The sequence below is a fragment of the Agrobacterium sp. LMR679 genome (assembly GCF_027157905.1).
GTDB classification, from domain to species: domain Bacteria; phylum Pseudomonadota; class Alphaproteobacteria; order Rhizobiales; family Rhizobiaceae; genus Agrobacterium; species Agrobacterium leguminum.
In genome coordinates, this window is record NZ_JAPVOJ010000001.1 from 575,630 (window position 1) to 631,633 (window position 56,004).

Annotated in this window: 54 protein-coding genes and 7 pseudogenes (1 of these 61 running past the window's edge); 27 read left to right on the top strand and 34 right to left on the bottom strand. The window is 59.1% G+C overall.

Translation table 11 applies throughout. From position 1 onward, the window contains the following. The first annotated feature begins 172 nt into the window (after positions 1 to 172). The 4 genes and pseudogenes from O3W47_RS02645 (at position 173) to O3W47_RS02660 (ending at position 2,040) form a co-directional block, all read left to right on the top strand. Positions 173 to 531: pseudogene (locus O3W47_RS02645) on the top strand (hypothetical protein). A gap of 15 nt (positions 532 to 546) precedes the next feature. Next, the gene (locus tag O3W47_RS02650; protein ID WP_080820190.1) at positions 547 to 1,329 is read left to right on the top strand and encodes a Crp/Fnr family transcriptional regulator; all 783 of its coding nucleotides are present in this window, start codon (positions 547 to 549) and stop codon (positions 1,327 to 1,329) included. A gap of 124 nt (positions 1,330 to 1,453) precedes the next feature. Then, the gene (locus O3W47_RS02655) at positions 1,454 to 1,681 is read left to right on the top strand and encodes a hypothetical protein (protein ID WP_080820189.1); all 228 of its coding nucleotides are present in this window, start codon (positions 1,454 to 1,456) and stop codon (positions 1,679 to 1,681) included. A 176-nt stretch (positions 1,682 to 1,857) separates the two neighbouring features. Then, positions 1,858 to 2,040 carry a hypothetical protein gene (locus O3W47_RS02660; RefSeq protein ID WP_065656245.1) on the top strand — a complete coding sequence of 61 codons (183 nt, stop codon included), beginning with the start codon at positions 1,858 to 1,860 and terminating at the stop codon, positions 2,038 to 2,040. A gap of 41 nt (positions 2,041 to 2,081) precedes the next feature. Here the strand turns inward: O3W47_RS02660 and O3W47_RS02665 are convergent, their stop codons facing one another. Next, on the bottom strand, positions 2,082 to 2,606 hold the full coding sequence (locus O3W47_RS02665) for a sigma-70 family RNA polymerase sigma factor (protein WP_269312891.1): 525 nt from the start codon (positions 2,604 to 2,606) through the stop codon (positions 2,082 to 2,084). Between the two features lie 146 nt (positions 2,607 to 2,752). Continuing rightward, on the bottom strand, positions 2,753 to 2,920 hold the full coding sequence (locus O3W47_RS02670; protein ID WP_162936913.1) for a hypothetical protein: 168 nt from the start codon (positions 2,918 to 2,920) through the stop codon (positions 2,753 to 2,755). Between the two features lie 152 nt (positions 2,921 to 3,072). On the opposite strand from O3W47_RS02670, the gene O3W47_RS02675 reads away from it, so the two are divergent. Continuing rightward, a complete protein-coding gene (locus O3W47_RS02675; RefSeq protein WP_003520650.1) occupies positions 3,073 to 3,303 on the top strand; it encodes a hypothetical protein in 231 nt (76 codons plus the stop codon). 21 nt (positions 3,304 to 3,324) lie between these two features. On the opposite strand, the gene O3W47_RS02680 is transcribed toward O3W47_RS02675, so the two are convergent. The 11 genes from O3W47_RS02680 to O3W47_RS02730 form a co-directional block, all read right to left on the bottom strand. Beyond that, positions 3,325 to 3,522, bottom strand: coding sequence for a hypothetical protein (locus O3W47_RS02680; protein ID WP_080820184.1), 198 nt, complete (start codon positions 3,520 to 3,522; stop codon positions 3,325 to 3,327). Between the two features lie 158 nt (positions 3,523 to 3,680). Beyond that, positions 3,681 to 4,304: a cysteine hydrolase family protein gene (locus tag O3W47_RS02685; RefSeq protein WP_269312892.1), complete on the bottom strand. Its 624-nt coding sequence runs from the start codon at positions 4,302 to 4,304 to the stop codon at positions 3,681 to 3,683. 12 nt (positions 4,305 to 4,316) lie between these two features. Then, entirely contained in the window at positions 4,317 to 4,976 is a 660-nt protein-coding gene (locus O3W47_RS02690; protein WP_170985989.1) for a DUF6766 family protein, read from the bottom strand. Between the two features lie 76 nt (positions 4,977 to 5,052). After that, positions 5,053 to 5,553: a YciE/YciF ferroxidase family protein gene (locus O3W47_RS02695; RefSeq protein ID WP_080820182.1), complete on the bottom strand. Its 501-nt coding sequence runs from the start codon at positions 5,551 to 5,553 to the stop codon at positions 5,053 to 5,055. A gap of 42 nt (positions 5,554 to 5,595) precedes the next feature. Further along, a complete protein-coding gene (gene catE, locus O3W47_RS02700) occupies positions 5,596 to 7,740 on the bottom strand; it encodes a catalase C (protein ID WP_269312893.1) in 2,145 nt (714 codons plus the stop codon). A gap of 67 nt (positions 7,741 to 7,807) precedes the next feature. Continuing rightward, a complete protein-coding gene (locus O3W47_RS02705; RefSeq protein ID WP_080820180.1) occupies positions 7,808 to 8,416 on the bottom strand; it encodes a general stress protein in 609 nt (202 codons plus the stop codon). Between the two features lie 27 nt (positions 8,417 to 8,443). Next, complete coding sequence (locus O3W47_RS02710) at positions 8,444 to 8,761, bottom strand: PepSY domain-containing protein (RefSeq protein WP_080820179.1); 318 nt, start codon at positions 8,759 to 8,761, stop codon at positions 8,444 to 8,446. A 285-nt stretch (positions 8,762 to 9,046) separates the two neighbouring features. Then, positions 9,047 to 9,664, bottom strand: coding sequence for a flavodoxin family protein (locus O3W47_RS02715; protein WP_269312894.1), 618 nt, complete (start codon positions 9,662 to 9,664; stop codon positions 9,047 to 9,049). A gap of 87 nt (positions 9,665 to 9,751) precedes the next feature. Further along, a complete protein-coding gene (locus O3W47_RS02720) occupies positions 9,752 to 10,159 on the bottom strand; it encodes a low affinity iron permease family protein (RefSeq protein WP_135398157.1) in 408 nt (135 codons plus the stop codon). Between the two features lie 1,022 nt (positions 10,160 to 11,181). Beyond that, positions 11,182 to 12,042 (bottom strand): class I SAM-dependent methyltransferase, encoded by an 861-nt coding sequence (locus O3W47_RS02725; protein WP_269312895.1) that lies wholly within the window; start codon positions 12,040 to 12,042, stop codon positions 11,182 to 11,184. 38 nt (positions 12,043 to 12,080) lie between these two features. Next, positions 12,081 to 12,728, bottom strand: coding sequence for a TetR/AcrR family transcriptional regulator (locus O3W47_RS02730; RefSeq protein ID WP_170985990.1), 648 nt, complete (start codon positions 12,726 to 12,728; stop codon positions 12,081 to 12,083). 219 nt (positions 12,729 to 12,947) lie between these two features. Between O3W47_RS02730 and O3W47_RS02735 the strand changes: the two genes are divergently transcribed. Next, positions 12,948 to 13,841 carry an NAD(P)/FAD-dependent oxidoreductase gene (locus O3W47_RS02735; protein WP_137454443.1) on the top strand — a complete coding sequence of 298 codons (894 nt, stop codon included), beginning with the start codon at positions 12,948 to 12,950 and terminating at the stop codon, positions 13,839 to 13,841. Between the two features lie 19 nt (positions 13,842 to 13,860). Continuing rightward, a pseudogene (locus tag O3W47_RS02740) lies at positions 13,861 to 14,012 on the top strand (isoprenylcysteine carboxylmethyltransferase family protein); the annotation flags it as partial. 178 nt (positions 14,013 to 14,190) lie between these two features. On the opposite strand, the gene O3W47_RS02745 reads toward O3W47_RS02740, so the two are convergent. The 3 genes and pseudogenes from O3W47_RS02745 to O3W47_RS02755 form a co-directional block, all read right to left on the bottom strand. Continuing rightward, positions 14,191 to 15,003 (bottom strand): oxidoreductase, encoded by an 813-nt coding sequence (locus O3W47_RS02745; RefSeq protein WP_269312896.1) that lies wholly within the window; start codon positions 15,001 to 15,003, stop codon positions 14,191 to 14,193. Positions 15,004 to 15,309: 306 nt separating this feature from the next. Beyond that, on the bottom strand, positions 15,310 to 18,423 hold the full coding sequence (locus O3W47_RS02750; RefSeq protein WP_269312897.1) for an efflux RND transporter permease subunit: 3,114 nt from the start codon (positions 18,421 to 18,423) through the stop codon (positions 15,310 to 15,312). Then, positions 18,423 to 19,530, bottom strand: a pseudogene (locus tag O3W47_RS02755) (efflux RND transporter periplasmic adaptor subunit). The gene O3W47_RS02750 and the pseudogene O3W47_RS02755 overlap by 1 nt, the downstream one beginning before the upstream one ends. Before the next feature lie 98 nt (positions 19,531 to 19,628). Here O3W47_RS02755 and O3W47_RS02760 point away from each other — a divergent pair. The 4 genes from O3W47_RS02760 (at position 19,629) to O3W47_RS02775 (ending at position 22,992) form a co-directional block, all read left to right on the top strand. Further along, positions 19,629 to 20,216, top strand: coding sequence for a TetR/AcrR family transcriptional regulator (locus O3W47_RS02760; protein ID WP_174032031.1), 588 nt, complete (start codon positions 19,629 to 19,631; stop codon positions 20,214 to 20,216). A gap of 167 nt (positions 20,217 to 20,383) precedes the next feature. Next, complete coding sequence (gene fabF / locus O3W47_RS02765; protein WP_269312898.1) at positions 20,384 to 21,679, top strand: beta-ketoacyl-ACP synthase II; 1,296 nt, start codon at positions 20,384 to 20,386, stop codon at positions 21,677 to 21,679. A 51-nt stretch (positions 21,680 to 21,730) separates the two neighbouring features. Further along, positions 21,731 to 22,738, top strand: a complete 1,008-nt coding sequence (gene ftsZ, locus O3W47_RS02770) for a cell division protein FtsZ (protein ID WP_269312899.1) — start codon at positions 21,731 to 21,733, stop codon at positions 22,736 to 22,738. A 65-nt stretch (positions 22,739 to 22,803) separates the two neighbouring features. Further along, positions 22,804 to 22,992, top strand: a complete 189-nt coding sequence (locus tag O3W47_RS02775; RefSeq protein WP_135398143.1) for a hypothetical protein — start codon at positions 22,804 to 22,806, stop codon at positions 22,990 to 22,992. Between the two features lie 9 nt (positions 22,993 to 23,001). Here the strand turns inward: O3W47_RS02775 and O3W47_RS02780 are convergent. The 4 genes and pseudogenes from O3W47_RS02780 to O3W47_RS02795 all read right to left on the bottom strand — a co-directional run. Next, positions 23,002 to 23,181, bottom strand: a pseudogene (locus O3W47_RS02780) (IS66 family transposase); the annotation flags it as partial. Positions 23,182 to 23,409: 228 nt separating this feature from the next. Then, positions 23,410 to 24,060 (bottom strand): Vgb family protein, encoded by a 651-nt coding sequence (locus O3W47_RS02785; RefSeq protein ID WP_080820159.1) that lies wholly within the window; start codon positions 24,058 to 24,060, stop codon positions 23,410 to 23,412. Between the two features lie 9 nt (positions 24,061 to 24,069). Continuing rightward, positions 24,070 to 25,290, bottom strand: coding sequence for an HTH domain-containing protein (locus O3W47_RS02790; RefSeq protein ID WP_135398141.1), 1,221 nt, complete (start codon positions 25,288 to 25,290; stop codon positions 24,070 to 24,072). 57 nt (positions 25,291 to 25,347) lie between these two features. Further along, positions 25,348 to 25,578: a hypothetical protein gene (locus tag O3W47_RS02795; protein ID WP_170985991.1), complete on the bottom strand. Its 231-nt coding sequence runs from the start codon at positions 25,576 to 25,578 to the stop codon at positions 25,348 to 25,350. A gap of 108 nt (positions 25,579 to 25,686) precedes the next feature. Between O3W47_RS02795 and O3W47_RS02800 the strand changes: the two genes are divergently transcribed. The 9 genes and pseudogenes from O3W47_RS02800 (at position 25,687) to gst (ending at position 35,475) form a co-directional block, all read left to right on the top strand. After that, positions 25,687 to 26,379, top strand: a complete 693-nt coding sequence (locus O3W47_RS02800) for a DUF899 domain-containing protein (protein WP_135398137.1) — start codon at positions 25,687 to 25,689, stop codon at positions 26,377 to 26,379. A gap of 125 nt (positions 26,380 to 26,504) precedes the next feature. Then, positions 26,505 to 26,789 (top strand): glycerate kinase, encoded by a 285-nt coding sequence (locus O3W47_RS02805; protein ID WP_269312900.1) that lies wholly within the window; start codon positions 26,505 to 26,507, stop codon positions 26,787 to 26,789. 236 nt (positions 26,790 to 27,025) lie between these two features. Further along, positions 27,026 to 27,331 carry a hypothetical protein gene (locus tag O3W47_RS02810; RefSeq protein WP_135398485.1) on the top strand — a complete coding sequence of 102 codons (306 nt, stop codon included), beginning with the start codon at positions 27,026 to 27,028 and terminating at the stop codon, positions 27,329 to 27,331. A 168-nt stretch (positions 27,332 to 27,499) separates the two neighbouring features. After that, positions 27,500 to 29,122: an EAL domain-containing protein gene (locus O3W47_RS02815; RefSeq protein WP_137454478.1), complete on the top strand. Its 1,623-nt coding sequence runs from the start codon at positions 27,500 to 27,502 to the stop codon at positions 29,120 to 29,122. An 88-nt stretch (positions 29,123 to 29,210) separates the two neighbouring features. Continuing rightward, complete coding sequence (locus O3W47_RS02820) at positions 29,211 to 30,479, top strand: sugar ABC transporter substrate-binding protein (RefSeq protein ID WP_137454451.1); 1,269 nt, start codon at positions 29,211 to 29,213, stop codon at positions 30,477 to 30,479. A 13-nt stretch (positions 30,480 to 30,492) separates the two neighbouring features. Continuing rightward, positions 30,493 to 31,581 (top strand): carbohydrate ABC transporter permease, encoded by a 1,089-nt coding sequence (locus O3W47_RS02825; protein ID WP_331283546.1) that lies wholly within the window; start codon positions 30,493 to 30,495, stop codon positions 31,579 to 31,581. Then, positions 31,578 to 32,459 carry a carbohydrate ABC transporter permease gene (locus tag O3W47_RS02830; RefSeq protein ID WP_269312902.1) on the top strand — a complete coding sequence of 294 codons (882 nt, stop codon included), beginning with the start codon at positions 31,578 to 31,580 and terminating at the stop codon, positions 32,457 to 32,459. The genes O3W47_RS02825 and O3W47_RS02830 overlap by 4 nt, the downstream gene beginning before the upstream one ends. Positions 32,460 to 32,762: 303 nt before the next feature. Next, a pseudogene (gene ggt / locus O3W47_RS02835) lies at positions 32,763 to 34,519 on the top strand (gamma-glutamyltransferase). 257 nt (positions 34,520 to 34,776) lie between these two features. Then, positions 34,777 to 35,475, top strand: coding sequence for a glutathione S-transferase (gene gst, locus O3W47_RS02840; RefSeq protein WP_080820143.1), 699 nt, complete (start codon positions 34,777 to 34,779; stop codon positions 35,473 to 35,475). A gap of 692 nt (positions 35,476 to 36,167) precedes the next feature. Here the strand turns inward: gst and O3W47_RS02845 are convergent. Beyond that, entirely contained in the window at positions 36,168 to 36,581 is a 414-nt protein-coding gene (locus O3W47_RS02845; protein WP_080820142.1) for a winged helix-turn-helix transcriptional regulator, read from the bottom strand. Between the two features lie 89 nt (positions 36,582 to 36,670). Here O3W47_RS02845 and O3W47_RS02850 point away from each other — a divergent pair, with 89 nt between their 5' ends. Then, the gene (locus O3W47_RS02850; protein ID WP_269312903.1) at positions 36,671 to 37,555 is read left to right on the top strand and encodes an NmrA/HSCARG family protein; all 885 of its coding nucleotides are present in this window, start codon (positions 36,671 to 36,673) and stop codon (positions 37,553 to 37,555) included. A gap of 67 nt (positions 37,556 to 37,622) precedes the next feature. On the opposite strand, the gene O3W47_RS02855 is transcribed toward O3W47_RS02850, so the two are convergent. From O3W47_RS02855 to O3W47_RS02895, 9 genes and pseudogenes are all read right to left on the bottom strand, one after another. Next, positions 37,623 to 39,572 (bottom strand): MacB family efflux pump subunit, encoded by a 1,950-nt coding sequence (locus O3W47_RS02855; RefSeq protein ID WP_080820138.1) that lies wholly within the window; start codon positions 39,570 to 39,572, stop codon positions 37,623 to 37,625. 8 nt (positions 39,573 to 39,580) lie between these two features. Continuing rightward, on the bottom strand, positions 39,581 to 40,774 hold the full coding sequence (locus tag O3W47_RS02860; protein ID WP_269312904.1) for an efflux RND transporter periplasmic adaptor subunit: 1,194 nt from the start codon (positions 40,772 to 40,774) through the stop codon (positions 39,581 to 39,583). 246 nt (positions 40,775 to 41,020) lie between these two features. After that, complete coding sequence (locus O3W47_RS02865) at positions 41,021 to 42,370, bottom strand: sensor histidine kinase (protein WP_137454456.1); 1,350 nt, start codon at positions 42,368 to 42,370, stop codon at positions 41,021 to 41,023. Position 42,371: 1 nt separating this feature from the next. Continuing rightward, on the bottom strand, positions 42,372 to 43,046 hold the full coding sequence (locus tag O3W47_RS02870; RefSeq protein WP_080820132.1) for a response regulator transcription factor: 675 nt from the start codon (positions 43,044 to 43,046) through the stop codon (positions 42,372 to 42,374). 211 nt (positions 43,047 to 43,257) lie between these two features. Beyond that, positions 43,258 to 43,542: a YMGG-like glycine zipper-containing protein gene (locus O3W47_RS02875; protein ID WP_003524016.1), complete on the bottom strand. Its 285-nt coding sequence runs from the start codon at positions 43,540 to 43,542 to the stop codon at positions 43,258 to 43,260. 226 nt (positions 43,543 to 43,768) lie between these two features. Continuing rightward, positions 43,769 to 43,990 carry a hypothetical protein gene (locus O3W47_RS02880; RefSeq protein WP_269312905.1) on the bottom strand — a complete coding sequence of 74 codons (222 nt, stop codon included), beginning with the start codon at positions 43,988 to 43,990 and terminating at the stop codon, positions 43,769 to 43,771. After that, complete coding sequence (locus tag O3W47_RS02885) at positions 43,971 to 44,456, bottom strand: type VI immunity family protein (RefSeq protein ID WP_236775046.1); 486 nt, start codon at positions 44,454 to 44,456, stop codon at positions 43,971 to 43,973. The genes O3W47_RS02880 and O3W47_RS02885 overlap by 20 nt, the downstream gene beginning before the upstream one ends. A gap of 88 nt (positions 44,457 to 44,544) precedes the next feature. Next, positions 44,545 to 44,649, bottom strand: a pseudogene (locus tag O3W47_RS02890) (DUF2274 domain-containing protein); the annotation flags it as partial. Between the two features lie 81 nt (positions 44,650 to 44,730). Continuing rightward, positions 44,731 to 45,645 (bottom strand): LysR family transcriptional regulator, encoded by a 915-nt coding sequence (locus O3W47_RS02895; protein ID WP_269312906.1) that lies wholly within the window; start codon positions 45,643 to 45,645, stop codon positions 44,731 to 44,733. 150 nt (positions 45,646 to 45,795) lie between these two features. On the opposite strand from O3W47_RS02895, the gene O3W47_RS02900 reads away from it, so the two are divergent. Both O3W47_RS02900 and O3W47_RS02905 read left to right on the top strand, forming a co-directional pair. Further along, positions 45,796 to 46,491, top strand: coding sequence for an MFS transporter (locus O3W47_RS02900; RefSeq protein WP_269312907.1), 696 nt, complete (start codon positions 45,796 to 45,798; stop codon positions 46,489 to 46,491). Beyond that, entirely contained in the window at positions 46,428 to 47,066 is a 639-nt protein-coding gene (locus O3W47_RS02905; RefSeq protein WP_269312908.1) for an MFS transporter, read from the top strand. The genes O3W47_RS02900 and O3W47_RS02905 overlap by 64 nt, the downstream gene beginning before the upstream one ends. Here the strand turns inward: O3W47_RS02905 and O3W47_RS02910 are convergent. Further along, positions 47,059 to 48,000, bottom strand: coding sequence for a LysR family transcriptional regulator (locus O3W47_RS02910; RefSeq protein WP_269312909.1), 942 nt, complete (start codon positions 47,998 to 48,000; stop codon positions 47,059 to 47,061). The genes O3W47_RS02905 and O3W47_RS02910 overlap by 8 nt on opposite strands. Before the next feature lie 102 nt (positions 48,001 to 48,102). Between O3W47_RS02910 and O3W47_RS02915 the strand changes: the two genes are divergently transcribed. Then, positions 48,103 to 49,134 carry a zinc-dependent alcohol dehydrogenase family protein gene (locus O3W47_RS02915; RefSeq protein ID WP_269312910.1) on the top strand — a complete coding sequence of 344 codons (1,032 nt, stop codon included), beginning with the start codon at positions 48,103 to 48,105 and terminating at the stop codon, positions 49,132 to 49,134. Here O3W47_RS02915 and O3W47_RS02920 read toward each other — a convergent pair. Then, entirely contained in the window at positions 49,118 to 49,261 is a 144-nt protein-coding gene (locus O3W47_RS02920) for a hypothetical protein (RefSeq protein WP_269312911.1), read from the bottom strand. The genes O3W47_RS02915 and O3W47_RS02920 overlap by 17 nt on opposite strands. Positions 49,262 to 49,376: 115 nt before the next feature. Beyond that, positions 49,377 to 50,273 (bottom strand): LysR family transcriptional regulator, encoded by an 897-nt coding sequence (locus O3W47_RS02925; protein ID WP_269312912.1) that lies wholly within the window; start codon positions 50,271 to 50,273, stop codon positions 49,377 to 49,379. Positions 50,274 to 50,411: 138 nt separating this feature from the next. Between O3W47_RS02925 and O3W47_RS02930 the strand changes: the two genes are divergently transcribed. The 3 genes from O3W47_RS02930 (at position 50,412) to O3W47_RS02940 (ending at position 52,106) form a co-directional block, all read left to right on the top strand. After that, positions 50,412 to 51,185, top strand: coding sequence for an SDR family oxidoreductase (locus O3W47_RS02930; protein ID WP_269312913.1), 774 nt, complete (start codon positions 50,412 to 50,414; stop codon positions 51,183 to 51,185). 66 nt (positions 51,186 to 51,251) lie between these two features. Beyond that, on the top strand, positions 51,252 to 51,521 hold the full coding sequence (locus O3W47_RS02935; RefSeq protein ID WP_269312914.1) for a hypothetical protein: 270 nt from the start codon (positions 51,252 to 51,254) through the stop codon (positions 51,519 to 51,521). A 3-nt stretch (positions 51,522 to 51,524) separates the two neighbouring features. Further along, on the top strand, positions 51,525 to 52,106 hold the full coding sequence (locus O3W47_RS02940) for a DUF924 family protein (protein ID WP_269312915.1): 582 nt from the start codon (positions 51,525 to 51,527) through the stop codon (positions 52,104 to 52,106). Positions 52,107 to 52,388: 282 nt separating this feature from the next. On the opposite strand, the pseudogene O3W47_RS02945 reads toward O3W47_RS02940, so the two are convergent. Beyond that, a pseudogene (locus O3W47_RS02945) lies at positions 52,389 to 56,004 on the bottom strand (autotransporter domain-containing protein); it runs 799 nt beyond the window's last position.

The following is a 56,004-nucleotide window of genomic DNA, read 5'->3' on the forward strand; positions in this document are numbered from 1 at the left end:
GCTTCTGGAACTCGAGCATTGGCCGCCGTTTTTCGGGATCGATTTCTGACACCGCAATATTCCCCTCGCGCTTATTTGATAAATTCACTCACCGGGCGGCTGAAATCATCTTGCTCCGGCGTTATGGTGGGGAACAGACACACGCATGCCGATGGCAGGCGAGGAGTAAAGCATGCAGACTGTTAAACGCCTCACCATAGCGATCATCGGCATGACAGATACTGTTACATCGGAAATCAGAATGGCCTGGTTTCATGCCCAGATCGGCCTGGAAGGGCCCTACTCCGCCAGCTTCATAGAAAGTGAAGACGCTCTCAAATTTGCCGCAGCGATTATTGACGTTCGTTACGAGGCGGACGTCATGCTGCGTCTCACCGAGCAACTGGACGAAGAGGCAATTCCTTATCTTTTTTCGTGCCGGAGACGGTTATTGACAGCGAGCCGGGACCTTTTGTCCTCTCCGGACGTTCGGAAGACATCGAAAACATTGTTTCCGCTTTGATGGCGCAAGGAGGGGGCATCAGACATTGAAGCGAGGCACGTGTCATGCTGGAACAACCCGATGGCCATGGCGAAGCGAATTTTCTGCTTTCTCTCCTGCCTGATGACGTCCGGCGTGAAGTCACGGGCGTCTGCAAACCCATCAAGCTCGCATTGGGCGATGTGCTGATATCCGCCGGCGCGCCCATCGAGCATGTTTTCTTCCTGTCATCCGGCATTGCCTCCGTCGTGGTAGTCACCAAATCGGAACGCAAAACCGAAGCGGGACTTGTCGGGAGAGAGGGATTTGTGCCGACAGGGGCGGTCGCTGGCGCGGAAACGAACCTGACCGAAATCGTGGTACAGGCTCCCGGCGAAGCGCTTTTCATGGACATGCGGTCGTTTGAAGCGCTTCTTGCAAAATATCGCGTCTTTTCCGATATCCTTGTCTGTGCCCTGCACATCTCAAGAACCCAGGTGGAATACACGGCGTCTTCCAATGCCACCCAGTCCGTAACGGAGCGGCTCGCCCGGTGGCTGCTGATGTGCCACGACCGGGTAGAAGGCAATCACCTGCCACTGACCCACGACTTTTTGTCAACCATGCTGGCCGTCAGGCGCGCGAGTGTAACGGACGCCCTCCATGTTCTCGAAAGCCATGGGTTCATTCGTTCCGAAAGGGGTAGAATTACGATCAGGAACCGCGAGATGCTCGAGACCTATGCGCGCGATCTCTACGGTATGCCCGAGGAGGAAAGCAATCGTATGTTCGCCCGCTTTCTGCCCGACTTCCGGCCTGAAATCCCGCTTGGCGACCTGACCATTGTCGAAAGCAGCGGGGTTCGGTAGCCCGGACGGCCTTCTCAATCGTCGTTCGGTACGCTTCCGAACATTTACGTTTGGCCGTTTCCCTATAGTATGGATACATCTTCCCTCACGCTGTGAAATGCAGGACGCGTTTCAAGGAGGTGAAATGCACGCCAGTCACGAGTACCAGAGTTCCGGAATTTTTCTGAACGAAGACATCAACATCGTTAAGGCAGCCTACGAGAATGTTCTGTCCGCAGAACGCGACCCGGCTTTGTGCCGGGCAGATGTCGCCCGCTATGTCCTGAAAATGTATGATCGCGGCGTTGTCGATCCCCTGAAACTTCAGCGGCTCGCAACTCTCTATTTTCGAACCAAATTGCTTGTCGGCTGATTTTCCGGCCTTACCTCGCTGTCGTTCGCCTTGGTCTCAGGTTCGATGACGTCTGAAAGGACGTTCCTTTACGGTTTCGGATAATCGCGTGCCTCGTCATGCCAAGGGACAGGGGAACAAACCTGCGCAAGCATGGTTCGGGTGGCTCCACGAACTCATGCCGGACGAGGTATAACATGACCAGGAAAACACTTCCCATTCCCGAAGAGAACAGAAGCCAGCAAGGGCCCGGCGACAACGACCGTCTGAACACAGAAGAAACCTCCGCCGTCAAGGAACAGAAGGTTTCAACCCAGACCGGCAGGCAGGCAAACATAAAGATAAACACGACACATCAAGGTCACCAGCAGGACAGGTAGCGCCCGCCTGTCTGCGGCAGGTGGCTGGCTGTCGCCAGCACTCAGTCCAGATTTCGACGTAGCGACTCCCTCGCCCTGTTGACGCGGCTTTTGATGGTACCCACCCGGCAGCCGCAGATGGCGGCGGCATCGGAATAACTCGTCCCTGCCGCCACGAGCAGCAGAGCTTTTTTCTGGTCCTTGTCGAGACGGCGGATAGCCCGCATGACCTCCTGATGCTGCACACGCCATTCCTGGCTGGCAGGGGTAGACATGGATTGCTCGATACCGACCGGCAGGCCGACGCATTCACGCCTCGACACCTTGTAGCGGGTGCAGAACGTGTTGCGCAAAATGGTGAAGAGCCATGATTTCAACGCCGTGCCGGGGGTAAAACCGTGCAGAGCCCGAAGCCCCCGCAACATCGTCTCCTGGACGAGATCGTCAACATCCTCCTCATTTCTGACGAAGCGGCGCGCAAAAGCCGTCAGGGCCGGCGCCAGATCCGCAATACCGATACGCAACACCTCCAGCTGCGCTTCACTCAATGTGTTTCCGGAAACTCCACTCACAGCGTGCTTGGCCATTTTCCCATCCTTTCACTATGGGGAAATGTCCCGGCAGACGCTTGGTTGCTGTACGCCAACGTACAATGGCGCAATCAATGAAGATTGCGGCTGAATTGATTGGAAAACCACAGGCGCGCGTATACTTGAGGCGGGACAGGGTGGTTTCAGGCCTCATCCTCGCGGCCGGCCGGTTGCCTCCGCCGCCTCTGTTCGATCATGCGTTCAGCGTTCTTTCTCGTCTGTTCCCTGTCCCGGCGGCTTTCTTCGCTATCACCGGAACGGGCGTCGTCCGTACCGGGCTCCGGCTGGGTATCCTTGTCGGGTCGGTTCATCGCTTCATCTCCGCTTATGGTTACAGGAATGACGGATCCGCTATCCGGCCGGTCTTTCTAACCGCAGCTCCATGAAGAGGTTCCGATCTTGCTGAGGCACTAAGGGAACAGTGGCGCGGGAAAACGGTTTGGGAGGGATCAAGGAGGATGTCATGAACAAGAACGACAAGCTGAAGCAGATTCACAAGGACAGTGAACCGCAATTTGCGCGCGGCAAGAAAACCTCGAAAAACAACGGCGTGGCGAGCGCGAAGCCAAGGGTTATCACCGGTTCGGACGACGCAACGGTCAACAAGCTGCCGCCCGGCGTCAAGAAACCCGAGAAGGACTGGGATTTGAACTACGACGAACGAGACACCAGCGACGGCAATTTCCAGGGTTAATCCGGTCGCACACGACAACCTTCACCGAGCCAGGTCTTCGATCACAAGTTCGATGGATTGTGGCTCGGCGCCTTCTTTTGTCTGCACCCTCAAGACGCTGCCGGTGTTCAGCACGCCCTCGAGTACCGTCCGCTCCCCCACTATGATCTTAATCACCTTGGGGGTCGCCGCCTCGATATTCAGGCTGTTGCTGGTTTCGTGATCGACGGTCTGGGCCACGGCGGAACCTCCGGTTCATGTGAAGATAGGCGGCCTAACTTCGCACGGGCAGGCTTGTTCCTTTTCTTCGGTGACGACCTACGATCACCAAAACGGCGCGGAACCTTTGTGGCACACCGCTGGCCGGTTCCGCTAATCGTCCGAGGACAATTCTGATGTCAGGTTCTCAGGAAGCGCGGAGCGGATTGCATGGGAAGCGCCGCAAGGAGGGTCGCCGTATCGCACACCTGCAACTGCGTCGAAAAACGGCCGGACAGCAGCTTCAACGCCGCATCGTGTGTCGCATCCCTTCCACTGCAAAGCGCGTCTTCGACCAAAATGACGTGAAATCCCTGGTCGATCGCGCCCAGAACTGTGGCGAGGACGCAGACATCGGTTTCTCCACCGGTAATCACCAGGGTTGAGACCTGTTCCTGCCGCAGAATTTCGCCGAGGCCTCCATGCTGCCACGGGGAATACACGCTTTTACGAAAGACACGGGCGGGCGGAATGTAGCGCGATAGTGAGGGGATGACGTCGATGAGTTCAGGCGCCAGCGCCTGTCGCGTCATCATCGGCCATTTTTCATAATAAGCCCGCCATGCACCTGGGGCTTCCCCAACGGTCTTCGGCGGTACAAAACAGGTGAAGATGCATCGGGCGGGATCGCCTTGAACCACAGCCTCCACCTCTTCGCTGATACGGTCCATCCATTCGACATGCCACGGCGTATCCTCGGCGAAGACACGCTGCATGTCGACGCACAGGTGCCGCCAGTCTCCCTCGGCAGAAAACGCGACCAATTTCCTCCTCCCCTATCCGCCGGTCTCACTGTGAGGAGCGGCAACGGGCTTCGATTCCGGCGACCCGCGGAAGCGCAGAAAGATGGAGAGAACAACGAGAACCGCGGTCGAAAGAAACTCCGATTGCCAGTTCTGAAAGGATTCGAACCAGAACTCCACACTTCCCAGATGCGCAAACAGCGATGTCTCTGGCTCACCATGCATGGCGGCTTCCAATGCCCCCGCATCAGCGCTGTATTTCAGATGGAGAACAAAACTGACGATGAAAAGGAAGAACAGCGCCAATCCCAGAGAATAGGAATAGAGGGTGCGGATGAATCCACCTGCCCTCACCGGCCAGGGTGCCTCGGGATCATATGCTCTTTGCGCGGGATCTTCGTCCTGCGATATCGCTTTATCGGGGTCCTTGGATTCCGCCGAGCCTCTTTGAAAAAGAAACGCGGTCAGCATGACATACGCCGACATCTGGAGAAATTCGCTCTCCCAGTTTTCGAACAGGGCGGAAAGAAAATGGCCGCTCTTTGCGTAGGAAAAAAGCGTAAGGGGCGTCGCCTGATGCTGCGCAAGCTCCTCGTTGTAAACAGCCCAGCCGGTCGCGAGCATGCCACCGATCGTCAACAGGGAAGTCAGGACAAGGACAATCGTCAATCCATTGTCGCGAAACAGCCTCATGGTTCAGCTCCGCAGGAAAGAGACAACAGCAAAATTGAACGTGCCGCCGGTATCAGCGGCACGTCCGCGTGACGGCTCACGCCGCCCTGGATTTGGCCTTCACGTTTGCGCGTGCCTGGGCAAGCGAAGAGAGAGCCGTATCCGTCGCGCTTTCTTCGCCCAGCGTCTGCTCGAACAGTTTGGCCGCTTCCTTCATGCCGAGTTCGACCGCCCATGTCTTCAAGGTGCCATAACGGGTGATCTCGTAGTGCTCCACGGCCTGCGCCGAAGAAATCAGCCCGGCATCGAGCGCGGGTGAGCCCTTGAACTCCTCCATGATTTCCTCGCCTTCCGAGATAATGCCCTGGATCGCCTCGCAGGTCTTGCCGCGTGCCGGCTTGCCGAGCAACTCGAAGACATTCTGCAATCGCTCCACATGGACCTCGGTCTCGTCCCTGTGCTTTTCGAATGCCGCCTTCAAATCCGCTGACTGCGCAGCCCGCGCCATTTTGGGAAGCGCCTTCAGAATCTGCCGTTCCGCGAAATAAATATCCTTCACCGTATCGAGGAAAAGGTCTTCCAATGTCTTCTCAGCCATTTTTAGTCTCCTGTTGCTTGTTGGTGAGTGGGAGTGGATGTTTCATTGCTTATCGACGGGGACGGAGGCCTTGCCGAGCTTGAGCGACGGTTCGCGCGCCCAGACTCGAAGTTTGCCGAGCTCTGACACGAAGGCAGCCAGTCCCCCTTCACCCGGTAATGGCAGCATGCCTTCATCCATGACATCGGCAATTCCCGCTTTTTCCAGCAACGGCAGCGCCGACTGGTCGTAGCCAATGAACTTGCAGTGCTGGAACGCGTCGGCGACGAAATCCCTGGCAGTTGCTTCCTTGATCAACTCATCGATGGCCGCCGCCGATGTCAGCAGCGCCACGGCATCGAAAAGCACCGAAGGCCCGCCATCAATCATGTGATGTGCCTCGACGAAGGTGCCGTCCGACGCCGTTACCCCGCCGACCTTGGGCGCGATAAACTCGAAGACAGCTTTTTCTGCCTCGACCGCTTTGGTCAGCCCCTTCAGCAGCTTGGCGTCCACGCCGTCGGTAATGAGAATGCCGAGCTTGCGACCCTCGAACCGTTTGGGACCCCGTTGAACGATGCTGAGCGCCGGCGACGGCTCCAGATCCTGACGGGTTGGCATGGCGGCGTCTGCCGGTTTCGGCATGGTCTGAAAGCCGAGCTTCTGCGCCACCGTTGCCGCAAGCGTTTCGTCGATATTGAGAAGATGCGAAACCATCCTCTCACGAATGACGGGAGTTTCCACCTTGCTGAGTTCGAAGGTGAGCGCCGATGCGATATGGCGCTGCTCGGGTGGCGTCTGGCTGACGTAGAACTGGCGTGCCTGGCTGTAGTGATCGGCGAAACTTTCCGGCCGCAACCTTGCCTTGGCACCCTGCTCCTCGGCCGGGAAATGCTGGAAACCACGCGTCGGTGATTCCCTTGGCCCCTCCCCGAAGGAATTGGGCTGATAATTCGCCCGTCCGGTCGGATTGCGCATCGCCATATGGCCGTCCTGCTGGAAATGCGCGAAAGGACACTTGGGCGCATTGATGGGCAGATGCGTGAAATTCGGCCCGCCGAGACGCTTCAGCTGCGTATCGAGATAGGAAAAATTCCTGCCCTGCAGCAGCGGATCATTGCTGAAATCGATGCCGGGCGGAACGTTCTGCGTCATGAACGCCACCTGTTCGGTCTCGGCAAAGAAATTGTCCGGCATACGGTCGAGGACAAGCCGGCCGACCGGTTTGGGCGCCAATATCTCCTCGGGGATGATCTTGGTGGGGTCGAGAACATCGAAATCGAAGCTGTCGGCGAAATCCTGATCGAAAAGCTGAACCTGCAGCTCCCATTCCGGAAAATTGCCAGACTGGATCGCAGTCCAGAGATCGCGCCGGTGAAAATCGGGATCGGCACCGTTGATCTTGACCGCTTCGTTCCACGCCACCGACTGCAATCCGAGCTTCGGCTTCCAGTGAAACTTCACGAAGGTCGATTGCCCCTTCGCGTTGATGAAGCGAAAGGTGTGCACCCCAAAACCTTCCATGAACCGGAAGGAGCGCGGAATGGTCCTGTCGGACATGATCCACATCACCATGTTCATGCTTTCAGGCGTAAGGCTAATGAAATCCCAGAAGGTGTCATGCGCGGTTTGCGCCTGCGGAAAGGCGCGATCAGGCTCCTGCTTGGCGGCATGGATGAGATCCGGAAACTTGATCGCGTCCTGAATGAAGAATACCGGGATATTGTTGCCGACGAGATCCCAGTTACCCTCCCTGGTATAGAGCTTCACGGCGAAACCGCGCACATCCCGCGCGAGGTCGGCCGACCCCTTGTTGCCGGCGACGGTCGAGAACCGCACGAAGGCCGGGGTCTTTTCACCCGCCCGCTGAAACAGATCGGCGCTGGTGTGGGCGGCAAGGGATTCATAGGTCTCGAAGTAGCCATGCGCACCATAACCGCGGGCGTGAACCACGCGCTCGGGGATTCTTTCGTGATCGAAATGGAAAATCTTCTCGCGAAAATGGAAATCATCCACGACAAGCGGCCCGCGAGGACCAACCCGAAGGGAATTCTGGTCGTCCGCCACCGGCCCACCCTGGGCGGTCGTCAGCACGGGCTCGTCCCCGGCGGCAGTCTGGTGCAGTTCGCCGCCCGGCCCCCGAACAAGCTTCTGGTCGTGAACGGTGGCGGTGGCGGATGAAGAGGTGGAATCTGGTTTTCTGGCCATGTTAGCTCCTGCAAGGCGTTGACCAGGGGCATGACAGAACCATGCCCCCGGATTGACGGTGACCTCGTCAAATCGCCGAGCGGCGGTACCGGTTCCGCTCCTGTTCAACGTCTTCCGGCGCATAGGGTCTCGACGCCTCGTCGAAGCCCGTCCAGCCCTGCTCGCGATAGGCTGCGCGGCGTTCCGCAGGGTCTACCCAGCCTTGCCGCTTGAGCACGGCCTCCGCCTCCGGCACCAGATTATCTTCCACGCGGGCGGTTACCAGCGTACCGCCCCTGCGCACCCCTTCAGCGTAAAGATTGGCATCCTCTTCGGAAACGCCCGAGCGGGTCATGGCTCCGATAAGCCCGCCGGCAGCGCCACCCGCGACAGCGCCGCCCGCTGCCCCGACTGCCGTTGCGGCAAGCCAGCCCGCTGCAACCACCGGCCCAACGCCCGGGATCGCCATCAATCCAAGCCCCGTCAGCAGACCGCCGGCGCCACCCACAAGCGCGCCGATGCCGGCGCCTGTGCCGGCGCCCTCCGCTGCGTTGGAATCTGAATCCTCTCCATGCCGCCTGTCGGCATTGCTGCCCACGATGCTGATATCGCTTGACGGCACGCCCGCTCTTTCCAGTTCCGAGACGGCGGCGCTTGCATCATCATAGTCGTCGAAAAGTCCGGTTACGGTTCTCATGTCACTTCTCCCAAAATCCTGCGCGCCTCACTTGGCGACGACGTTGCCCTGATAATCGAGCGCTATGGCCACGGTCTTGCCGCCCTTCATGCCCGATGCCATCCACACACCCTTGTCGTCTTTCGTCAGGTTCTTGACCTGCGTGTAACCGGCATCTTCCATCCTCTGTTTGGCTTGCGCTTCGGTGAAGCTGTTGGCTCCCTCCACCGGAGCCGTGGGATTATTGGCGCCCGGTGTCGCGACAGCCGGCGTATCGCCACCGGGATTGGCGGTTGGCGTCTGCTGGGCGAAAGCCGACAGCGCACCGCCGCCCAAGAGCAACGCAACGAAAACAGTTTTCTTCATTTGGATTTTTCCTCCGCTAGGATCATGGATTGCGAGCCTCCCTTTCGGGAGTTTTCCTCCGAGAGACGGGAAACCCATCTCGGGCCGGCATGAACGCCTCTCGAACAAACCGACATGCAGAGAGTTCCGAAAATAATTATCGGCAGGGGAGAATGCCGCCTCACCCGATGAGCGCCTTGCCCGCGTCGCCGGACGGGCATGGCCCAAAACTGGCAGCAGTCGTTTTTATACGACGCCCTTCCCGGCCAGGAGTGAGGAAAATCCGGCAGGCCGGCACTGATGATCTCAGGCCCCGTCGCCCGGATATTGGCTGTTCTTCAGGAGCAGAGCCAGATGCACGGTGTTGCGCACAAGCATGCTCACCATGGTTTTAACGGCATCAGGCGTTTCATCGAGATCGACGAAATTCTTCGAACCCATTGCCTCCCCTACCCAGTAGGCAACGGCATTCGCAGGAATAGTGAAGCCGACATCATTCAGGGCCTGGAAAAGTTCCGCCGAAACATGGTGGGCGCCGTCCTCATTCCCCACGACCGCCGCCGCGGCGACCTTGCCATAGGACACCATACGGCCCTGTTCGTCGGTTTCGTCCAGAAATGCATCCATGCGCTCCAGCGCTCTTTTGCACACGCTCGAAGGCTGTCCGAGCCATATCGGCGTTCCAAACACAAGAATGTCGGCTGCGACGATCTTTTGACGGATGGCCGGCCAGGCGTCCCCCTCGCCTTCATCGGACGTTACGCCGGCCTTGATGTCATGATCGGCAAGCCTGACCGTCTCGATTTGCACATCATGATCGCCGAGCTCCCGAAGGATCAACGCCAGCAGTCTTTCAGTCGACGACGGCTCCGTCGAAGCGGAAGACTTGAGTGTCGCATTCAATGCGAGGACCTTGAGAGACATGATAGCTCCTTCTGTCAGCGGCCTTTGCCGCATGTTGGTTTTGGTGGCCATATCCCGCCGAGAGGGGCCGCCGCCAAACCGTCTGACCTAACGCCGGGAAAGCAACCGCGCCATGGCGTGATGCGGAGGCGGCTTTTCGCCTTCAGGTCCGTTTTCCTTTTCCAGCCGGGCACGAATCTCCTCGATTTCTTCTTCCGTGAGATGCTCGATCCCGATAAAATCCGCGCGTGCCTGCTCAACAGCCCTCAAAAGCTCGTCCAGCTTTGCTTCCATCGCTGCGGAATCCCGGTTTTGCGAGTTCTGCACGAGGAAAATCATGAGGAAGGTGACAATGGTCGTGCCCGTATTGATGACCAGTTGCCAGACCTCCGAAAAGCCAAACAGCGGCCCGCTTACTCCCCACACGATGATCGTGCCGAGCGCGACGACAAACGCAGTTGGTGAGCCGGAAAAAGACGCGGTACGGCTGGCAAAAAGTGTGAAGAACCTGTTCATAGCGTACTGCACCTGACGGCTGACACCGATGCTGAGGCAAACGCACCTGTCCTATCGCCCAAGAGCGGCGGTTCGGTAACGTGCGCTGCGTTTGGATGGCACTAACAAAGGAAAAAGCAGATGGTTCCGAGGTTAAAGGCCGACGGAAACGAGTAGCCTCCAACGTTGCCTGTGCATTCGGACAAAGCAGGACTAATTCGCTTGACGCTTGTCGTTCCCTCGCAACAGTCGGGTATGGAGAATTTGTTAGGATCACGATTTAGGTGAATTTACTTGTGGCCGCCTTGGGATGCGAACCATCGACCGGAGTTCCCGAACTGGATAGTAGTTTTGGATAGCACAGTGTGCTGTGGAGCGGTGGCGAACTGTGCGAGCCGTCAAAGACTTCGGCCTCCCGTTGGGAGGCCGAAGTCTTGACAGTCTTGTAGTAATCTGGCTGCGGGGGCTTGAGTGCGCGGAGACTTGTAAATTGGTAAACATCGATCCCTAGGCTGTAACAACAATCTTGGGATGACAAGCCGTCCATTCACCAATCCATGTTGGCTTCAACGAAACGTTCAGCGTGTTCCTATTTACCATGACAACCTCGCTGTGTTTTAGTCTTCGTGGTAGGGAAACCAAGATATTTTAAGTATCCGCCGTTCAGGCATTATGCCTCTTGCTTAGTGTTTCTGCCCTTTTTCTCCTGGGCTCCTGTGCGAGGCTAAGCCAAGCGACCTTGAAAGTCGTAAAGCCGGCGCACGGCGCTCTCCAACAGACAATTCTGGTCGTAACGACACGTGAACTCGACAAGCCTTCCGGCGCTGTACGCCGTGTGGTTCCGGCTCAAGCCTCCAAAGCAAGAGAGCTACCGCGAAACGATTGTCGATGAGTCGCGATTCACCAGGGCCTTGGCCGCCGAATAGGGCACCTGCTGTGCACGGAAACGGCATAATCATATCGGCCATGCCTACTGGAATACGTTGAGTCCGAACATGGCCGCCTTCTTGTCGGGCTCTCAGACCCGCCGACTGTTAATCCCGTCACCTTGTCGGGTTGTGCGCGGTGACGATCCACGCTGCGCCATCGATAATCACTGACCGCTCACCGGGGCACCCCGCGAAGACGGCACGAACCGCAGCCGAGGCGCGGGCGCGGATATCGTCGGGCTGATCAGCGAGCGCGCGCGCCAGCGGGCCGACCTCGAGTGTCATCTTCACCGCGTCATCGAGCGCTGCGTCTCGCGTCTCCCCCTTGCCGAACGGGATGGAGGCATTGAATGGCGCGATAGCAACATCCGTGAAACTGGCCGCCGTTAGAATACGCTCCACACGCTCCGGGTCGCCAAACGAGAACGGGCCAGGGGCTTCCGGACTGGGCGGCGTCATCGACGGGAGGATGCCCTTAATCGCGCCCATCGGCAAACGTACCCAATCGTTCTCGGCGATGTCGCGCCAACAGACAAAAGCAACTCGCGCTCCCGGCGCGAGCGCGTGGCGCATATGGGTAAACGCCGCTGTAGGATCGTCAAAGAACATCACTCCAAACCGCGAGAACAGGATGTCGAAGGCACCCTTGGGAAATTCGGTGCTGCTGGCGTCAGCCACTTGGAACAGGACCGGTGTATCCTGCGCCAGCAGGCGCGCTCTATCGATCAGCGGTTCGGATATGTCCACGCCCAGCACATGGCCCTCCGCGCCGACGCAAGCGGCCAGATCTCGGCTGGACGCCCCCGCGCCGCAGCCGACGTCCAGCACGCGTTCACCCTTAGCGGGCGCGGCGGCTTTGATCGCAGCCTGGCCAAATGGCGCCATCATGGTATCGAGCCGGGCCTGGTAGGCGCCCCAGCGCTCCCCGCTTTGTCCTTTCCAGTCGGCAATCTGATCGGCATTTTGTTCTGCCATGTCCACATCCTTCCTTTTCCGATCCGTTCTCAACCAGGCTATGCGCCCACGTGGTCGTTGCCACCGTGCGCGGCCATGAACATGGCGACGGCCGACCGGCAATAGGATTCGATTTCGTTGTCGTCCTCTGCTCTCGCCTCATCGAAGCGTGCGATAATCAGGAGATCAGAGCCTTTGAAAAGCGCGGCAAACAGGCGGGCAGACTGGACAGGATCAGGCACATTCAGAAGCGCCTTCGCATGCAATTGACGCAGCAGGGCCTCGATTTGGGCGATCATATGGGCGGGACCGGCTTCGTAATGGATCTTGCTCAACGACTTTTGACTTGTGACATCGGCCGTGACCATGGCTTCGACACTGCGAACGTCCGGGCGCAACAGCGTGCAAAGCAGGGATGATCCCACCGCCATGAGCTGATCTTCGGCCGAACCGTCGACGCCTTCAAAAAGGACCTGCGGCATTAACTGATGGCAGCGGGCCGCAAATGCTGCACCAAACAGCGCCTCCTTGTTCTCGAAGTGACGATAGATGCTGAGTTTGGATATCTTCGCCCGCTGAGCGACCTTGTCCAAGGTCGTCGCTTGAAAACCCAGTTCGGCAAAGAGTTCCCCTGCGGTGTCGACGATTGTTTGGCCAAGTGTTTCGTTGGCAGGCCGGCCGCGCCGGCTCTGACTATTTTTAGTCACGATAATTACAGTCCTTGACAGTATCGTTATTCGTGAATTAAGATACCATGCAGTTTCATAAATAAGCAAGCCAAAGAATCAGTCGAAAAACACGAGGTTGCCATGCAACGACGAACACTGCTGAAGCTGGCAGCGCTTTCCACCATCAGCGTTCCTCGTGCTCAGGCCACCGCCAGCCCCAGCCTGCCCCCCTCCATCCACAACAAGGAACCCATCACCATGAATGATGTCATCATCATCGGCGGCAGCTTTGCCGGCCTCTCCGCTGCCCTGCAGCTCGGCCGTGCCCGCCGCAAGGTCACCGTTCTTGATACCGGCCTGCCGCGCAATCGCTTCGCAGGCCGTTCCCACGGAGTGCTCGGCCACGATCACAAGCCACCATCGGACATCCTGACCGAGGCGCGGCAGCAACTGGCGCGTTATCCCGCGATCAATTTGGTCAACGCTCGGGCCGACAGCATCTCCGGTACCATCGACAATTTCTCCGTCCTCACTGGCGATGGCGAAAGCCTCAGCGCGCGCCGCCTGATCCTGAGTTATGGCGTTGTCGACCAGATGCCTGTTGTTCCAGGCTTTGCCGAAAGCTGGGGTACATCCGTCATCCCATGCCCCTATTGCGACGGCTTTGAAGTCGCCGGCCAGCATTGGGGCCTCGTGTGGTCGGGTCCGCAGTCGATGAATCAGGTGAGGCTTTTTCACGATTGGACCGATAGTTTGACGGTCTTTGCCGATGGTCACGACATCGCACCCGACATCCGGGCCGATCTGTCGGGCCGAAAGGTACCTCTCGTTGATGGCCGGATCACCGAGATCGTCCGTCATGGGGACCACAATGCCACTATCAAGCTCGATATCGGCCCCGATGTCGCAGTCGACATCCTGTTCGCGCATCCGCGCAACAAGCCGTCCGCAAGCCTTCATGAAGCACTGGACCTCGCCACGGTCAATACGCCAACCGGCATCGCCCTCAAGACCGACGAGCGTCGCGAAACCAGCATGCCCGGCATCTATGCCGCCGGCGACCTCGCTAACCCCGGAATCCCCTCTGTCACCACCGCAACATGGCAAGGCGCGATGGCGGGTATCTTTGCCCAGCAGTCGATGTTGGTTTAAGCACAGATTGGAAGATGAGATGACTATGGAACCGGCTAGCGCGGGTGCGCGCTTCCCTCCGCCACTTGTCTATCTGGCAGCACTGCTGTCGGCGCTGGCGGCAGAGCGTTTCGTCGTACGCTGCGCTCGTTCGACATCGACTGGCGGCTGCCAGTTGTGAACGCTGCTTTAGACCCATGTCGGTCCGAGCGCGCGCAAACATATTCTCGCCAGTGCGACCGACCGCTGCAGTGAATGTGGCGGTCGGCGCGACTATGGCACCCGGTCAGTCATGACGATAGATGACATGAAGTTTCCGAATGCCGCATGCCTAACTTTGCGGGTTTTAGGGCGCAAGCTCCGCGAATGCTTACGATCGGGAGAGCCCAAACGTCTTCCTGATGCCGCTATCCAATGCCTTGGCTGGAACAAACCGTTTCAGGCGGCTCAGAAGCGTAGCCTGTTTTCCAACCGGCCTGCGCATTTTGTGAGGACCTGTGATTGCTGCCATGATTTCGGCAGCGACAATCTGAGGGCTGCTTGCTGTCTTAATGGCTGAAAGAACGGCCTCATTGGATTTGGCAAATTGGGGAGCGTAGTCGTCAATACGCGCCTCCGTCTGCTTCGCATTGACATCGAGACTTGTCCTCGTGAACGTCGGCTCGACCAGGACAGAGCGAATGTTGAATTGCCGAACTTCGTGGTCAAGCGTTTCAGACAGTCCCTCCAGGGCATGCTTGCTACTGGCATAGAGGCCCATGTACGGTGCGGGGAGGAAGCCGAGGACCGAGCTGACATTGACGATCAGGCCGGAATTCTGCTGCCGCATCGCGGGCAATACCGCTCGCATCATGCGCAGTGGGCCAAAGAGATTGGTTTCAAAAAGGGCCTTCGCCTCATCGTCCGACGTGCTTTCGACCGGCCCGACAAGAGAGACGCCTGCATTGTTCACCACGACATCAATCCGGCCTGAACGGGACAGAACCCAATCGACGAATTGCCTCACCGACTCGTCATTGTCCACATCGAGACGTCCGTACTCGACACCGGGAACCGGTCCACTTTTGTCCGGATTGCGCGATCCTGCAAACACCTTGAACCCATTCTGTGACAGCAACCCCACGGTCGCCTGCCCTATGCCGGAGGATGCTCCGGTCACCACAACAATCTTGTCTGTCGACATCTACGCTCTCCAAAATTAGCGTTGGATTAGAAATCAATATAGATTTCATATGTAATCTATAATTCCGTTAGATTGCAAGTGTAATAAAACGCGTTTGCATAAATTGAGGAGACGGGTGGTCAACCCACACGACACTTGGGATGAGGCGCCTCGACGCGCGAAACATCGATCGAGTTAATGCGGCGGTTCTCGGCGGGACGAAGACATGGCTTCCGAAAGGGCCCTGGGCACGCAAAACACACGGCCACATCTCACCAAGCAGTATGATCCCTCCGCAGCAGATGATGCTGCGGAGGGACGGGTTGGCTATTCCGCAGCAAGCGAATGCTGAGCTGTTTCCGTATTCGCGTGCTCCGTCGAATCCATGTCTGCCTTGGGTGGCTTGATGCGGAACCATGCAGCATAGAGTGCCGGCAGGAAGAGCAGGATGATGAGCGTGCCCACCGCCGTTCCGCCGATAAGCGTGTAGGCCATCGAACCCCAGAAAACCGAATGGGTCAGGGGAATGAAGGCAAGGACCGCGGCAAGCGCCGTCAGGATGACGGGCCTTGTTCGCTGCACCGTGGCTTCGATAACGGCATGGTAGTCGTCCAGACCCGCAGCCTTGTTTTCCTTGATCTGCTCGGTGAGGATCAACGTGTTGCGCATGAGGATGCCTGCCAGGCCGATGAGACCCAGGATCGCGTTAAACCCGAAAGGCTGGTTGAACAGGATCAGGGTCGGCACGACGCCTGCAAGACCGAGCGGTGCCGTCAGCATCACCATCGTCATCGTCGACAGGCTGCGGACCTGAAGGATGATGACGATCAGGGTCGCTGCGATCATCAGTGGGAAGACCTTCACCAGGGCAGTATTCGCCTTGAGTGATTCCTCTATATTGCCGCCCATCTCGATCGTGTAGCCAGCAGGCAGAGATGCAATGAGTGGCTGGAGAGCGGTCATCACTTGCTGCGAAACCTCCGGCGGTTGTGTCGCCTCGTTAATGTCGGACCGGACCGTCACCACAGGCGTTCTGTCACGACGCTTGAGGATCGGCTCTTCGAAGCGCACCTCCGTGTGACCGATCTGATCGAGCGGGATCGCACGACCGTCTCTCGTCACGAGCGAGAAGTCGGCGAGCCTTGCAGGATCGAGGCGGATTTCACCGGCGCTTCTGGCCACGACGGGAACGTTTCGGATGTTCTCACGGACTTGCGTGACGGGAACACCACTTAGCAGGAGCTGTATCTGCTGGGCAGCCTCGGCGGACGACATGCCGATGAGGTTCAGGCGATCCTGATCGGGAACGAACCGGACAACAGGTGTGCGGTTACCCCAGTCACGGTTGGCATTTCTGACGTCAGGTACCGAGCTCATGAGAGCAAGTGCCTGTTCGGAGATTTTGTACAGCTCTTCGGCGTCCGGTCCTTTGATCCGAAACTCGACGGGGAATGGCGTGTAGGGGCCAAAGACGAGTTGCGTCACACGGACGAATGCCTCGGGCGCCAGCCCTTGCGCAACGGCTTCCCGCAGACGCAGTTTCAGCACCTCACGCTCATGGGCGTCGGATGTCAGCACAACGATCTTTGCAAAGGCAGGATCGGGCAGTTCGGGGGCCATGGCGAAGAAGAAGCGGGGCGCACCCTGGCCGATGTAACTGGTCGCGATCTTCGCTTCGGGCTGCTGCTTCAACCAGGCCTCAAGCTTCTTGACCGTGGCTGTCGTCGTTTCGATGCTCGTGCCTTCAGGCAAGCGGACTTCGACAAGAACCTCAGGGCGGTCCGATGTGGGGAAGAACTGCTGCTTCACCGCACCCATCCCGACGACCGAGAGCGCCATGACGACGCCGACAATGGCGCAGGTCAGGAATTTGTGCTTGACGGTGAATTCGATCGCACCGCGCAGGCGTCTGTAGTTCGGCGTATCGTAAATCGCATGATGGCCGCCTGCCACCGGCTTGATATCGGGCAAAAGCTTTACGCCGAGATAGGGCGTAAAGATCACCGCCACGAACCAGGAAACGATCAGCGCGAAACCGACGATCCAGAAGATATTGCCCGCATATTCACCGGCTGCAGAGGCGGCAAAACCGACCGGCATCAGGCCAATAATGGTCACAAGCGTGCCCGACAGCATCGGTGCGGCAGTGTGGCTCCAGGCATAGGCAGCCGCCTTGATGCGGTCCATGCCCTCTTCCATCTTCACGACCATCACCTCGATGGCGATGATGGCGTCATCGACAAGCAGGCCAAGTGCCAGGATCAATGCACCGAGCGTGATGCGGTCGAAGAAGCGCCCCGTCTCGAGCATGATGATGAAGACAACAGCGAGCGTCAGCGGAACGGCCAGAGCCACGACGATGCCCACCCGCCAGCCGAGCGCAATGAGGCTGACGAAGAGCACCACGCCGAGGGCCATGGCGAACTTCACCATGAATTCACCCACCGCCGCGTCAATGTTGACGGCCTGATCGCTGACCTTGGTCAGCGTTATGCCAAGGGGTAACGACTGTGCGATCCGGCTGGAGCGCTCCTCGAGAGCCTTGCCAAGCTCCAGACCATTCCAGCCCTGTTGCATGACAACACCGAGCATGATGGCCGGCTCGCCGTCATGACGGATGACATAGCTTGCCGGCTCCTGATAACCCCGGCGTACCTCAGCAATGTCGGAAAGCTTCAACGCGCGGCCGGAAGCGACGATGGGCGTATCAGCGATAGACTGAACACTGTCATAGGCACCATCGAGACGAATGAACACCTGCGGACCCTGCGTATCTATTGAGCCAGCGGGCGTAACGGTATTGCGCCGTTGAAGGGCTGCGGCAATGTCCTGAGAAGATATGCCGAGCGTGGCGAGCTTCTCATAGGAGAACTCTACGAATATCTGCTCCGGCTGTTCGCCGAGAATATTGATTTTCTTGACGCCGGGAACATGAAGCATGTCCTGCCTGATTTTTTCGGCCTCCCGGACGAGATCGCGCATTGGCATGCCCTGCGCCTTGAGAGCGTAAAGGCCGAAGCTGACGTCGGAATATTCGTCGTTCACGAACGGTCCCAGAACACCCTGCGGCAGGTTTCTGGCTTCATCGCCGAGCTTCTTGCGCGCCTGATAAAATTCTTCAGCGACGGCGCTTGGTGGCGTATTGTCCTTGAGCGTGACGGTAAGATAGGCAAAGCCGGGGCGCGTCGTTGTCTCGACCCGGTCGTACCAGGCCAATTCCTGAATGCGCTTCTCCAGCGGCTCGGCAACGAGATCCTGCATCTCGCGCGCGGTTGCGCCCGGCCAGACGGTCGTGACCGTCAATGTCTTGATGGTAAAGGAGGGGTCTTCAGCGCGTCCCAGCTTGACGAAGGCATAGACGCCGGCAAGCGACAGAAGGACGATGAAGAACAGCGTGACGGCGCGTTCGCGAACCGCAAGGGCGGACAGATTGAGGTTCATCAGTTTGCCGCCTCTTTTGTCCCAACGTTGGTGCGAACTTGCGCTCCGTCCTTCAGAAGATGTGCGCCAAGCGCAACGACCTCTTCTCCCGGCTTGACGTTAGTGACGACCACATTCTCTTCGCTCACCCGCTCCACGTTCACATCACGAAACTTCACGAGGGACGATTGCTGATCGATCACCCAGACGCCTGTCCGCGTCCCGTCATCCAACAGGGCGCCTATCGGCAATTCCGCATGATTCTGCGCATCTCTGTTCTCGATTTCGATGGTGACGGTCGCGCCCAGAGGCGCATTTGCAGCCCCCTTCAAGCACCCAGCGCGTTTCATAAGTGCGGGTCTGCTGATCGGCAGAATCGGAGATCTGGCGCAGCTTGGCCTTTTCGGCATTGTTTCTGCCATAGACGGATGCGGAAGCCTGAGCTCCAATGTCAGGACGCATGGTTTCGGGAAGCCAGACAATCGCTTCGCGCGGACCAGACTTCGCGAGCCGCACAACCGGCTGCCCGGCGGTTACCACCTGGCCCGGTTCACCGAGCGTCTCGACAATGGTTCCATCTGCATCGGCAACAAGAACCGTATATTGGGCCTCGTTTTCGGCAACATTCGCCTCAGCCTGAGCGGCGGCCAACTGTGCCGTCGCCGTATCCAGCAGGGCCTTCGATCGTTCATATTGCTGCGTCGAGGCAGCAGAAGTCTTCACCAGCACGGCAAAGCGTTTCTCATCGGCTTTCGCTTGAACAAACGTCGCCTGTGCTGCGATGACAGCGTTTCGCTTGGCCGTCAGAGCAAGGCGAAGATCGGTCTCGTCAAGCCTCATCAATGGCTGGCCAGCGCTTACCTGCTGCCCGACGTCGACAAAGCGTTCAACGATCTTGCCGGGAACGCGAAAGCCGAGATTGCTCTGGACCCGGGCACCAACGGTTCCGGTAAAGCTGCTGCTCGAATTGCCAGGGAGCCTGGCCGTCGCGAGATTGACCAATGGCGCCAAGGTCCGTGGATCGGCAGCCTTTGCCTCAGGTGCCTGCACCGGAAGCAGCAGTGCGGCGGCTCCGCCTGCGGCCAGCGCCAGCACTGCTGCTGCAGTGACAACAAGTTTCCGTTTCATTTCATCGTCCCTTCTTGACGGCCTATCCAAAAATATTAGATTGCATCTTAACTCTAAAAGACATATAGATGTCAAATGAAATCTAATTGGAGGTCCACATGAGAGTGAGCCGCGTACAGGCAGAAGAAAACCGGGAGAGGGTGATCAACGTCGCCAGCCGGTTGTTTCGAGAGCATGGTTTCGACGGGATCGGCCTGAAAGACCTAATGAAGGGTGCAGGACTCACCCAAGGTGGATTCTACAAGCAGTTCGCATCGAAGGATGATCTTGCGGCGCTTGCGTCGCGGCGTGCTCTCGAGAGCGCCACGAGGAGGTGGTCTGATGCCGCAGCAGACACATCAGATCCCCTGGAGTCGATTATCAGGATCTACCTCTCCAAAGACCATAGTGGCGAAAAGGCAGAAGGGTGCCCGCTTGTTGCTCTCGGCTCCGATGCTGCGCGTCAAACTGCCGAAGTTCGGCGCCCGTTTGAGGATGGTATCCGGGCGCATTTCCAGGTGCTCGAAGAACTCATCGGAGAGGGTGACGATAGGGCTCGAAGCGGAAAGGCCATGGCAATATTGTCGATGATGATCGGTGCGGTGACGCTGTCCAGGATCATCGAGGATGAACTGCTGTCGACGAGCGTACTCGATGCGGCAGCGAGCGAGGTCCGGCGCATTGCTGGCCGCGATGGCAGCGACTAACGGACAGTTTTTGGATATTCGTCGCCGATAGCTAGCACAGCTCAGCCGAATCCGCACGCCTATCAGAAGAGAATAGCGCGAACCGCATGTCCCAAGTTCACGACCAGTCATTCGGTCGGACGCCGAAGGCGTGCCAAATTTTTGATCGTAAACAGGTGGAAATGCAAATGCGTCGTGTCGTTGTAACAGGAATGGGAGCCGTCAGCCCCCTTGGTGCAAATGTCGATATCTCCTGGTCGCGCCTTCTTGCAGGCAAAAGCGGAATCCGTCGGCTGGGTGACGACATCGTCGGGGATTTGCCTTCAAAAATCGGAGGCGTTGTCCCTTCACTGGCTGAAGATCCTGAAGGAGGATTTGATCCTGACAGGACCCTGTCCTCGAAGGATCAACGTAAGGTCGACCGTTTCATCATCTTTGCGCTGGCGGCGGCGGAAGAGGCTCTCGCGCAGGCGAACTGGAAGCCAGCTTCCGAAGAAGAAAAACTGAGAACGGCGACAATCATCGCATCGGGCATCGGTGGCTTTCCCGCGATAACGGAGGCGGTGCGCACCGTCGACCAACGCGGCGTCCGCCGCCTTTCGCCATTCACCATTCCATCCTTTCTTGTCAATCTCGCCGCCGGCCAAGTCTCTATCCGGCATGGCTTTAGAGGCCCGCTGGGAGCGCCGGTGACGGCATGCGCCGCCGGCGTTCAGGCGATTGGCGATGCAGCACGACTGATCAGATCCAATGAAGCCGACATTGCGGTTTGTGGTGGAACCGAGGCCTGTATGAACATTGTCAGCCTTGGTGGTTTCGCAGCGGCAAGATCACTATCGACAGGCTTTAACGAGACCCCGGCCAAAGCGTCACGTCCCTTCGACACCGCGCGCGACGGCTTCGTGATGGGCGAAGGTGCAGGCATCCTCGTCATTGAAGCGTTGAGCCACGCCCTTGCTCGTGGTGCGACGCCGATAGCAGAACTCGTTGGATATGGAACGACCGCCGACGCCCATCATATTACCTCCGGGCCGGAAGATGGAAGCGGCGCCCGCAGGGCAATGCAAATCGCCATCGCGCAGGCGGGTATCGCGCCGCACGAAATCGGCCATCTGAACGCACATGCGACATCGACCCCGGTTGGAGATCTCGGAGAGCTCAGAGCAATCAAGAGCCTGTTCGGCCAAAGGAAGTCGATCGCGGTCAGTGGGACGAAGTCGGCGACGGGGCACCTGCTGGGGGCCGCCGGCGGCCTTGAGGCTATTTTCACGATCCTGGCGCTCCAGCACCAGATCGCGCCCCCGACCTTGAATCTCAGTTCACCGGACCCTGAGGCCAATGGCATAGACTTTGTCGCAAACAATGCCCGACCCCTCAATGTTGAATATGCAATATCCAATGGCTTCGGCTTCGGTGGCGTCAATGCCAGCGCAGTGTTTCGACGCTGGCCGAGGAGAGGCAATCGTACGCCATTAGCTGACTAAACCTCGTGCGTGGTCCCCTTTGAACATAGTCTCCACCAGGACGCTCCCACCATGCAACCAACGACTGTCGTTTCGCCGCCCAGCATAACGCTCCTCAAGCCAAGGATTGCCGTCATCGGCGTCGGCGGTGGCGGCGGCAATGCTGTCAACAACATGATCATGCACGATCTCGAGGGCGCGGAGTTTATCGTTGCGAACACCGATGCCCAGGCTTTGTCCATGTCAAAAGCGCCACGCCTTATCCAGCTTGGCCCGACCGTCACGGAGGGACTTGGCGCCGGATCATTGACCGATATTGGACAGGCGGCAGCCGAAGAGTCGATTGACGAGATCATGGATCACCTCCACGGAACCCATATGTGTTTCGTGACGGCGGGCATGGGGGGTGGAACGGGAACAGGTGCCGCACCCGTTATCGCCCATGCTGCGCGCAAGGCAAGCATACTGACGGTCGGCGTCGTCACCATGCCCTTCACATTCGAAGGTACCCAGCGAATGCGAACAGCGCGGCAGGGAATCGAGCGTCTCGGCGAATGCGCGGACACGGTGATCGTCATCCCCAATCAGAACCTCTTCCGGGTTGCCGATGCGAAGACGACCTTCGCGGATGCCTTCGAAATGGCAGATCATGTGCTGCATGCCGGGGTCAGTTCCGTCATCGATCTGATCCTCAAGGAAGGATTGATCAATCTCGACTTCGCCGATGTAAGGTCAGTCATGCGTGACATGGGTCGAGCGGTCATGGGCACGGGCGAGGCAACAGGAGACGCCCGCGCCCGACATGCCGCCGAGGCAGCGATTGCCAATCCGCTGTTCGATGAAGCGTCCGTCAGGGGAGCGAAAGGCCTTCTCGTCTCGATCTCCGGCGGACCGGACATGACCCTTTTTGATGTCGACGAAGCTGCAACACGTGTTCGCGAGGAAGTCGATGACGACGCCAATATCGTCGTTGGCGCGACATTCAATGATGCGCTTGAAGGGCGGCTGAGAGTCTCCGTTGTCGCCACCGGATTGAGACGACCGGCAGAGGTGATCCACCTTTCGGAGCGAATGGCGTGATGCTCGCTCATACTGTGGGGCCAGCAAGCGCCGATTTGTAAAATGGATGGCCATGGAGATTTGAAATGTTGAAGCGTTTTCGAGAAAAATGGCGATCGTGGGAAGATGCCATCCTGGGTATCGACGATCAGCAGGGAGACTACCTCATCGCGCTGGAAAAACGGCTGGATCGGCTGGAGACCGAAGTGGCTGGATTAAAGGCACAGCCCCGCGAAGAGGTAGTGTGGGAGGACGGTGCCGAAAACAAGGGGTGATGGCTGTAGCCGCTCAACGATGTTGCTGTCGAGCTCGATGCGGCCGTCGGTGAGAAAGCGCTCGAAGATGGAGCAACGCGAGGCGACATAACGTATCGCCTCAGCGAGCTTCGACTTGCCGGAGATCCGCGGCAGGGTTGCAACAGGTCCAAGAGCTCCTTCGACTGAGGATTCTGACGGCTCCCGACGCGCTTCTGCCACCTGAAACCTGCCATTTGATCGGCACCACGAAACGGCAGAGCCGCCGCGAGAGCGGACTGTCGGCGACCCGGAACGGCAGTGCATGTAGTTGTTCTGAGCTGGCAACCTCGTTCGGGCTGACGCTGCAAAGCGACAACCACTTTCTCGCAGGCCGACGGTCACCGCCGAGAGGGCCATCGAATAAAGATCGCACAAACCGGCGAACTGCTTCTTGTTTCACATTGCGGTTTCAGATCGCTTTGGCCTGCGTATTGCGCGAACTTTGGGGCTATCGCCAGCGCCGCAGAAGAACCGATCGCGTCCGTCGGATTCAAGCCCCGAAACTGCCATTTCCGCCGGCATATCCAACCGCTCCAGCACTTCACCGGTTGAAGGATCGATGCGGCGGACATCGCTTTGGTCGTTCTCCCACGTACCGTGCCAGAGCTCGCCGTCGACCCACGTGACCCCGGTAACGAAGCGATCGGTTTCGATCGTTCGTAGCACCTTTCCCGTCTCGGGATCGATTTGATGGATTTTGCGGCCCCGATGTTGCCCGACCCAGAGCGAACCTTCAGCCCAGGCAAGGCCGGAATCGCCTCCATTGCCGGGGGCGGGAATCGTGGCGAGCACCTCGCCGGTCTGTGGATCGACCTTCCGAATCACCGCTTCAGCAATCTGGAACAGGTACTCGCCGTCGAATGCCGTGCCGGCATCCGCGGCAATATTGAGCGAGGTCAGCACGTCTCCGCTGTCGGGATCAAACGCCTCCAGTTTTGCGCCTGTCGCCATCCAGACGCGGCGGCCGTCAAAGCTGACCCCATGGACGTGATCCACTCCGGGAAAAGGGCCATATTCACGGATAATTTCGGCGGCTGTGTGTTTCATGCCCTCATCCTAGCCTGAAATGCCGATGGCGGGGAGTAACAAGCTTGTCGGAAAACCCGGAACGCTCGTCGCAATCCAGCGACGGGCGCGTGCGTGGCCGAACCACTCCACCTTATCATTTTTCTCAAGGGTATCGAGCGCCCGCTGCACCGTGCGCGGGCTGACATCGAGCGCGAGCGCCAGCGCGGAGCTGGACCAGGCCTCGCCATCGGCGAGAAGCGCCAGCACGTCGCTATGCTTTTCTTCGACGGGCGGCGCAAGCACCGCGACCGCGCCGCCGTCATGTGACTCCAATACGAACCCCTGCTCGGTGGCGCGTATCTGCGCCAAGGGCCTGATTGCCTCGCGCAGACGCCCGATCTCAACCCGCAGCCGAGCGCGGTGCGATTCATCTGCTTCCCGTGCACGAAAGGCGCGGACAAGAAGCTCCTCCCGCGTGACATCTTCCGGCCAAGCCTCACCGAGCACGCGCATGAGCGCGAACAGGACCGGACGATTCGCGAGAAAAACGATGGCTTTATTGACACGCACGACGTTCCGGCACACATCGATGACAAGCGCCCCCGATGCAATGAGCGCCTCCACCTCATCGAGCCGAAGAAGCCGTTCTCCATTACGCGCGACCAGCCGCGCGGCAGGCGCTTCGAAGGCCCGTACGGCTCTATTGACTTCGGCTTTCAATGCAGCATTGCCAACCACCTCCGCGGCGTTTTCTGCGCGATCGAGCGCATCACGAGCCGGCTTCGCGCGTATGCGGCGCATCGCGATGCCCGCGACCACCAACTCGTAGCCTACCCGCGATGTCATAGGCAACGCACCAGCATCCATGCCGTCCAGAACCCGCTTGGCCTCGTCGAGACGGCCGATCAACAGCAAGCGCCTTGCTTCGATATAGCCGGCATGCGCGGCGTTCGCGAAGTCTCCGAATGCCTCCAGCGTTGTCCGGGCGGCGGCGAGCCCCTCCATGGGACGGCCAAGGTCACGCAAGACCAACGCGATCTCTGCCTCCGCAACGTTGCATCGCGCACGGGCCATGGGCTCCCGCTTGCCGAAAGCGCGCGCCGCGTTTCCCAGCAGTTCCTTCGCGCGTGCAAGGTCGCCGAGCTGCGCCATGGCAATGCCACGCAGGGCGAGCGCCGGGGCATCGGCGCGTAAGGCGATGCGCTTGAGCGCTGCAAGCGGATCACCCGCCGCAAGCGCCCGCGCCGCGAAGGTAATCAGAGAGTCCATTCAAATCCCGTCACACTTGTTACTCACACTCTCCCGCCATTCGGACATAGATTCTTGTCAGGTTAAGCGTCGCAGGAAGTATTGTCGAACCTCAATTGGGAATTCAGAAATGGCAATGTCCAAACCAACGAGAAAACGCTCTTCGGACACGCTGCTATCAGGCGATGTCACAGGCTGGCTCGTTCTTGCAGCTTCGCCGACCTTCGCGTCGATGGCCTGGATTTCGGCGAACGACATGCAGGCGAGAATCTGCGCGTCCCCGTCCGGCGCGCTGCCGATCAGCGACATGGCCTTCATGTACCTGCTGATGACCCTCTTTCACCTGCCGCCCTGGCTGAAGCTCGCTTCCGCTTACTGGCGGCAATGTCCATCCCCAAAAACCCGAGGAGACTGACAATGAACCACAAAATCGTTTCAACCAAAGACTGGCTCGCCGCCCGGCGGGAGTTTCTGAAAGCGGAGAAAGAGCTTACTCGACACCGTGACGAGGTCGCCCAAAAGCGGCTGGCGCTGCCATGGGTGCAGATCGAAAAGGAATATGTGTTCGATACGCTCGATGGCCCACGAACGCTTGCCGATCTTTTCGATGGCCGATCGCAGCTTCTGGTGCAGCACTTCATGTTCGCGCCGGGATGGAAGGAGGGTTGCCCGAGCTGCTCTTTTATGGCCGATCATACCGATGGCATGAACAATCATCTTTCGCATCACGACGTTACCATGATCGCCATATCACGTGCACCGCTCGCCGACCTCGAGCGCTACCGTAAACGGATGGGCTGGCGCTTCAAATGGGTGTCGTCCTTCGGAAATGACTTCAATCACGATTTCCGTGTCAGCTTCACACCCGACGAGGTCGCCTCCGGCAAGATCGACTACAATTTCGGAGAGTGGCCGGAACTTGGCGAGGAGTGGCCGGGCATCAGCGCCTTCTACAAGGACGACGCCGGGCAGGTCTTCCGCACCTACTCCACCTATGGGCGCGGCGTCGAGGCGATGATGGGTACCTATCAGCTACTCGATCTCGCCCCGAAGGGACGCAACGAAGGCGAAGGAATGGACTGGGTCCGCCGCCACGATCGGTACGAATAGCAGTCCTTACGTTTACCTATTCGCTCGTCGCCGAGGGAGCGGATGTTTTTCCCATCTTCTTTGACTACGGACAGCATTGCGTCGAGATAAAGTGGAGCCGGGCGAACGAAGTTCTACCCACGGAGATGCGTAGGCCAGAACGCTGCGACGTTTCCGACCTCTTCCGTGGATCGTCATCCCGTCTCCACGAAGCCGACCTCGTAATCACCGCGGAAGGAAGCCTCGACGGGCAGACACCTTTCGGCAAGGTTCCGGCTGAAATTGCCCGCCGTGCCAAGACGGCCGGCGTTCCCGTCATTGCCCTTGCAGGCACGATCGGCAAGGGTATCAGGCTCAATTTCGATTGCGGGATCGATGCTTTCGCCTCAATATTGATCCGACCCTGCTCGCTGGAGGACGCGATCTCATAGGCACCGAAGGCGCGCGCGGCGGAAGATGCCGTCAGGATGATCATGATCGGGACGACCCTGCGAATACCGACGGGAAAGGTGGGCTAACACTGGAACCTATGGAATACGAAAAAAATTGTCGGCGAAGAAGTTCCAAAGAGCCTGGAGTTCCGCTTCTACCCCGCTTGCATACAAAGTTTGAGTTGACCCTCTTGGACGGTGAGGCGACACTTGAATGCCGAAACGAGGGGGAAATGATGGACAAACCACAACGATGGCGCCATATGGCAAGCGCGCCGAAAAACGGAGATCGGATTCTCATCACGATACGTTCGTCCGAACAAGGGCCGTCCCAGGTAGACCTTGCGTACTGGTCGAAGGGCGACCAGTACGGTTCAGAAGGCTGGCGTGCCTCAGACTCTTCGCCGGGGCGGATCATCGAATACGCGGAGCCGGAATTGAAGTGCTGGATGCCGATGCCCTCCGCCAATACCGATGGCCTCACGATGCCCGCTCCATGGGAGGGCGAGGATGCCCGCGAGCTCGATGGGTCGGGAATCTGAGGAGAAAGCCAAAGCAATAAGCCCGCAACGGTCACCATCGCCCAGTGGCTGGGGGTCTTCTGGAAACTGATGCACCAAAAACTGCTCCACGACTTTCGCCAGTTTGCGCACAGCAAAAATTAAGGAGAACAGGACAATTTGTTCTCCGGCTACTGTTGGAGAGTAACAATGCAGGCTCGGCGTTGGCGCGTAATAGCAGTGGGGATACTTCTGGCCATAATCGGAGCCGCGCTTCCCATTGCCGCCATGGCCTGGACCTCCTGGCGGGTCGCGGTCCAAAAGGAACTCGACATCCTGGCTCTCGTTGCCGAAAGGTCACTCGCGCGCGCCGACAATACATTCAAGGAAGCGCAAGGCGCGCTGGAAGCAATCGAGGCCGCGCATCTTCCTGCGTGTTCGGATCAACATATCGCGCAAATGCGGATCGTGACGATCAATGTTCCGTCAATCGAGGAGATTGGTTATTTCGAAAACGGCGTTATCAAATGTACGTCCTGGGGCCGCACCGCAGGAAATATCGCCAAATCCCATATCGATTATGTCACGTCCGAAGGCATCGAAGTGACGTTGCGTATTCAGCCGGGTGTCAGCCATGGCGATCAGATGACGAGTCTGCACCTCGGCCATCACAACGCGCTCGTCGCGCCTTCCCGCTTTGTCGATATCATACTGCGAGACGGAATATCCCTCGCGCTTCTCAACGATCATGGGCAGGTCATCAGCACGCAGAACCAGCCGGATGCGCGCGTTGTAACGGCACTTGCGGCGCAGGCGGGCCGGGGTGTCAGTGATACTTCGCTTTACTCTGTCGTAAAAGACGATGGGCTGACCGCAATCGTCCTCGAACCGAGGGCGGCTATGCGGGAGAAACTCCTGCGCGAGCTGATGGTTCTTTTGCCGATCGGGGCATTCATTGCGTCCTTTATCGTCGGAATCATCGTCTGGATGTCGCGCAAGCGGTTGTCCCCGCAAACAGAATTGGAAATCGCAATTCGGAATCGCGAATTTGTCGTCCATTATCAGCCGATTATCGATCTGAAGACCAATATATGCGTCGGCGCGGAGGCGCTCGTCCGCTGGAGGCGGCCCGATGGCACCCTTGTAAGACCAGATTTTTTCATTCCCCTTGCTGAGGAGACCGGATTGATAGAGCCTATTACCGATCAGGTCGTCGAAGCCATTATTGCCGATATCGGGCCTATGCTGGTTGAGGATCGTACGCTGCACATCGCCGTCAATCTCTGCGCCCAGGACATCAAAACCGGACGAATTTTGGATTTCATCGATCAGCGTCTGACGCCTGCCGGTATCCGCAAGGAGCAAATATGGCTCGAAGCGACGGAGCGCGGTTTCATCGACATCGACGCGGCCCGAATTACCCTGGATAAAGCGCGCAGGGCGGGTCATTCCGTCGCAATAGACGATTTCGGCACCGGCTATTCCAGCCTTCAATATTTGCAGGGGCTCCCGATGGATGCCCTGAAGATCGACAAGTCCTTCGTCGACACGATCGGCAGGAACACCGCCACCAGCACCGTCACGCTCCATATTATCGGAATGGCGCGTGAACTTGGCCTGTTCTCCGTCGCCGAAGGTATCGAGACGGAGGAGCAGGCAGCCTATCTGCGCGAACATGGCGTGGACTTCGGTCAGGGCTGGCTTTTTTCAAGGCCCCTCCCCGCCGGGCAATTTATCGCCTTCCAGCGGCAAAACAAATCGGAATACGGTGCCGCTCCGGAGGTCATTCAGGCGACGCCTGTCGAAGCGGTGGAAAAGAACCCCTCACCTTGATGGTCTGTTTCGGACCACCAGAACGCAAATTTTCTGCGGAACAATCGGTGGATGCTGAAGTTACTCTTCCTCAGGAGGAGGACCATCTATGATCACCAAAGCCATTTTTGCGGGGGCAGCCGCTGCCTTGACGACGCTTTTTTCCACCGTGGCACTGGCGCAGACCGACTTGACCATGTGGTATCACGGCGCGGGCAATGTGGAAGAACGCAAGATTCTGGCCGGCATCATCGAGGACTTCAATTCGTCCCAGTCGGACTGGCGGGTGTCGCTTCAGGAGTTCCCCCAAACCGCCTATAACGAATCCGTCACCGCCGCCGCGCTCTCCAACAAGCTGCCAGACATTCTGGATGTCGACGGCCCCAACATGCCGAACTGGGCGTGGTCCGGTTATCTGCAGCCACTGCAGATCGATGAGGCAAAGCTTGCCAATTTTCTGCCCGGCGCGGTGGGAAAGTGGGGAGACAAGCTCTATTCGGTCGGCCTGTGGGATGCGGCTGTCGCGGTCTTCGCCCGCAAATCCGTTCTCGATGAAAATGGCATTCGCATTCCGACGCTGGACCAGCCATGGGGCGGCGAGGAATTTAATGCAGTGCTCGAAAAGCTCGCGGCCAGCGGCAAATTCGAATATGCGATCGACCTCGGCATGGCCGATAAAACCGAATGGTACAGCTATGCCTTCAGCCCGTTTCTGGAAAGCTTCGGCGGCAGTTTGATCGACAAGGAAAATTATCAAACTGCCGAGAACGCCCTCAACGGAGACAACGCCATCAAGTTCGGAGAATGGTGGCAGTCCCTGTTCCAGAAAAAACTCGCACCCGGAACATCGCAATCGCCTGCCGACCATGAAACCGGCTTTCTGGAAGGCCGCCATGCGCTGCAATGGATGGGCAACTGGGTTGCGGTGAAGGCTCTGGAGAAATATGGAGACGACCTGCTGTTCCTGCCTGCCCCTGATTTCGGGAACGGTCCAAAGATCGGTGCAGGCTCCTGGCAGTTTGGCGTCTCAGCCACCAGCAAACATCCCGAAGGCGCCTCCGCCTTCATCGAATTCGCCATACAGGACAAATATCTCGCGCAGTTCTCCGATGCGATCGGCCTCATCCCGGCCACGTCTTCGGCAGCCCAGATGACGAAGAACTACAAACAGGGCGGCCCGCTCGAGGTTTTCTTCGAGCTCTCGAAACGTCAGGGAACGTTGCGCCCGGTGACGCCCGCTTACGCCTTCATCTCACCGGTCTTTTCCAAGGCCGTGTCCGACATTGCCAACGGCGCGGATGTTGCCGATACGCTGGACAACGCGGCCGACGAGATAAACAACAACATAGAGCGCAATTCCGGTTACCAACCCAAATAGGGGCGTGTGATCGATGGCGCTCTTTTCTTCAAAGGGGAAACTGACCCGGGACGGCTTGACGGGCTGGTTCATGGCTGGACCGGCGCTGGTGCTGATCGGGCTTTTCCTGATCACGCCCTTTCTGCTGGGGCTCGGGTTTTCCTTCACCAACCAGCGGCTGACATCTCCCAATCCAACCGAGTTTGTCGGCGTTGAAAATTACACCCGGCTGCTGGGTATTGGTGTGCTCACGCTCGAGCCGGAAAGGGAGGCGGATGGGAGCCTTAAACAGGGCGCAGATGGCGCCATCTCCTATCCGCGCATTCGCAATTTCACCCGCAACAATCCCGACTATCCCCATCTGGAGGGGATGCGGGAATATAAGAGCTTCACCTGGGGTGAGAACCAGATGATCATTCTGGCGCGCGACGTCGTGTTTTTGACCGCGCTCGTCAATACGCTTGCCTTCGTGGCGGTCGTTGCACCGGTTCAGGCGGCGCTGGCGTTGTTTCTTGCCCTGCTGGTGAACCAGAAGGTTCCCGGCGTCACGATTTTCCGCGCGATCTACTTCATGCCTGTCGTGCTGTCGGTGGTGGTGGTGGCGCTGCTCTGGCGGTTTATCTACGCGGCGGATAACGGGCTTCTGAACAGCCTTTTGAGTTATATGAGCTTAGGGCTGTTCCAGCCAGTCGACTGGCTGGGCAGAACGGATACAGCCCTGTGGGCCATCCTCATCATGTCAGTCTGGCAGGGCGTCGGGTTCCACATGGTCATATGGCTCTCCGGTCTGCAAACCATCTCTCCGGATCTTTACGAGGCTGCCGATATCGAAGGCGCGAACCGCTGGCAGAAGTTCAGCATGATAACCTGGCCGCTGCTGCGCAACACGGCCGTGCTGATTATCATCGTCATCACCATGCAGGCTTTTGCCCTTTTTGCGCAGATCGACGTGATGACCAAAGGCGGGCCTCGCGATTCCACGCAGAGCATTGTCTATCAGGCGGTTGAGCGAGGTTACCGCCAGCAGGACATCGCGGCCGGTTCCGCAATTTCGGTCGTCCTGTTCCTGCTTGTCCTGTGTATCTCGCTAACCCAGCGATACCTCACAAGGGAGAAGCCATGATGCAGGCCGGACAACGCAACAGCCTCGCTTTTCTCATCGGTAACTATACGCTCATGCTTGCCTTCGCGGCGATCTTCATTTTGCCCCTGTTGTTCATGGGGTTCTCGTCGCTAAAACCGAACGACCAGTTGCTGCGTGACGCCACATCGATACGAGCCTTCCTGCCGGTGGGAAATCTCTCGCTTGAAAACTATACGGCAGCTTTCGCCCGGGCACCGATTGCGACCTTCATATTCAATTCGGTTGTGGTGACGGGCGTTACCGTGTTTCTCGCGCTGCTGCTTGGCTCGCTCGCCGCCTTCGCCTTCACCTTTTTGAACTGGCGCGGAAAGGATGTTCTCTTCTCGATCATCCTCGCCACGCTCATCATTCCCTTTGAAACAATTGCCGTGCCGCTCCTGCTGGAAGTCAACAACCTGCCATGGATTGGCAGCAACGGGTTCACCTGGGGATGGCTCAACTCCTGGCATGTGCAGATCATTCCATGGATTGCAGACGGGCTGACGATTTTCCTCTTCGCGCAATATTTCAAGGATTTGCCGAAGGAGTTACTGGAGGCGGCGCGCATCGACGGGGCCGGCTGGCTGCGGATTTACGCGCAGGTGGTTATGCCGCTCAGCGGCCCGGTGATCGCAACGGCTGCGATCCTGAAGTTTCTCGTCATGTATAGCCAGCAGTATCTGTGGCCGCTTCTCGTTACCCAGTCCGAGGCATACAGACCTGTAATGGTTGGGCTGCAATACTTTTTCCAGCTCAACACGCCCTGGGGCGAAGTCATGGCCTATCTCACCATCATCACCCTGCCGGTGCTGGTCTTTTATCTCTGCCTGCAGAGGCTGTTCATCTCCAGTATCGCGGCAAGCGGGATAAAGGGATAGCGCCTTATCCGGGTACGGGGTGAGAGCGTAACGGCTAACAGCTTGCAAGCTGGTCTGGCTCCGATCCAACTGCGCAACGTGATCTGCGATCGGATAGACCGCGTGAAAAAAGCGGCAAAATGCTTAAACGCTTTACTCATACTCGCGGACGAGGCTGAAATACGGGTGACGCCGGGCCTCTGCGGAAACGAAGGAAGAATTCGGAAAATCATCCGCGCCTGAATCGCTACGGGTTTGACCTGGCTGCTGGCTCAGATGCCCTTCTCACATTAACCGATTGTGCCGCTCTGGAGGATAAGGCTAATGAAAATGAAATTTCTCAGTGAGGCTGTTCTCGCCTTAATGTTTTCCAGCGCAATCGCCTGCGCCCAGCAGGCATCCGACACGGTGGCGCCAGAGAAAGCGACGGGGGTTGCGACTGCCAGACGTGTCGAGTCAAGGAGCTTCATGGTCGCCGCAGCCAATCCGCTGGCGGCCGAGGCAGGGCGCGACGTGATCGCCGCGGGCGGTAACGCCATAGATGCGATGGTGGCGGTGCAGACCGTGCTGGGCCTCGTTGAGCCGCAGAGTTCCGGTCTCGGCGGCGGCGCCTTCCTCGTCTATTACCACGCAAAAAGCGGCAAGCTGACAACGTTGGACGGCCGGGAGACGGCGCCGATGGAAGCCACGCCAAAGCTCTTCCTGGATGACAAGGGTCAGCCGCTTAAATTCATGAACGCAGTAATCGGCGGCCGTTCCGTTGGCACGCCGGGAACGGTGCGACTTCTGGAGGAAGCTCACAAACGCTATGGAAAGGCGGAGTGGGCAAGCCTGCTGAAGCCGGCGGAAACGCTGGCGACCGAGGGTTTTCAGGTGTCGCCGCGTCTTGCCTCCCTCATCGCGTCCGAGGGCGACCGGCTGAAGAAATATCCAGAGGCGCGGTCCTATTTCTTTGACACCTCCGGGGCAGCCTTGCAGGCCGGTGCTCCATTGAAGAACCCGGCCTATGCCGAGACGCTTGCAGCGATCGCCAAAGGCGGCGCCGATGCCTTTACAAGGGGAAAATTGCCGAGGCGGTCGTCAAGACCGTGCGCGAGGCAGCCGACAATCCCGGCGTGCTGTCGCTTTCCGATCTTTCCAACTATCGCGTCATCGAGCGCGAACCGGTCTGCTTTATCTATCGTGCACTTGACGTTTGCGGTATGGGACCGCCATCGTCAGGCGCTATCGCCATCGGCCAGATGCTCGGCATGGCGGAGAATTTCGATCTCAGATCTCTAGGCCCGAAAAATGTCGACAGTTGGCGCATTATCGGCGATGCGCAGCGTCTGGCCTTCGCCGACCGCGAGCGTTACGTCGCTGACACCGATTTCGTGCCGCTACCGATCAAGGGCATGCTGGACAAGACCTATCTAGGCGACAGAGCAAAGCTTCTCGACGGCGACAGGGCCTTGGCCAACGATGCCGTCAAGGCCGGCGAGCCGGAATGGGACCATGCGCTACTTTTCGGTCGGGATGCCGCACTCGAATTGCCTTCCACAAGCCATTTCGTCATCGTCGACAAGGATGGCAACGTTGTCTCGATGACGACGACGATCGAAAGCGGTTTCGGCTCGCGTCTGATGACGAATGGCTTCCTGCTCAATAACGAATTGACGGACTTTTCCTTCAAGACCCATGACGGCGGCCTCCCTATCGCCAACCGCGTCGAGCCCGGCAAACGGCCGCGCTCCTCCATGGCCCCGACTATCGTGATGAAGGATGGAAAACCGCTGCTCGCCATTGGTTCGCCCGGCGGTAGCCAGATCATCGGTTATGTGGCCCAGGCGCTGATCGCCTATATCGACTGGGGCATGCCCGTCGAGGTGATCGTCGCCCAGCCGCATCTCATCAACCGGTTCGGTACCTACGACATCGAGGCCGGCACCAGCGCGGAAGAACTGGTCGGTCCGCTGAAGGCGCTGGGTTACGAGGTGAAACCGGGTGAGATGAATTCCGGTCTGCATGCTGTCGAAATCACCGCCCAAGGCTTGGCCGGCAGCGCCGACCCACGACGCGAGGGGGTGGTGATGGGGGAGTGAACACTCAGCCTGCGGAAAAACGGCGGCCTCAAGAGACTGAGCATGGCGTTCGTGTGGAGGTTAGATGACTACCCCGCAGGGTGCTCTGTTTTTAGCGAGGAAATCGTAAAGAACAGGGCCTTACGTCCAAAAACAACTCTTCCTGCGCCATTGAAGCCGTCAAAGCATTCCTTGAGTTCCATTTTTACTCTTAGTGCACGTCGGGAACTGGTAACAACCAACTCCGTTCGTTGTTTGCATGACCAATGGAGGACGGCATGAAAAACTTCGCCCTTTATTACTGGCCAGTTCCTTTTCGAGGTCAGTTCATCCGCGGAATTCTGGCCCATTGTGGGTACTCCTGGGATGAACACGATGTCGAGGCGATTGAAGATATTATGGATTGTGGGGTGGAAAAGCAGCCGGTTGCCTTCATGGGACCACCGGTTCTGATTGACCGTGAGCGCAATTTTGCGATCTCCCAGATGCCGGCGATCGCCATCTATCTGGGTGAGCGGCTGGATATGTTGCCGACAACTATTGAGGGCCGCGCACTCAGCGCCAAGATCGTTAACGATGCCAATGATGTCCTTGATGAGCTGACTCTCAACGGCGGGCGCGAAATGTGGACACCTGAAAAATGGGAGGAATTCGTCCCACGCCTCCAAAAATGGGTCCGTATTTTCGCGGATACCGGGGCACGAAACGGCTTGAGTGCTAGTTCCGGCTTTATGCTGGGAACAGAAAAGATTGGCGTAGCAGATATAGCGACTGCAATCCTTTGGACTACGGTCGCTGACCGGTTCCCTGTCATTCAGGGCATCATTGAGGATACGTCACCTACAATCTGGGGTCTTTCCAGAAGAGTGGTAGCCACAACTTCGCTGGCTGCTTTGAACAATAAAAGTTTTGAGGAATACGGCAACGCTTATTGCGGAGGAGAGATTGAGAAATCGCTCCGAAAGGTAGCGGGTTGATTTACGTCTGCGCGGCGCCATCGCTTCGTCTGCTTTGCAGCCGGTCAAAAGTCTTGAAGAGATACGCACCGCCGACGCACCATTTCCCAGCCACTGTAGTTGAAGGGAATCGAACCAGCGGCCACCGCATGAAATGCACTAAATCAGGCACATAGGTTCCACGCACTTATTTGCTCAAGTATTGAGGGCAAACCTGTGGGTGATCCCAAACTTGGGACGTTATTCAGGGCATGGCGTCGAGCAGGAGGGGAGCCGACGCTCTTACCGATCGCGCGCCTTAAGTCCGTCTTCGGTTTCCGACTTATTCAGGCGCCCTGTTCGGAAGCCCTTTGTCGTTTGGGTTCGGAGCCGGCGTCTCTCTTGTATCTCGCGGCGGATGTTGGCGATCGTCCGGCTCGGCGGGCTCCACCTGGCCCTCGGAAGGGCGGACAGGCTGCTCTTTAGGGTCGGTCGTCTTGGAGGGGGCCGAAATTTTCTTGGGCATGGTCAGTTCCTCTAGCTTCACCGACAAAAACTGGCTGGCCACACGGAAGGTTCCGAGCCCCGGAAGCGCTGCTTGGTTCGGAATCGATCTCACCAAGCTGAACAGGCGGGCCTCGTAGCAGGCGGGATGCTGAGGAAAGCGGGCGTAGCCCAGCGCTGCTAAACTGGACCGACATCTGACCTTTTCAGCCAATTTCGGTCCCTTGGATTTACAACTCCGCCTGGTCGTAAGCGCGCCTGCGCGCTCTGATAGTGTCCAGATTGTCGTGGACCCAGAAGTTAAATCCCTCAAGGGCGCGCAAAGCTCCATGGGCGATCTCTGTCAGTTCGTACTCGACACGCGGCGGCACTTCGGGAAAATAGTGACGCACAACAAATCCCTCACGCTCGAGATTACGCAGGGTGAGCGTCAGCATGCGCTGGGTGATCTCACCGACCTCTTTTCTCAATGTCGAAAAGCGGAGCCGATGATCTTCCGCGAGAGAAAGACGCCAAAGAACCGGCACAGTCCATTTGTCACTCAGCAGGCTGCAGACTCCGTTTGACGGAATGGGTCTGAAGTGTCTGTCGTTTTCTGATCCGCGCGATGGGCCGGCATCGATCTGTTCTTCCAAGGGTATCATCCTTGTGCCTGATGCTGAAAAATGTGCCGTCTTCCGGCAGAATTACATTCGTATATATAGACGGTCCTTGTTTAACGCGAGGGTTTCAAGTGACCAATAGCAAGCACCCCATTCTGGTTTTCGGCGCTACCGGAAGGCAGGGAGGATTTGTCGCCAAAGCCTTGTTGAAGGCGGGATGGCCTGTTCGCGCACTCGTTCCGGACTCCACCAAAGCTGCATCGCTGCAATTGCGGAATTCAGGCGTCGAGCTTGTGCAGGGTTCATTTGAAGAGACCAAAGTAATCCGCACAGCGATGAAAGACGCTTACGGTGTCTTTAGCGTACTGCCAGCCAGCCTGGCTGCCGAAGACGAAGTCCGTCATGGTATATCGATTGCGGATATCGCTGCCGAAACCGGCATCAACCATTTTGTTTATTCCTCAGGCGCCAGCGTGGGGAATGAACTGACAGGCGTTCCGCGTTTCGACGCCAAGCCCCGTATTGAAGCCCATATTCGACAGCTCGACATGGCTACGACCATAATCCGGCCGATGATTTTCATGGAAATGCTGGTGCGACCTGGCTTCGGTCTGGAGGAGGGCCGGCTGGTGTCCCTGATCCGACCCGACCATTCCATTCAGCTTACCGCCGTGGAAGACATCGGCAGGTTTGTCGCTGCCGTGCTTGCCGACAAGTACCGCTTTGGCGGTGCAACACTTAAGATCGCGAGCGATCGACTGACCGGGCATGAACTTGAGGTCGCTTTCAGCGAAGCGGCCGGTCGCTCGATAACCTATGAACGGTTTCCCGATGACGTTCTCGCTGCAAACACGGATCTCGCGCATATGGCAGAGAGCCTGGTAGACGGGCCGCTCGCCGAGCTCGTCGATCTGAAAGTCATGCGCGAAATTAACCCCGACCTTCTCACTTTCAGGTCCTGGCTGGCTGGCAATGGGCGCAAGCTGCTCGATGCAGCCTTGCAACCGTCTGTCTAGGGACATACGCCAGCCTCAATAATGACAAGCGAACCACAACGGCTATCGAGCAGACGTTTGCGGTTCATCAGTCACGCGCCAAGGCTTCGATCGGGTCCAGCTTTGCCGCATTGCGAGCCGGAAGGAAGCCGAAGACGATTCCGATCAGGGTTGAGCAGGCGAAGGCCACCATAATGGAGCCCGAAGAGAAGATCATTTTGAAGTCGGGGCTCAGCAAATTGAAAAGAGCGCTGATCCCGAGGGCGAGCATCACTCCCATGAAGCCGCCGACAAGGCAGACCATGACGGCCTCGATCAGGAACTGGGAAAGGATGTCGCTGCGGCGCGCGCCGACAGCCACACGAACGCCGATCTCCTTGGTACGTTCGGTCACGGATACCAGCATGATATTCATCACGCCGATGCCGCCGACAATCAGCGAGATCACGGCAACTGACGAAATCAGCAGCGTCAGGGTTTGCGTGGTGGTCTCGATAGTCTCGCGAATGGTCGCCGAGTTGGTAAGGAAGAAGTCTTTCGCGCCATGCCGACGCTCGATAAGGCGGGAAACTGCGGCCTCGACATTGCCCGGGTCGACATCGTCTCTGATACGGACCGTTATGCCGTCGACGTTCGGACGACCCAGCATGCGGCCCATGACGGTTGTGTAGGGCGCATAAACGGTCAACGTATCAACCGCCGGGCCGAAGGAGTTTTCCCGTTTCGTCACACCCACGACCCTCGCCGGCATTGTGCCCAGAAGGATGACCTGCCCCACCGGGTTTACCCGGTCTGGAAACAGATCTCTCGCGGCGTTTGCATCGATCACCACATTCTGGCTGTAGGCGATAACGTCCTGGGCGTCGAACAGTTGTCCATGCGCCAGCTCAAGGCCCCGTACGCGAAAGAAGTCCGCGCCAACTCCGGTGACTGACGCATTGACGGCCACGGCGGCGCGCTTGACAGTTACGCTCGTCGTGACGGTTGGTGTCACGCTGTCGACATAGGGCTGGTTCACCAGCGCTTCGGCATCGGCGGGAACCAGCGTCCGTATCTTGCCCGCTTCCAGATCGCCGAAGCCTTTACCGGCCCGCACCTCGATCGTGTTGGTGCCGAGCGAACTGATACTGCTCAGGATTTGTTGCTGCGAGCCGGCTCCCAGTGCCGAAATAGCCGCCACCGAGGCGATACCGATGATGATGCCGAGCATGGTCAAAAGCGAGCGCATCTTGTGCGCCCATATTGCCGCGCCCGCCATGCGAAAGGCCTCAGTCATCCGGTCAATTGCGCCACGCCAGCCAGCACCCGGCGCGTGCTCGCGGATGGGACGGGCCGTCGCGGCGGATTTGGATATATTGCGCTCGTCGGAAATGATAACGCCGTCGCTGATCTCTACAACCCGATCCGCGTGTTCGGCGATCTTCTTGTCGTGAGTGACGAGGATGATGGTATGCCCTTCGGCATGAAGCTCGCGCAGGATCTTCATGACTTCGGCGCCGCTGTGCGTATCCAGCGCTCCGGTTGGTTCGTCGGCCAGAATTATCTCGCCGCCATTCATCAGGGCGCGGGCGATCGACACCCGCTGCTGCTGGCCGCCCGAAAGCTTGCCCGGGATATTGCCCGTCCGCTCGGCGAGGCCCAGCCGGGTCAACAAGGAGATCGCTCGCTTGTGCCGGTCGGATCGGCTGCGTCCGGCATAGATGGCCGGCACCTCGACGTTGCTGGCCGCGCTGAGATCGCCAAGCAGATGATAACGCTGGAAGATGAAGCCAAAACGCTCACGGCGTAGCGCCGCCAGTTCGTCCACGGACATCTTCGAGGTCTCGCGCCCTTCGATCCAGTAGCTGCCATCCGTCGGACGATCGAGGCAGCCAAGGATGTTCATCAGCGTCGACTTGCCGGAGCCCGAGGCGCCGATGATGGCCATCATCTCGCCGGCCTCGATGTCGAGGTCGACGTCTTTCAGCACCCGCACCATCTCGTCGCCTGCGGGGAAAGCGCGGGATACCCCACGTACGCGGATCAGTGGTTCCGTCATAGCGCGTCCTATCGCTTCGCTGCGGCCAGTTGAGCCTGGCCATCCGTGCGTTCGTCCGTGGATGCTCCAAGCACGATGGTCTCGCCGGCCTGAAGACCGCTAAGGATCTGGATGTCCGCGCCGTTATCGATGCCGACCTGGACCTGCCGGACCTGGACCTCGCCCATCGCGTCCAGTATGCGCACACGCGCGGTATCGCCGGCCCGGGGCGCCCCTTCCACTGCACTGAGCGGAACCAGCACGGCGCCGCTGACGCGGCTCAAGACGATGGACACCTGCGCCGTCATGGACGGCCGCAGGACCCCATCCGCATTCGCCACGTCGATCAGCCCGGTGTAATAGACCGCGCCGTTGGTTGAGCCAATCCGGCTCGCGGCGGCGTTGCTCTCGTTGGCGATGGAGGCTGGGGCCGGTTCCACCTGTCGCAACTCCCCATCGAAACGACGCTTCGGATCGCCAAGAATGCTGAACCAGACCGGAAGGCCCCGCCGCACACGCACGACGTCAGCCTCGGAGATATCCGCGCGCACCGTCATTGTGTCCAATCGCGCGATCATGACGATGGTCGGCGCTGTCTGCAGGGCATTCACGGTTTGGCCCTCGTCAGTGACGATCGCGACCACCGTGCCGGCGATTGGGGCAGTGATGCGCGTATAGTCCAGTTCTATACCAGCAGACTCCAGCGCGACCTGCGCTTGGGCGACCTGAGCGTCCAGCGATTGAACCTCAGCCCGCGCGGTGTCTCGCATCGCAACCGCGGCGTCATACTGGGCGCGCGGCGTGGAACCACCTGCCAGCAGGTCACGCTCGCGCTCGAAATCCTTTTCGGCTTTCACCAGACCGGCGCTGCGCGCGGCGTGAACGGCGCGGATGTTGGCCAAAGCGGCCTCACGCTCCCGCAAGGTGTTGCGCCGGGTCTGGGAATCGATCTCGGCCACCAATTGGCCAGCCTCGACGATGTCACCGATCTTGACAGCCAGATGCTCGATGCGACCCGAGGCCTGGGCGCCGACACGCACCAGCTCGAGCGGTTCGAGAACCCCAGTCGCCAGCACCACCTCTTCAATGTCACCCGTTCGCGCCTGCGCCGTCACCAGTTCAAGCTTTGCCGGCGGACGCAGAAACAGCAGCCAGACGCCCAGCAGACCGACAAGGGTTGCCGCCCCCAGGATCAAACGCTTGCGGGTAATGTGTCGTGTCATTTAGTCGTGGCCCATGCTATTGAAATTTGCGGGCTTTCTCTGTCACGAGAGTTACCTGAAAATTACGGGGAGCCATCGTCGTGCCTATCCGTTTGGCACGCGCTGTAAAATCAACCGATCGGCAAAGAGTGTTTGCGATGTGGATGGCGTGCCAGAGATTGCCCGCCAGACATCAGGTGATCGCGGCCGTGCTCAGCCAACGTCGACGGATGAAGATGCCTTGACCTGTTGGCGCAGGCGACGGACCTACCGCTGCTGGAAAACGCGCTTCTCGCGCCAGCGTACGGCAAATGTGCTGCCCTTGCCTGGAGCGGACGAAAGCTCAACGTAGCCGCCGTGACGGGTGACAATCTCGTTGACCATGCTGAGCCCCAGACCCGCACCTGAGCCGTGAGGGCTGACCCGGTAGAACGGTTCGAATATGCGCGACTGCTTGTCGCCGGCAATTCCGCAGCCCTGATCGGCGACAGTCACGCTGCCGTCAGCCTCAATACTGACCGATATCTGTCCTCTTCCGCCTCCGTACTGGACTGCATTACGAACCAGATTGACGAATGCACGCTCCAGAGCTTCGGCATCCCCGGGAACGAACAGGTTTTCCGCATCGCTATCGAACGAAATCTCGTAACCTTCGGCGATCGCCAGGGGAGCAAGGTCGGCGACCACCTTCGACACAACGCTGTTGAGATCGACAGGTGCATTCTGCTGGGGCTTCTGCCGGTACTTCTCGGTGTCGAGAAGCTGGTTCGCGATCGCTGTAAGTCGCTTGATGGCCGTCTGCAGGTGTGTCTTGTCCGCACCTGGCGAAAGCGTATCAATTCTCACCTGCAGGACAGCAATCGGCGTTCGAAGTTCATGGGCCGCGTTGACGAAGAAGCGCTCCGTCGCCTCGAAGCCGCTATCGAGACGACGCAGCGCCCTGTTGATGTCGCGCACCAGACGAAGCACCTCAGTGGGCAAGCCCCGCTCTTCCACCAGGGCGCCACGTGTGTCGAGGTCGATCCTGTCGAGACGCCTGGTCAGATCGCTGAAGGACCGCAAAGCCCAGCGTGTGACAAACGGGACGCCAATCAGGGAAATGGCGACGAGGATCAGCGCCGGCACGCCGATGGCAAGGTTCCCCAACAGCACGGTCACACCATATTGGGACATCGAAACACCGCCGGCAAAAATCGTTGCCTCACCGGCCTCTGTGTCGAAACGCTCCATGCGGGCGACACTCAGCGGATCGTTCAGGTCACCATGGAGCTCGACACTTCTGAACGCCCGCAGGAATGGCATGTTGTCGGCAATTTTCCCGGGAGGCGCGCCGTGTGCAAGGACAATATCTTTTCCAAGGTCTGCCACGAACCACAGGTCAGGCGCTTCCTCCATAATCTCTTTAAGCTCGGCCGTCGGAACCAGATGGGGTCGGCCATTCGGCTCGAGACGAACTGAGTCTGCGATTTCCTGAGACAGCCAGATGGACGTGATCGCCACATCGGGCTTGAGGCCAGAAAGGAGATAGAAAACCAGGCTGAGCGAGGCGATGACCGCGCAGAGCTGCAGGACAATAAAACCAAAAGTGAATCGCCAGCGAAGGGATGTGCTGGTCATCCTATTTCTGCTCATGAAGGTAGTAGCCTATGCCACGAATATTCTTGATAACAATGTCGGCCTCCGCTTCGCCAAGCTTTCGGCGCAGGCGAGACATATTGGATTCCAGTGAGTTCGACTGGATCTCGTCGTCAAAGGAATAGACCTGCCCCTCAAGGGACGAGCGCAACACGGTACGACCGCGGTTTCTCAAAAGAGTTTCGATGATGAGCAGTTCCCTGCGGGTGAGCGCAAGCCTGATGCCGTTGACATGCACATCGCACGAAACACGATCATAGGTGACGTTTCCCGCCGACAGGACGAACGGGCCGGCTGTCGGCACCCGCCTCAGCACAGCGCTCATTCTGGCAATCAGCTCGGGAATTTCGAACGGCTTCGGCAAATAGTCATCGGCGCCGTCATTGAGGCCGGAAATTCGCTCGTCGGTTGACCTCAGAGCGGAGATGATGATTGATCGCGTATTTGAACCCGTGCGGTGCAAATCGGCGAGGAAGGTACTGCCATCGCCATCCGGCAGTTGCCGGTCGATAAGGACAATATCGTAATCCGCCATGGCGATTGCTTCCCGCGCCATCGCCAGATCTCCAACAGCGTCCAGCACGATGCCATGCTGCGAGAGGGCCGTCCTCAAGGCATCCGTCATTTCCGGATCGTCTTCGATAAGTAGAAGTTTCATAGTCGCCTAATCAGTCAAGTCTCGGACCGTCATTCCCGATAGTCTTTACTGCAAAACTACGGCTCTGGTTCAGATAACCTCGACAGTCGTGATGCCCTGACCATCAGGTTGCGGGACATCATGAAACTGCTACGGACGTGGGAGACCGGAGAAACCGAAGTCAGTCCGATATCCATCTCGCCTTTGACGTGCGCCACCCAAGCCGCAATCTTTATCGGCAGCGACCGTAATGATCCCGGTATCTGCATCCGTAGTCGCGGCGGTCCCGTTGTTCCCAGCGGTCGCGGCGGTTCCTGTCGTTACGTTCGCTGATGTTGCCTACCACGGCCCCTCCCACGCCGCCTGCGGCGGCTCCCACTGCAGCGCCTTCCCACGTGCCGCTTGCCAACCCACCGATGATAGCGCCGCTTGCCGCACCAATGCCGGCGCCCTTTTCCGTCTGGCTGCACGCTGTCAGCGTCAAGCAAACGAGTACGCCTGAAATGATCTTTTTCATGTCTGTCCTTTCGAGCCATCGCCGATACGGTCGGCCGTCGACCGTTGTGACGCACCAAGGCGGAGACGTATGGACACCGAAAATTACGTGAAAGTTACGCAGAACCGTCAATATCGATACCGGGCGAAAGCGCAAATTCGTGTAGGGTGCGTGTCTTCGCGATAAGTCATTCTCAGGCAACTCCGCCCGCCTAATCGATAGGGCATGCTCTTGGCGACATCCCTGGTTATGAGGCGCGCGAGACGACGAACGGCCCCAGCGGGTCGCCGCGATCCAGCGCCTTCCAACCGCCTTCTTCCGCAGCACGCTTTATCACGACGGTCCCGCATTTTCCAAAACGGTCGCGACGCAGCCAGCTGCGCCGGAAGGCAGCGTCGAGACGAAATGATGGTAATAAGTTTCGTTTAACTTCACGAGGCTGGACAAACTCAACGTTCATCATCGTCAAATCGATGTGTCCACCATTGCGTATACTCCATCTCGTCAACATCGTACGGTGCTCGCAGATAGGGATAGTCCCAGTTCTCGTAGCGCAAGGGCTTGAGGAAATCGCTGACCGCTCGGTATGCTGCAGGCACGCGGCCCTTATTTAAATCGCCGAGCACGGGCCGTTCACCCGCTTGGAAAACGACGCCACCCTCATAAGGATGGAGGATGACCTCGTCTCCGAGTGTTTCCCTTGCCTTCTCAATACCACCGACGCGCGCCAGTAGTTCATCGTTGACGGCTGTAAGCCAATTCACGTCACGGATCACATCGGTGCGGTTGTAATATTTCCAAGGTAAAATTACTGCCATCTTCGTAGAGGGGGCAAGGTCACCGGCGAGTTGAACACGGATAAGAAACGCAAAAAGCTCCTCGAGGCTTACGCGGAGGAGCTTTCTGTTAAACGACTTGAATGGCAAAATATTCAAGTTTCAGTGGTTGCGGGGGCACGCAAGTACCGATACCGACATTCATTGGAAGTGGCGGTATAACCGCCCCTTTCAAGCTCGGGGCCTTCTGCCCAAAGCCGCGATCCGTGGCGATGAAGCGTTCCAGCATGGGCACGATGAGCCGGACAGGATCGGCGGCGGGCTGGCCGCTCTCGCGGGCCAGTACCTCGGCATTATCCAGACTCTATAGGAATGTCTCACGTAAAGCCGTAAAGGCAGCTAACCGATAGACAGCTTCCGTTACGCTGGCTTTTTACACACTATGTTCCCAAGGCGGTCTCCGCCATTCCTTGGCCAGAAACTCCACGAAGGTGCCGATGCGGCGCGGCACCGGCTCGCGCCTCGCCCGCACGGCGTTGATCGGGCTTGCCTGTTCTCCCCAATCAGGCAGGATGTGCACAAGACGACCGTCGCGCAGATCGTCCGCGACATCCCATATCTCCCGAAGCGAGATGCCCAGCCCGGCAAGGCACCACGTCCGCAAGGCATCGCCGCTGTCGGTGGAAAGGCCGCTTGCGACAGCGATCTCCGCCACCTCACCATCGGCTCGCAGCACCCAACGGCTCTGCGACAGGCCCGGATAGGCGAATAGCAAACAGCTATGTCCGGCAACGTCTGCCGGGTGTTCCGGCTGACCATGCCGGGCCAGGTAATCCGGGGATGCAACGAGGATACGCCGGTTGTCTGCCAGACGCCGTGCGATTAGCCGGGAGTCCTTGAGCGATCCGACCCGGATGGCGAGGTCCATATCGCTTGCATACAGATCGATGACACGATCAGTCAGGTGCAGTTCGAACCCGACCTTCGGATGAGCCGTCCTGAACGCTGCCGTGGCGGCGGCGACATAGCGGCTACCGAAGGGCACCGGTGCGGTGATGCGGATCATTCCGCTCAATTGCCCGCTGCCGTCCCTTGCTATCTCCGCGGCCTCATCAAGCAGCGCCAGTGCTGCACGCGCCTTCTCGGCAATGGCGCGACCTTCGTCGGTTATTTTCAGGTGACGGGTGTTGCGCTCGAACAGGCTGGTGCCGAGCGCCTTTTCCAGCCGTGCGATCTGTTTGCTGACCGTCGTCGGAGCGAGGTCCATCGCACGCGCTGCGGCCGAGAAGCCGCCGCATTCCGCCACCCGTACGAACACGGCAAGATCATCGAGATTGCGCAAAGCCATTTAGTCCATATCGCCATAAGTCTTCTCCAATTATGCACCTTTTAAGCAGCCAAAGCGAGGACCATCCTCCCTGCCAAAACCATTGATGCGCCCGTCCGACCGCCTTGTCCGGTGACACGTTCCGGGCAGGCACTGGAAGGAAGGTCTCATATGCCACTCGCGATTTATGTTTTCTCGCTCTGCGCCTTTGCCGTTGGATTCACCGAGTTCATCACCATCGGCCTGGTCTCGGCCATGGCCACCGATCTCCATGCCGACGTCACCCAGGTCGGATTGACGGTGACGGCCTATGCGGCGGGCGTCGTCATCGGTGCGCCGATCCTGACTGCGCTGGCATCAAGCTGGTCGCGCAAGCGCCTGCTTCTTGCCGCCATGCTGGCCTTTACGCTGGGCAACCTCGTTGCCGGCCTTTCCACTCACCTCATACCGCTGCTGGGCGCACGCCTTCTGTCGGGTCTGGCCCATGGCGTCTTCTTCGCGGTCGCCTCCAGCGTCGCCACTCGACTGGTCGCGCCGGAACGCGCTGGTGCGGCGCTGTCGCTGGTGTTCGGCGGCGTGACGGTGGCTATGTCGCTCGGCGTGCCGGTCGGCACCTGGCTCGGCAGCGTCCTCGATTGGCAACTGATCTTTCTCGTCATCACCGGCTGCGGCCTGATCGGCGCGCTCGGTATCGCCTTTCTGGTGCCTGGCGGAGCTGGAGAAACGGAGACGCGAAAAAAGCCGGCCGGCGACATCTCGGCGTCCTGTTCAACGGACGCCTGCTGGCCGGCGCGAGCATCCCGATGCTGGCCTATACCGGCTCGTTCGCGTTCTACACCTATATCTCGCCGCTGCTTCTCGACGTGACGCACATGAGCGTCGGCATGGCGAGCACCATGCTGCTTGCCTACGGTGTCGGTGCCGCCATCGGCAATGTGTTCGGCGGTCGTCTGACCGACCGCCAGGGCATGGACCGTGCATCGCTGATCCTGCTTGTCGGCGTCGCTATCATTCTCGGCCTGATTGGCTTCGGACAGCAAAGCCCCATCGCGATGACGGGCCTGACCGCGCTTCTCGGCCTGACCACCTATGGCGCGATCCCGCCGCTGCAATCGCGTATCCTGATGCTCGCGGGGCGGCACGCGCCACAGGCCATGGATGTCGCCTCGGGCATGAACATCGCGGCCTTCAATTCCGGCGTGGTGTTGGGATCGCTTATCGGCGGCGGGGTCATCAAGGCATGGGGGCCTGCCATCGCTTTCCTGGATCGGAGCGATAGTGGCGCTGGTCGCCATCCTGATGCTGGCATGGCAAACAGTCCTGCCGTCGATGAAAGCGCCAACCACCTCTGCGGCGGCGTGATGACAACGGACATGATCCTGCACAACCAGATCAAAGCAGTGCCGTTGCGCCGCGCGTTCGCGATCATCCCGATCAAGTAGCTTGCAAAGCCACCCGGTCCCATGGAGCGAGTGGCATGAACGCCGCAACCAACGCATCCACTGCCGCTCGCACCTTTGGCGTCAGATCACGCGATTTCGGCCAAAGCGCAGTTATCGGACCGTCTTCGGCTGGCGTCGGGATCGGGAGGACTTCTAGCCTCCCGCTACAGATTTCATCCGCAGCGAGCCAGGTCGAAAGATAAGCGAGCCCCATTCCGTTCAGGGTTGCATCACGTAGCGCCTCGCCGTGGCTGATCGTATGACGCGGTCGAATTGTTAGCGGCCTGAATACTCCATTGGCACCGGCAGCGGTCCACGGCAAAGGGCGACCGTCTTTGGCAAAAGTCAGGCAGTCATGGTCTTCGAGTTCATCGACGGACGACGGGCGGCCTCGTCTTTTCAGATAGGCGGGGGCGGCGCAGATAATCGAGCGCTGTGTGCCGATCCGTCGTCCAACCAGGCTTGCATGATCGCCCGGATCACCGAGCCGCACCGCAAGGTCGATCCCTTCCTCGACCAGATCGACACGGCGGTCGGTGAAGGAAATATCAAGTTCGAGATCGGGGTTTCTGTCCGCAACCTCCATCAGCACCGGCATGACGCACATCCGCCCGAAGGAAACCGGAAGGTTTACTCGCAGGGTTCCGGTCACGGTGCTTTTGCGCGACGCGAGCAGTGCTTCCGCTGTGCTCAGTTCTTCCAGCACCTTGAGACAGCTTTGGTAATAGGCATGCCCTTCATGTGTGAGGTTCAGGCTGCGCGTCGTGCGATCAAGCAGCCGGATGCCCAAGCGTTCCTCCAGTCGGGCCACGCTCTTTCCGGTTGCTGATTTCGAAACGCCCAGACGCGCGGCGGCGGCCGTGAAGCTGCCCGTTTCGACGGCATTGACGAAGGCTGCAATGCCCTGAAGCTGGGAATGAAGGTTGACGCTCATCTCATTGACGAAAAAATGGAGGAAATGTTCGTCCGCAATATCGCACCCAAATCCATCCGGTTGTCAATAATATCCATCGCTCAACGAGCGAAAGGATCGATGATGAGCGATACGATGAAGCGATGGCAATTACCGTCATTTGGGCTGAAAAACCTCGAACTGGCAGAAGCTCCCGTGCCCGCACCGGGCAGAAACGGCCTTCTGGTTCGGGTTAAGTCCGCCTCCCTGAACTACCGCGACAAGCTGGTTGTTGAGGGCAAACTGCTTCTCGATAGGCCTTCCATGCCCTTCATCCCGGTCTCCGACATGGCGGGCGAAGTCGTCGGAGTTGGCGGGGATGTTTCCCGATTCAAGGTCGGTGATCGGGTGCTCGGAAACTTCTGGACGCGATGGATCGACGGCGAACCGCCACAGGAAATGACGCGACATGGCTTGTCGCTGGGCGGACCACTTCCCGGTGTGCTGGCCGAGTATGTGACCATACATGAAGAGATTGCGGTGGCAGCGCCCGCATCGCTGACAGACGAAGAGGCATCGACCTTGCCTGTTGCGGCGCTGACGGCATGGTTCGCCCTGATCGAGACCGGTCGTCTGAAGGCCGGAGAGACGGTGCTGGTTCAGGGCACCGGCGGTGTCGCTCTGTTCGGGCTTCAGATCGCCCGTGCCTTCGGCGCGCGCGTGATCGTGACCTCGCGGAGCGCCGACAAGCTGGAACGCGCAAAGGCATTGGGCGCTACCAGTGTGATCGACACGAGTACAACGCCTGACTGGTCGGCGATTGCGTTGAACCTCACTGACGGGCGCGGCGTCGATCATGTGCTCGAACTGATCGGCGGCGACAATCTCCGGCAATCGGCCGCAGCGCTCGCAAGCGGCGGCCGCATTGCGCAGATCGGATTCCTCAAAGGATCAGAGATCGTCCTGTCGGCGGTTCCCATGATGCTGAAGAGGGCTGTCATCCAGGGTATCACCGTCGGGCACAGGCGGGCATTCGAAGATCTGGTCCTCGCCATCGATGAGCATGGCATCAAGCCGGTGATCGATGAGGTTTATACCTTCGAAAACGCGCGCGCCGCCTTCGATCATCTTGAACGCGGGCCGTTCGGCAAAATCGTCGTCACGGTTTCGCAATAGCCGAAGGAGACCTTTCCCGCATCAAGCCGTCGCGTGCCTGCATCATGGCGCTGAAGAAGCGCGCCAGCATTGGAATGCTGGCGTCGGGTGCAGCTTCGCCCGCGTCAAGGCGACGTTCCGTCGTCACGTCTGACACCGTCATTGCCAGCGGGGTTGGCATATATGCACTTACTTTAGAGCAACCGTGCCACGCCGCGCCCTGGCGAAGCCGTGATCCGTCAAACAGGTCGATGACCTGGACATTATAAAAGGTTCCGCTTCAGCAGCGCCTCAAGCCAGTCGGCAAAGACGTGCAGGCGACGCGAAAGATGCTGACGATGCGGATAGAGCAGCGTCATGGGCATCGGCTCCGCGCGGTAGGAGGGCATCACCTCCACAAGCTCGCCGGTGTCGAGATGCTGCCGAACGTCGTAGGCGGGGATCTGGATCAGCCCGAGGCCAGCCAGGCAGCAGGCGATATAGGCTTCGGCGCTGTTGACGGTGACGCGGCCGCGCATCGGCATGGACCGGGGCGCACCACCGTCGAGCCATTCCCAGGCCTCGATGCGGCCACTCGATGGCGAGGCGTAGTTGACCGCCAGGTGGCCGTGAAGGTCGTCCGGCGCTTCAGGCATGCCATGGCGCTTGAGATAGGCGGGGCTTGCGACATTGATCAGCCGCAGGTCCCCAATCGAACGGGCGATCAGGCCGGAATCGCTGAGCGGACCGACGCGCAGAACGCAATCGACGCTGTCCTCCACGAGGTTCACCGCACGGTCGGTGACGCCGAGATCGATATCGATCTCGGGATAGGCGTCGAGAAACTCGGGAAGCGTCGGCGCGATGACAAGTCGTCCGATGCGACCCGGAACATCGATCCGCAGCCTGCCTGAGGGCGTGGCGGACTGGCGGAAGACGTTTTCAGCCTCCTCGACATCCGCGATCAGCCGCAGGCAGCGCGCATAGAAGGCGGAACCGTCCTGCGTCGGCGAGACCACCCTCGTCGTCCGGTGCAGAAGCCTCGCCCCGACACGGCCTTCCAATTCCTGCACCGCGGCCGATACCGACGAGCGCGGCATGCCGAGCGTATCGGCAGCGCGGGTGAAGTTCGAACATTCGACGACGCGGACGAAGATGCGGAACAGGTCGATACGGTCCAAGCAAAGCGCCTCTATTGTCCAGAACGAGCGACAAGTGATGTCAGAATGATTGCCTTTATCAGGAAATCATAGACGATATTCTGCTCTCTCGAAAGCGGCTGTATGACGCGGTCGCACAAAAGCACGGAGGCTGACGCCATGACCGACCACTCAATCAAGGATAAAACCGTCATCATCGCCGGCGGTGCGAAGAACCTCGGCGGGCTGATCGCCCGCGATCTTGCCGCCCACGGCGCGAAGGCGATCGCGGTCCACTACAACAGCGTGTCCACCAAAGCCGATGCGGATGCGACCGTCGCCGCCGTCAAGACCGCAGGAGCGGAAGCCGTCGCCTTCCAGGCCGACCTCACCAGCGCCGGTGCGATGGAGAAACTCTTTGCCGATACAGTCGCCGCCATCGGCAAACCGGACATCGCCATCAACACCGTCGGCAAGGTGCTGAAAAAGCCGATGGTCGAGATCTCGGAGGCCGAATATGACGAGATGAGTGCGGTCAACGCCAAGACCGCCTTCTTCTTCATCAAGGAAGCCGGCAAGCACCTCAACGACAACGGCAAGATCTGCACGCTGGTCACCTCGCTGCTCGGCGCCTTCACACCGTTCTATGCCGCCTATGCCGGCACCAAGGCGCCGGTCGAGCACTTCACCCGGGCAGCCTCCAAGGAGTTCGGTGAGCGCGGTATCTCGGTGACGGCGATCGGGCCGGGTCCAATGGACACACCCTTCTTCTATCCTGCCGAAGGTGAAGATGCGGTCGCCTATCACAAGACGGCGGCGGCGCTCTCGAAGTTCTCCAAGACCGGCCTGACCGACATCGAGGACATCGTGCCGTATATCCGCTTCATGGTCTCGGAAGGCTGGTGGATGACCGGCCAGACCATCCTCGTCAACGGCGGCTATACGACCAAGTGACAGTATCGGCGACCTGCCTGCAATGCGGCAGGTCGCCGATCGAAGCGACCGGGAACGAGGGCTCTCATGCACATGCTGCTCGTCATTACCGGAGGCGTCATCCTGCTCGGCGTCTTCGTTCTGTTTGGAAAGCTCTGGGGCGGTGACGTCACCGGCTTGGCCATGGGAGCGAAGGCCTTCGTTCCCCTGTGGCTGGTCGTGGTGCTCGTCAACATGTGGGTCGGCGTGACCAGGGCCGGCTATACTGTCGTTCAGGAACTGCCGATCCTGTTCGTGGTCTTCGCCGTGCCCGCGGCGCTTGCCATCCTCGTGGCCTGGCAACTGACGCGGGGCTGATTCATGGCTGCCGAAACCGTCTCGCACGCCGTCGAAGCGGCCCATCACGGTGGCGTCGATGCCGTCATCCGCTTCTGGATGGAAGCCGGCGCCACAGGTCGATGGTTCGCCAAGGACAAGGGCTTCGACCGCGGGTTCAGGGAACGCTTCCTCGACCTGCACATGGAGGTCGCCGAGCGGCGGCATGACGGCTGGATGGAAACGCCGGACGGTGCGCTGGCTCTGCTGATCCTGACCGACCAGTTCCCGCGCAACGCTTTTCGCGGCACCGGCCACATGTACGCGACCGATCCGCTTGCGCGTCACTATGCGGGACAGGCGCTGGATGCCGGGCATATGGAGCGCGTCGAGCCCGATCTCCGGTTGTTTTTCTGCCTCCCCTTCGCTCATTCCGAAGGGATGGCCGATCAGGAGATCTCGGTGGCGCTCAATTCAAGGCTCGGTGAGCCATGGCTCGTCCATGCCGAGGGCCATCGCGACATCATCCGCCGCTTCGGACGCTTCCCGCACCGCAATCCCATGCTTGGGCGCGAGACGACGCGGGAGGAAGAGACGTTCCTGCGCGACGGAGGTTTCCAGGGATAGAGACGCGGTGGGCTGAACGAGGAGACAAGCACGATAGCAGGAGGGAATACAAAAACGAGATCAAAGGTCGCGGGCTGTCGAAGTCAGCTTCCATCAACTGCTTGGTGATGGCCTGCGATTCGCTCTCCGACAACGCACACCAACGTAGGCGGCGCTTGGGCCTTTCTGCTTATGCCAACTGTCCGGTCAAATGGGGGCAGTTCAAGGGCGCAGAAAGTCTCTCTACGTCGAAAGTGATGTCCGCAAGCGGGAGAGCCAGTTGTTCCCAATCACGTTGTCGCCCTAGAAATTACCGCCGATACGGATACCGAACGTGTGGTTCTGCGCAGTGCCGTCGAAACCGAAGGCTGTGCGGTAATCGAAGCTCAGCGTCATGTCGTTGTCGAGTTTTGCGTCGACCCCCAGTCCAACCGTCAGGTAATCACGCATATAACTGTCAACATCGAGCGTGTAGGGTCTGGCGCCAAGATCTGCATAGCCCATGCTGGCCTGTCTCGATCCGGCGAAGTCGTGGGTATATTCCAGCCTGCCGCGGGTGTTCAGCCCCCCCACTCCATCGGGATCGCATGCTCTGCGCGCAGGCCGACAACACCGGCGAGCATATCGAAGGTCTGCGATCCGAAGGCGAGACTGTATGGCCCTGCCCCGCTCTCGGTAAAGCCGTCGAGCCGCGTGAAGGCTGCGTCAATCCGACCATAGGGCGATACCATCACCCCGTCCTCGCGATGCTCATAACCGGTCGACAAAGATCCGAATACTTGCGTCCCGTCGCGGCTGCCGCTCGCGAAGTCGCCGGTCGTCGTGACATAGCGCGTGCTGTCGAAGTCGAGGCGGCTCACTCCGAGCAACGCGTCGAGGTAGAACGGTGCGGGATGATAACTGCCATAGATCGCTGCGCTGAACGCCTGGCCGGTGCTTTCCGTTCCGCTCGAGCCGATCTCGGTCCTGTCGCGCCCGTAACCGAAGCCAATACCCGCCACGAAATCAGGCGTGAACCGGTGATCGACACCGCCGCTGACGCCGACGAGGGTATGCCCGAGATCGATATTGCCACGGTCGGACGTTCCGAAATTGACGAAGCCGCCCGCCCAGAGCGCGGTCTTGCCGAACAGGGGATCCGTCGGCTCCGGTGCACCACCCGCCGGCTGGCCAACTCCTGCCTGTGGCAACCCCATAGCGCGGCCAGCCGGATCGGCGCCCCGCTCTTCCTCGGCATAGCCGAGGGGCTGTGCCTGGTCGGTGTCCTGTGTCACGCCCATGCGGATGTTGAGCGATTGCGCCTGCCGGCTCTGGTCGTTGTGCAACCGCTCGAGGCGGTCGTTGAAGTTGCCGATCTGGGTGGTTGCGAACCGCTCGGCGGCTTGTGCCTGCGCGTTGATGAGCCCGATCACTTCCGCATCCTGCGACGGATCGGGTCGATAGATACCACCCAGGGTCAGGCTATAGGTCGCGCTGCCGGTCAGCCCGCTCTGGTCACGTACCGTGACGACGATGGTGTAGTTCCCAGGCGTTGTCGGCAAGCCGTAGAAGCTGCCGGTTCGTGGGTCGATGTCCATGCTTTCCGGCAGTCCGGAGACCGAGAAACTGTATGGCGCTGTGCCACCTGTTACGGAAACAGCCTGTGTGTATTCGACGCCGGCGGTGCCGCCCGGAATGGAGCCTGAACCGGGAGAGAAGGTGAAAGTGGGTGCGATATAGGTGAAGGCAGCCGGGAGCGTGGCCGTCCCGCCCGGCGTTGTTACCGCAATATCGGTCGCGCCCGCCGCGTTTGCGGGGGTGATGGCGGTGATCTGCGTGTTGCTCACAACCGTGACGCTAGTTGCCGGCACGCTGCCGACCATAACGCCGGTCGTGCCGGTCAGATGGTTGCCGGTGATGGTGAAGCTGGTTCCGCCCGCCGTTGGACCGGAAACAGGAGAAATCCCCGTCAGGCTTGGAGGGGCCGGAGCCACGACAATAGTGTAGCTGGCCGAAGCCGAGTCTGAGGTTTCAGCGGTTGCGGTGACGTTGACCGTGAAGGCTCCGTCCGCGGCAGGCGTTCCGGTGATCGCGCCGGAGACGGCATCGATGGCGAGGCCAGCAGGCAAGCCCGTGGCGCTGAAGGTGATGGTCCCGACGCCACCCGAGGCAGAGATTGAGTTATCGTTGTATGCCGCACCGACCACACCTGCAGTCAAGGATGAGCCATCACCCGGTGTCAGGGTGACGGGCAGCGCAGCCGGCGCAACGACGATGGTATAATTGGCGGCGGCCTTGCCGGAGGTCGCGGCAGTTGCGGTAAGCGCAATGGTGAACGTGCCATCGGCAGTAGGCGTTCCGGTGATCGCGCCGGAAACGGGATCGATAGCGAGGCCGGCAGGCAGGCCGGTGGCGCCGAAGGTAATGGTCCCGACGCCACCCGAGGCAGAGATCGAGCTCTCGCTGTAGGCCGCACCGACCATGCCCGCCGTCAAGGCCGAACCGTTGGTTGGCGTGAGGGTTACGGACTCCGGAGCCCGGGAAACGACGATGGCATAATTGGCGGTGGCCGTGCCGGAGGTGGCCGCAGTTGCGGTCAGCGCGACGGTGAATGTGCCATCGGCCACAGGCGTTCCGGTGATCGCACCGGTCGCGGGATCTATGGCGAGGCCGGCAGGCAGGCCCGTGGCTGTGAAGGTGATGGCGCCGACGCCGCCGGCCGCGGAGATCGAGCTGTCGTTGTATGCCGCACCGACCACACCTGCCGTGAGTATTGAACCGTCGGCAGGTGTCAATGTGACGGACTGCGGAGGGGCAATAACGATGATATAGTTTGCCGTGGCCGTGCCGGAGGTTGCGGCAGTTGCGGTGAGCGCGACGGTGAACGTGCCATCAGCCGTCGGTATGCCGATGATCCTGCCGGAGGCGGGATCGACGGCGAGGCCGTCAGGCAGGCCAGTGGCGCTAAAGGTAATTGCCCCGACACCGCCAGTCGTGGATATGGAACCATCGTTGTAGGCAGCGCCCACCAAGCCATCCGACAGGGTCGCGCCGGCGGCCGGCGTGAAAATGATGGGGGAACCCACGGTCCAGGGAGTTCCGCCCGTAAAAGCGGGATTGCCGTGCCCTCCGATGTTGCTGACCGCATTGGCAACGACATCGAGACGAAGGGTGCCCGATCCGGAAATATCGTCAACCCGAACGGTATAAGTTATATTGTCCGAGGTTTGGAGCGCCGCCAGCGTCCCCGAGGCTGTACCAGTCAACGTCAACTCCATATCTGCTATGAGAAAGCCCGTGACGGGTTCGGAGAACGTGATGGCAAATATCACGCTGGCGGCGTCAGGCGCTGGGCTCCCTACCACCCCGGTCGAGACAACCTCAGGGTTTACCGCGTATACTAGGACATTGTTGGTGGCGCCGACGTTGTTGAGCGTGAGAACCGCATCTGTGCCCTGAGCGCCCTTTACGGTGCCGCCGTTCGCGACAACCGCCGTCCCAAGCGCGATGCCATTGAGGTCAGCATCTCCGGGCTGGACTGTATATCTGAAGACAGAGGCGCTGCTTCCGCTTCCAGACAGATAGCTTGCCTGTCGGGTCATAGTGCCGATCGTCAGGGGAATATAGGGTGTCCCTCCGGCGGGGCTCACCGTGACATTTCCGTCCCAATTGACGGTGACATCCAACGTATCTCCCGCGCCGTAATAGCCGTTTGCGGGAACTGAAACGGATGTAACGGCGGGTGGCGGCGCGTCAGGCTCAACCGTCACCGTCTGAGTTGCGATCCGCGACGGGTTGAAATTGGCATCTCCGCCATTTTGTGCACTTAGTATGCAGGTGCCCGGGTTCAGGAATGTCACAAAGCCGTCGGAAATAGTGCAAATGTTAGTGTTCTCGACCTTGACCTCGACTGGAACACTCTTGCTCACTTGCATGGCAC

What these genes read in the sequence shown, in the direction of transcription:
- O3W47_RS02650 (WP_080820190.1), top strand. Translation starts at nt 547, where the DNA reads ATGCTGGAACAACCCGATGGCCATGGCGAAGCGAATTTTCTGCTTTCT.
- O3W47_RS02655 (WP_080820189.1), top strand. Translation starts at nt 1,454, where the DNA reads ATGCACGCCAGTCACGAGTACCAGAGTTCCGGAATTTTTCTGAACGAA.
- O3W47_RS02660 (WP_065656245.1), top strand. Translation starts at nt 1,858, where the DNA reads ATGACCAGGAAAACACTTCCCATTCCCGAAGAGAACAGAAGCCAGCAA.
- O3W47_RS02665 (WP_269312891.1), bottom strand. Translation starts at nt 2,606, where the DNA reads ATGGCCAAGCACGCTGTGAGTGGAGTTTCCGGAAACACATTGAGTGAA.
- O3W47_RS02670 (WP_162936913.1), bottom strand. Translation starts at nt 2,920, where the DNA reads ATGAACCGACCCGACAAGGATACCCAGCCGGAGCCCGGTACGGACGAC.
- O3W47_RS02675 (WP_003520650.1), top strand. Translation starts at nt 3,073, where the DNA reads ATGAACAAGAACGACAAGCTGAAGCAGATTCACAAGGACAGTGAACCG.
- O3W47_RS02690 (WP_170985989.1), bottom strand. Translation starts at nt 4,976, where the DNA reads ATGAGGCTGTTTCGCGACAATGGATTGACGATTGTCCTTGTCCTGACT.
- O3W47_RS02695 (WP_080820182.1), bottom strand. Translation starts at nt 5,553, where the DNA reads ATGGCTGAGAAGACATTGGAAGACCTTTTCCTCGATACGGTGAAGGAT.
- catE (WP_269312893.1), bottom strand. Translation starts at nt 7,740, where the DNA reads ATGGCCAGAAAACCAGATTCCACCTCTTCATCCGCCACCGCCACCGTT.
- O3W47_RS02705 (WP_080820180.1), bottom strand. Translation starts at nt 8,416, where the DNA reads ATGAGAACCGTAACCGGACTTTTCGACGACTATGATGATGCAAGCGCC.
- O3W47_RS02710 (WP_080820179.1), bottom strand. Translation starts at nt 8,761, where the DNA reads ATGAAGAAAACTGTTTTCGTTGCGTTGCTCTTGGGCGGCGGTGCGCTG.
- O3W47_RS02715 (WP_269312894.1), bottom strand. Translation starts at nt 9,664, where the DNA reads ATGTCTCTCAAGGTCCTCGCATTGAATGCGACACTCAAGTCTTCCGCT.
- O3W47_RS02720 (WP_135398157.1), bottom strand. Translation starts at nt 10,159, where the DNA reads ATGAACAGGTTCTTCACACTTTTTGCCAGCCGTACCGCGTCTTTTTCC.
- O3W47_RS02725 (WP_269312895.1), bottom strand. Translation starts at nt 12,042, where the DNA reads ATGGCAGAACAAAATGCCGATCAGATTGCCGACTGGAAAGGACAAAGC.
- O3W47_RS02735 (WP_137454443.1), top strand. Translation starts at nt 12,948, where the DNA reads ATGAATGATGTCATCATCATCGGCGGCAGCTTTGCCGGCCTCTCCGCT.
- O3W47_RS02745 (WP_269312896.1), bottom strand. Translation starts at nt 15,003, where the DNA reads ATGTCGACAGACAAGATTGTTGTGGTGACCGGAGCATCCTCCGGCATA.
- O3W47_RS02750 (WP_269312897.1), bottom strand. Translation starts at nt 18,423, where the DNA reads ATGAACCTCAATCTGTCCGCCCTTGCGGTTCGCGAACGCGCCGTCACG.
- O3W47_RS02760 (WP_174032031.1), top strand. Translation starts at nt 19,629, where the DNA reads ATGAGAGTGAGCCGCGTACAGGCAGAAGAAAACCGGGAGAGGGTGATC.
- fabF (WP_269312898.1), top strand. Translation starts at nt 20,384, where the DNA reads ATGCGTCGTGTCGTTGTAACAGGAATGGGAGCCGTCAGCCCCCTTGGT.
- ftsZ (WP_269312899.1), top strand. Translation starts at nt 21,731, where the DNA reads ATGCAACCAACGACTGTCGTTTCGCCGCCCAGCATAACGCTCCTCAAG.
- O3W47_RS02775 (WP_135398143.1), top strand. Translation starts at nt 22,804, where the DNA reads ATGTTGAAGCGTTTTCGAGAAAAATGGCGATCGTGGGAAGATGCCATC.
- O3W47_RS02785 (WP_080820159.1), bottom strand. Translation starts at nt 24,060, where the DNA reads ATGAAACACACAGCCGCCGAAATTATCCGTGAATATGGCCCTTTTCCC.
- O3W47_RS02790 (WP_135398141.1), bottom strand. Translation starts at nt 25,290, where the DNA reads ATGGACTCTCTGATTACCTTCGCGGCGCGGGCGCTTGCGGCGGGTGAT.
- O3W47_RS02795 (WP_170985991.1), bottom strand. Translation starts at nt 25,578, where the DNA reads ATGTCGCTGATCGGCAGCGCGCCGGACGGGGACGCGCAGATTCTCGCC.
- O3W47_RS02800 (WP_135398137.1), top strand. Translation starts at nt 25,687, where the DNA reads ATGAACCACAAAATCGTTTCAACCAAAGACTGGCTCGCCGCCCGGCGG.
- O3W47_RS02805 (WP_269312900.1), top strand. Translation starts at nt 26,505, where the DNA reads ATGCGTAGGCCAGAACGCTGCGACGTTTCCGACCTCTTCCGTGGATCG.
- O3W47_RS02810 (WP_135398485.1), top strand. Translation starts at nt 27,026, where the DNA reads ATGGACAAACCACAACGATGGCGCCATATGGCAAGCGCGCCGAAAAAC.
- O3W47_RS02815 (WP_137454478.1), top strand. Translation starts at nt 27,500, where the DNA reads ATGCAGGCTCGGCGTTGGCGCGTAATAGCAGTGGGGATACTTCTGGCC.
- O3W47_RS02820 (WP_137454451.1), top strand. Translation starts at nt 29,211, where the DNA reads ATGATCACCAAAGCCATTTTTGCGGGGGCAGCCGCTGCCTTGACGACG.
- O3W47_RS02825 (WP_331283546.1), top strand. Translation starts at nt 30,493, where the DNA reads ATGGCGCTCTTTTCTTCAAAGGGGAAACTGACCCGGGACGGCTTGACG.
- O3W47_RS02830 (WP_269312902.1), top strand. Translation starts at nt 31,578, where the DNA reads ATGATGCAGGCCGGACAACGCAACAGCCTCGCTTTTCTCATCGGTAAC.
- gst (WP_080820143.1), top strand. Translation starts at nt 34,777, where the DNA reads ATGAAAAACTTCGCCCTTTATTACTGGCCAGTTCCTTTTCGAGGTCAG.
- O3W47_RS02845 (WP_080820142.1), bottom strand. Translation starts at nt 36,581, where the DNA reads ATGATACCCTTGGAAGAACAGATCGATGCCGGCCCATCGCGCGGATCA.
- O3W47_RS02855 (WP_080820138.1), bottom strand. Translation starts at nt 39,572, where the DNA reads ATGACGGAACCACTGATCCGCGTACGTGGGGTATCCCGCGCTTTCCCC.
- O3W47_RS02860 (WP_269312904.1), bottom strand. Translation starts at nt 40,774, where the DNA reads ATGACACGACACATTACCCGCAAGCGTTTGATCCTGGGGGCGGCAACC.
- O3W47_RS02865 (WP_137454456.1), bottom strand. Translation starts at nt 42,370, where the DNA reads ATGACCAGCACATCCCTTCGCTGGCGATTCACTTTTGGTTTTATTGTC.
- O3W47_RS02870 (WP_080820132.1), bottom strand. Translation starts at nt 43,046, where the DNA reads ATGAAACTTCTACTTATCGAAGACGATCCGGAAATGACGGATGCCTTG.
- O3W47_RS02875 (WP_003524016.1), bottom strand. Translation starts at nt 43,542, where the DNA reads ATGAAAAAGATCATTTCAGGCGTACTCGTTTGCTTGACGCTGACAGCG.
- O3W47_RS02895 (WP_269312906.1), bottom strand. Translation starts at nt 45,645, where the DNA reads ATGGCTTTGCGCAATCTCGATGATCTTGCCGTGTTCGTACGGGTGGCG.
- O3W47_RS02900 (WP_269312907.1), top strand. Translation starts at nt 45,796, where the DNA reads ATGCCACTCGCGATTTATGTTTTCTCGCTCTGCGCCTTTGCCGTTGGA.
- O3W47_RS02905 (WP_269312908.1), top strand. Translation starts at nt 46,428, where the DNA reads ATGCTGGCCTATACCGGCTCGTTCGCGTTCTACACCTATATCTCGCCG.
- O3W47_RS02910 (WP_269312909.1), bottom strand. Translation starts at nt 48,000, where the DNA reads ATGAGCGTCAACCTTCATTCCCAGCTTCAGGGCATTGCAGCCTTCGTC.
- O3W47_RS02915 (WP_269312910.1), top strand. Translation starts at nt 48,103, where the DNA reads ATGAGCGATACGATGAAGCGATGGCAATTACCGTCATTTGGGCTGAAA.
- O3W47_RS02930 (WP_269312913.1), top strand. Translation starts at nt 50,412, where the DNA reads ATGACCGACCACTCAATCAAGGATAAAACCGTCATCATCGCCGGCGGT.
- O3W47_RS02935 (WP_269312914.1), top strand. Translation starts at nt 51,252, where the DNA reads ATGCACATGCTGCTCGTCATTACCGGAGGCGTCATCCTGCTCGGCGTC.
- O3W47_RS02940 (WP_269312915.1), top strand. Translation starts at nt 51,525, where the DNA reads ATGGCTGCCGAAACCGTCTCGCACGCCGTCGAAGCGGCCCATCACGGT.